We start from the raw sequence: 55972 nt of genomic DNA on the forward strand, positions 1-55972 counted from the left end.
TTTTCGCTCAGCAACGTGCGGCCCGCACGCTGGAGGGCGTCGGTTTCCAGCTCGCGGCCCAGCATCATTTTCACCAGCTCGATCTGCGGCAGCTCGCGGGTTTCGCGGCAGCCGACAAAGCTGCCGTTGCGCAGCACCGTAATGCGGTCGCTCACCTCATACACCTGATCGAGAAAGTGCGTGACGAAGATCAGGCTCACGCCCTGATCGCGCAGCTGGCGCATCAGGGTGAAGAGCATCTCCACTTCCTGGGTATCGAGGCTGGCGGTGGGTTCATCGAGGATCAGCACCTTCGCAGAGAGATCGATCGCGCGACAGATGGCGACGATCTGCTGCATCGCCACGGAAAAGCGGTTCAGCGGCTCGCGAACGTCGAGGGAGAAGCCGTAGGACTCCATCAGCTTCGTGGCGCGCGCCTCCATCTCTTTTCGGCGCAGCAGGCCAAAGCGGCGTGGCTCGCGGCCAATAAACAGGTTGTCCGCCACCGACATATTCGGCAGCAGGTTCACTTCCTGGTAAACCGTCCCGATCCCCAGCTGCTGGGCGTGGGCGGTATTTTTTGGCGAAATGGCGTTGCCTTCCAGCCAGATGGTGCCGCGATCGGCGTGATAAACGCCGGTCAGCGATTTAATCAGCGTCGATTTTCCCGCGCCGTTCTCGCCCAGCAGTGCCATGATTTCACCACGCCGCAGGCTGAAATCAACGCTATCCAGCGCCTTTACGCCGGGGAAGAATTTACTCAAGCCCTCTGTGCGGAGGATTTCCTGGTGTTGTTCAGTTTTCATATTCACGTCCCCGGCACGTTTCCGCAGGCCGGGTAAGCGCAGCGCCACCCGGCAATTTCACTGGATCAGTAGCCCATATTTTTCTTCTTCTCTAACTCTTCTTTCGCCGTATCAGGCAGGTAGAGCGTGGACTTGGTGACGGTCACCTTCTCAGGCATCGTTCCGTCTTTCTTGAATTTCTCCAGCGCGTCGAATGCCGGGCCCGCCATGTTCGGCGTCAGCTCGACGCTGGCATTGGCTTCACCGTCGATCATCGCTTTGTAGATGTCCGGCACGCCGTCGATAGAGCCGGTGAGGATATCTTTGCCCGGCTTCAGGCCCGCTTCTTTAATCGCCTGAATCGCCCCGATCGCCATGTCATCGTTGTGGGCGTAAACCATGCAGATATTCTTGCCGTTGTTTTCAGCCTTGATAAAGCTCTCCATGACCTCTTTACCCTTACTGCGGGTAAAGTCGCCGGACTGGGAGCGGATAATCTTGATGTTTGGCGCTTTGGCAATGGCCTCAGCAAACCCTTTCTTACGGTCGATGGCCACGCTCGCGCCGACGGTGCCCTGCAGTTCAACGACGTTACACGGCTTGCCGTCGACCTGTTTAATCAGCCAGTCGCCAATTAACTGCCCTTCAAGCACGTTATTAGCGGTGACGGTGGTCATATAGAGAGATTTGTCTTTAACATCGATGGAACGGTCGAGCAGGAAGACCGGAATTTCAGCGTCTTTCGCTTCCTTCAGAACCGGTTCCCAGCCGGTCGCCACCACTGGTGCAATAAAGATGGCATCCACGCCCTGGGCGATAAACGAGCGCACGGCTTTGATCTGGTTTTCCTGCTTTTGCTGACCATCGGCGATTTTCAGGGTGATGCCGCGTTTCTGAGCCTCGCTTTTCGCAACGTTGGTTTCCGCCGCACGCCAGCCGGATTCAGAGCCAACTTGCGAAAAACCTACGGTTAAGGGAGCGGCCATCGCCATAGACGACATGGCTGCCGAAACTGCTGTGACAAGAAGTAAGCGCTTCCACATATGAGCGTCCTCGTAGGGGTGTTTATTGTTGGTTAAAAGATGTTCTGCGAAATGACTATAGCCAATGAAATATGTAACGAATTGCGTTACATCACACTTCAGGAAAGTGAATAAAATGTTAATCACAAGTTTGTAATCGCTTTCATTTCACCATTAAAAATGCGGCTGAGTTTATGGATTTTCCTGTCATGGAAACGGTCTGAAAAGTGGGGCTTGCGGGGAGAGAATGCGAAAAGAGGCGGAGACATTCAGCGTGAGTTGGCTATAATACCTGCCACTTGTTTACCATCCATTTTAAAGGACACCGACATGAGCTTACTCAACGTCCCAGCGGGTAAAGAACTGCCAGAAGACATCTACGTTGTTATTGAAATCCCGGCCAACGCAGATCCAATCAAATACGAAATCGACAAAGACACCGGTGCGCTGTTCGTTGACCGTTTCATGTCTACCGCCATGTTCTATCCGTGCAACTACGGCTACATCAACCACACCCTGTCTCTGGACGGTGACCCGGTTGACGTGCTGGTTCCAACGCCATACCCACTGCAGCCAGGCTCCGTCATTCGCTGCCGTCCTGTTGGCGTGCTGAAGATGACTGACGAAGCGGGTGAAGATGCGAAGCTGGTTGCGGTACCGCACACCAAGCTGAGCAAAGAGTACGATCACATTAAAGATGTGAATGACCTGCCAGAGCTGCTGAAAGCGCAGATCGCCCACTTCTTCGAGCACTACAAAGACCTCGAAAAAGGTAAATGGGTTAAGGTTGACGGCTGGGACAACGCAGAAGCGGCGAAAGCAGAAATCATCGCCTCTTTCGAACGCGCTGCTAAGAAGTAATTCTTACTGTCGATTGATGAAAGCCCCGCATACTGGGGCTTTTTTTATCTTTGTTAAAAGCAGCATACATTAGCTTTTAAGATAAATCCCATTCCCTTTGGCTTTCATGTTAATACAACAAAGACACCCTCTCATTTATGGTGGGAGTGGTTGAATAGGCTGTCAATTAATCACATACTGTCATAATGAGCATTAATCCCCATTGATTACAGGATTCATATGTCATCCATTAACATTGACGTTGCCCGCCCAACTGGAATTTACTTTATTATTGAAAGGCTCTATTCCCGCGATGGACTTATGCCTTCCGTTGGGGAAATCAGCCCCTCTTTGACACAGGTACACCGCACTGTCATTCAGCTAAAACGCAAGCAAGATATGTTTATGGATGGTGTTAAGGTTACCCCAAAAGATATTACACTTTGGCAACAGATAAAATATCTTACGGGCTCGAAAGTAACGACCAAAGATACAGATACGTTAGTGTATACGACTGATTTTATCGGCTCTCTTGTTGCCACTACACCTTTAGGCAATATTGAGCATGAAAATATTCCTCGCTTCCTCACGACAGAGTCTATTCACTCCCTTCCTCAGGCGGTGAGCTATGGGCGTGATCCCATCCCACAGGTCCTTCTTTATGGTCGTAAGGATATTGTCTTCTTTATGGACAATGGTGGTAAAGGAACGCCAACCGCTATTGCAAAATATAATCACAACAATCGTGACCTTGCCATAATCAAAGATCAGCTGGAGGCCAGTAAAACGATGAAGGAACTGCTTTCTAAGGGAGCAAAATTATGAGTAAGAAAATCCATATCGTAAGTCTACTCGTCATTATTATTGCCTCCTTTATCTTTGGCAGAAGTACGTATACTCAATATCTGGCATGGTATTATGGAAGCGATAATTTAATATTCAGCGGAATAAACAGCTCCTTACTATCCAGTTTATTTAACGGGCTTTACTTCGCTCTTTCAGCAAGTATTATTTATACGTTACTCACGCTATTAAAAAGAATTCCAGCGAATATTGTCACTTCTTGTCTGCTTCAGTTCTGTATTAACATCGGGCTATATACGCTTTTTGTTGCAGTAGATAGAGGATATACTAAATTACATACTTTAAGCTCGGGTGCTACTGATATCACCCACAGCTATTTTTTAGGAGCGTTGCTGACGAGCACGCTTCTGACCGTCGCGATCGTGAGCGTTATACATGCTAAGTTTCTTTCTTCAAAGCATAAAGATGGGCTACATAAAGGCGTTTGACTGTTACGGCAAAGACAGCAAATGGCAGTATCTCTGCATCCTGACATTCCAACTTGCCTGGTTTTTGTTTTACTTATGGATCCCTTATCGAAGCGATTATGCGATTTTGCTGTTTTTACTGTTTTTCCTGCCCGTCATATCAAGCAATACGCGATGCATAAACTACTATGGCCGTTCACGCGCCTTGTGTTTTTTATGGCTTATTGCCCCATACATCATGCTGTTCGTTCCTCTTTTTTTAACCCGACGCAGGGATACAGAAGAGAATTGAAAGTGAAAAAAACAACGCCACCTCACGGTGGCGTTGTCGTTTTTCAGTACTGGTCTCTGTCTAACCAGTTACCGCTTACAATCCGCGTTAACCCGTCGACCGGACGCTGGTAGACATACATCCACGCGCTTCCGTACGGTGTCTGGATCAACTGGCGAGCGTATTCACCGCCCCTGGTGCGCAAGGCATCAAGTTCGGCAAGTGTAGCATTATCAATACGATAAACTTCACCCTGTACTGTTCCTTCGCCGGGAACCGCGCCTGGATAGTGGCCCAGGCTGTACAACTGGTAGTTCTCGATATTGTAATTCCCCAGTAGCTGGGCATTGGTCATCCAGTGACTGTTGCCTTGCCTGGTTCGTAAACTGCCGTAGACAAATATTCGCATTGCTAAAACTCAAACTGATAGAGCAGATCAAGTGCCTGGTCTACGCCGGACACTGCTTCCAGATATAGCTTAGGCATCAGGCGATAGCGTAACGTGAGTGTTGCCAGTGAGTCAAAGATCCCCACACCATATTTTACCTGCAGACCCGGCAGTACATAGCCGCTGACCACCACCTGCGAGGAGTCACCCACGCCCTGGGTGTCCAGCGCCAGATTGCTTACGCCGAACGTCTCGCCGATTTTACCCACAACCTGCCCACTTTGTGCAACCCCCAGACCGACCAACATTGAGGTCATCGCCGCACTGTCGCTTTGTCCGCTGTCCAGACCTTGTCCGCGCAGCAGATAAGAGAGGGCTTCCTGCTGCGACATCGCCGGGTCGGAGAAGATCTCCGCCTTCGGTTCGTCGGCAGAGCCGGTGACGCGTACGCCAGCAATGACGTCGTTTTCCGTCGCTTCCGGGTTACGAATCGCTTCGATGTTCAACAGAGGTTGATCCGGTGGGCCGGAGAACAGCAGCTCGCCTTTACGGACAATCAGATCCTGACCATAGGCATGAAAACGCCCTTCAGGGATATTGATCTGCCCGTTGAGGCCAAGCCCTTGTTTATCCTGCGCCACTTTCAGGTCGCCCGTGAGCCTCGCCTTCAGCCCAAACGCATCCAACCGCACGTTATTTCCCACGTGCACGATAAGGTTACTATTAATCGGTATGCCAGCGCTCTTCTCTTCGGCAGGTTTCAGATTTTCATTGAGCATAACTTCATCACTGGAGACGCCGACCGCGCTTTCCGGCACCTCGTGAACCACGATGCGCGCCCACGGCACGTCCACGCGGCCATCCAGGGTGAAGAGGCTTGGCGTCGCCTCAAAGACCACGTCCGGCGAGACGTCCAGGCGCACCATTGGCGGTACGGTGATGCGCACCTTACTGCCTTTCGCGGCAATACGGGCGCGCCAGTTGTCGAGCTGGCTCCAGTCCGCGTCGCCGCTCAGGTTGATTTGCCCCTGCTGAGTTAATACCGAGCCGTTCAACGTCGAGCTCATGCCGTTGAAGTTCATCGCAATCTGGCTGGGCTGCATATCGAACGGCATAAAGTTACCGTCGATATCCACACCGCTGAGCCGCAGCTGACCGAACAGCTGAGGGCTTTGCGCGTTGCCCGCCAGGCGCAGGTTGGCATTTACCATGCCCTCGGCTTTTTCCCCGCGGGCGAAGATCGGGTTGACCATCGCCAGGTTGAAGTTACGAATATTGACGTTGCCGCCCAGATTGCGCCGCCCCTGCGGATCGGTAATCTGTATCTGCCCGTCCATCTGGCCGTTGTTGGTCAGACGGATAAGCCACCCCAGCTCCGCACGGTTGTTATGCAGGTCTGCACTCACGTTCAGGGTGTCGAAGGCCACCGGCAGCGTCGCATCGTTCACCTCCTGCGTTACCTTCACGTTGCGCCCGGAAAGCGTGACGCTGCCCTGCGGCAGCCCCTCTTTGGTTGTATCCCAGGCGACATCGGCTTTCCCGCTGAAGACGCCGCTGGCCTGCGTGGTGTCCGGCATAAACGGTTTCAGCATCGCCAGATCGAAGCGGTTCAGGTTGATCTGCGCGCGCCCTTCCGCCCCCGCATCAATGGTCTGCGGCACGCACAGCTCCGCGTTCGGGTTGGTCCAGCAGTGAGGCCCGATGCTGATCTTCTGCTCGGCGTTGCGGTAGTCCAGCGCAATGGAGCGCGACAGCGCCAGCGGCCCCACCGGGGTGTTGAAGCGGGTGTTGTCCAGCGTTCCTTTCCAGCGCGTTTCCTTCCGGTCGAAGCTGCCGGTCAGGTGAAGCTGGCCGGAGACGGGCTCGCCCTGCACGCGCAGCTGGAGGTCGTGCTGCTTCTCGTTCCCTTTGGCGTCCAGAGTTACCAGGCTAATGTTCACGTCCGGCTGGGAAATGCGCTCCACGCGCAGGTTCAGGTTGCCGCCGATCTGATCGGTGGATTTCACATCCCCTTCCACGCGGACGCGGGCAACGCTCAGCTCCTGCCAGCGCAGATTGTTGGCGGTAATATCTGCCAGCAGCTGCGGCGCGTCCACGGTGCCGCGCACTTTCACGAGTCCTTTCGCCGTACCGCCCAGACCCGGCAGGGCGTTATCCAGATTCGGCGCGTCGATGGTGGCGTCAAGATTGAGATCTTTTACCCCCAGCTCGCCTTTGATATCCGCCGTGTTGCGGCCCAGCGCCACGTGCAGCCCCGGGATAATCCACTGCAGGTAGCTGTTGCCCTTCACCGAGCCTTCAACGTTCACCTTGTTCTGCTTCACGTTCCCGGTGAGCTTGATTTCCGGCACGTCCATCTGCCACGTGCCGCCGTAGAGGCTGCCGCGGGTTTTGATCAGCCCGTCCAGCTTCGACGGCCAGTCCGGCACCTCTTTGGCGGTGTTAATTCCCGTCAGCTTCAGCTCGCCGCGCCAGCTGATCGCCTGCTGCCAGTCGAGCAGCGCGGTCAGTACTGTTTTGCCTTCCAGCGCCGCGACGGTCAGCTTGTCGAGGTTAACCTGCTGTTCGTTGCCTTTTGCATCCAGCGTGATGGTCGCGGGCGGCACGCCCTGCCCCTTCACCGCAGTGCGGAACGAGAGCGTGTAGTCGGTCATCTTGCCGCTCAGCTTCAGCTTCAGATCGTCGGCCTGATACTGTTTTTCGCCGGTAAACGGCCAGTAAAGCTGCTTGCTGACAACCTCCAGATTGAGCGGCAGCCCGGCTTCCGCCAGCTGGGTTTGCGCGCGCAGGGCCATGTCTACCGGGCCGGAGAGATTCACCCCGATATCCAGCTTCTCGCGCAGCGCCCCGCCCACTTTAACCTTCACTTTTTCGCCCTTCAGCGGGTCGATATTCAGGGCGCTATTGAGGGTGATATCCACCGGCCAGCTGTCGCGCAGCAGGGCGTTGCCTGACGCGTTCACCGAGCCCTGGTTGGTATCGATATCCAGCGCGTCGAGCTTCATGTTGCCGTCAATGCTGCTGACTTTCAGCAGCATGTTAAAGACCGTCAGATCGGTGTCGCCGGTCAGGCGCAGCTGCTCGCCTTTGAACTCCTCAATGTTGAGGTTCAGCGGCAGATGCACGTCGGTCATTTCAGGCAGGACAGGCTTCGAGAAGAGTTCTTTCAGCGTTTCGCCCAGCGGCTTCTCTTCCGGCTGCGGGTTCTGGATCTTCGGTTCGACGATCTCTTCCTGCGCCACGTCCGCCACTTTCGGCAGCGCGATCAGCAACCCTTGCAGCGAGGTTGGCGTCAGGGTGAGGTTTTTCTCCTGCCAGCGCAGGCCGGAGGTGAAATCCATCACCGAAACGGTGGTGTCGTCGATTTTGATATTGACGTTATCGAGCGCCACCCGATAGAGCGCAATCGGGTACGGCGTGGAGAGATTCAGCGGGCCGCTGTCCTCTTCCTCAACCGGCGCAGACTTCGGCATTTTCTTTGAGTCTATCGCCACGTTGACGTCTTTTAGCGACAGATCGTTCACGCAGAGCTTGCTGTCCCGCAGGCAGCCCAGCTTCACCGCGAGATGGAATTCCCCGGCGTTGACCGCCACGCCCGGCTGCTCGTAGCGGATGTTCTTCAGACGCAGGTCTCGCCAGCCGCCCGTTACCTGACCAATTTCCAGCCCCGGCACCCAACGGTTCGCGGCGTTAAACAGCAGATGCAGCCCGGTCGTCGTTCCCACCAGAAACGCCACCGTTCCGAGCAGCAGCACGATAAAAATCAGCACCCCGAGGCTTATTTTCTTCCATAAACTCATAATTCAGGCCCCAGACCGATGTAAAACTGTAATCCGTGTTCATCTTTGTCGCCCACCGGCACGGCGAAGTCGAGCTTGATGGGCCCGACGGGTGACTGCCAGCGTACGCCCACGCCTGCACCGGTTTTGAAATCGCTGCGGCGGATATCGTTCACCGCTTCACCACCGTCAACAAACATTGCGCCCCACCACTTGCCGCTGACGTTGTACTGATACTCCAGCGATCCGGTCGCCAGTTTGGATGCCCCGGTCAGCTGGCCTTTTTCGTTTTCAGGTGAGATCGATTTGTACTTATACCCGCGAATGCTGCGGTCGCCCCCGGCGAAGAAGCGCAGGTCCGGCGGAACGCGCTCGAAATCACCCGTCTCAATCCAGCCGAGATTGCCGCGCATCACAAAGCGGTGTTTGTCATACAGCGTGCGGATCCAGACGTTTTGCGCCTGCACCACCGTGAAGTCGACGTCAGAGCCCCACATCGTATTGGAGTAGTCGATAGAGTAACGCTGTGAATCACCCCAGGTTGGCATCAGGCCGCCGCGCGAGCGGGTGCGGCTGATCATCACGCCCGGATAAAGCAGCATAGTGGTGTTGGTGACGTTTGCCTGGGTAAAGTGATCAAGGCTCCAGCGCAGGTTAATGGCGCGCTGCCAGCCGCTGGAGAGATCCCAGAAGCGTGAAACCGCAAGCGTTGTCGAGTCCTGCTCGGTATCGTTCAAATCGGTACGCTTAAAGCCGCCCTGCACCAGGTAATATTGCTCAAGCGGGTTTTTCAGCAGCGGAATTTTATAGCTGAAATCAAGCTGCTGTTCCGGTGCGGAAATGCTGGCGCTGGTGGTCAGGCTGTGGCCGTAGGAGTTCATCCACGGCTTTTTCCAGGAGGCCTTCACGCGCGGACCGACGTCTGTCGAGTAGCCAACACCGGTCTCAATGGTGTTCTCGGTGCGCGGCGAGACAACGCCATGCAGCGGCAACACCTTGGTTTTGCGAGACTTATCAAATTCCGGTGCGACAACCACGGAGTTAAACCAGCCGGTAGCGGAGAGGCGACGGTTCAGCTCCGCCAGATCGCTCGACTGGTAGTAATCGCCTTTTTTAAACGGCACGAGGTTTTGCAGATACTCTTCACGAATTTGCGAACCTTCAAACGTTACATCGCCAAAGCGGTAGCGTTCGCCGCTGTCGTAGTCAATATCCCAGAAGGCCTGACGTCGCTCCAGCGCGATGCCCAACTGGCTTTTATTGAACTGGCTGTCGAAGTAGCCCTTGCGCAGAGAGACGCTCGTCAGCTCTTTTTTGAAGTGGTCGTAGTCACCGTGGTTGAGCACGGTGCCGATTTTCGGTCGCGTGCTGAGCAGGTCCAGGTAGTCGCGGTCGGTACGCGCGCCGCCGCGCAGGATGACGTTCGTGCCGCCAATCAGCACCGGCTCGCCCGGCGAGACGCGGGCAATAAGCACCTGACGCCCCTTCTTTGGCGGCGGGCGGAGATCGAAATCAATGGTGGGTTCGTAATACCCCAGCGCTTTTAGCCCTTCACGGATCGCGTCATCCACGCGCGCGCGAAAACGCCGGTCCGGCGTCACCTCATCGCTCTGGATGGTCGACAGCTGCGCACGCACGTTTTTTTCCAGCGTCCCGGATAACCCCTCAACCTGCAAACGGACATTCGCCGCGCTGGCAACCCCGCTTGTCAGCAATACACTGACTAAACATAACTGGCGGATTTTTGTCACGTTTTCTCCTGAATATCCCTTTTCCACCCTGGAAGCAAATGAAGCGCCGCCGTGCGGCAAAATACGGCCCGGAAGCCAAAAACCCAAATCGTGGGTTGAAAACGGGTGTAACACCCAAATATTTCTTATGATTAAATCTAGTCTCATTCAGCGCATTTATTGTGTTCAATTAAACGCTTCGTGACAACCTTAACCGAAACATCGCACCCCGGGAGGCCCCATCGTGAGTTTATTCGACAAGAAGCATCTGGTTTCACAAGCTGATGCATTACCGGGACGCAACACCCCTATGCCTGTGGCGACCTTACACGCCGTCAATAACCATTCAATGACCAACGTTCCTGATGGAATGGAAATCGCCCTGTTCGCCATGGGCTGCTTCTGGGGCGTTGAGCGCCTCTTCTGGCAGCTGCCCGGCGTTTACAGCACCGCGGCCGGCTACACGGGCGGTTATACGCCGAATCCAACCTACCGCGAAGTCTGCTCCGGCGAAACCGGCCATGCGGAAGCGGTACGCGTGGTATATGACCCGACGGTCATCAGCTACGAACAGCTCCTGCAGGTCTTCTGGGAAAACCACGACCCGGCGCAGGGCATGCGTCAGGGCAACGACCACGGCACACAGTATCGCTCGGCCATTTATCCGCTCACGCCTGAGCAGGACGCCGCCGCGCGCGCCAGCCTTGAGCGTTTCCAGCAGGCCATGCGTGAAGCAGGCGATACGCGCGAGGTGACCACGGAAATCGCCACCGCGAAGCCGTTCTACTATGCCGAGGACGATCATCAGCAGTATCTGCACAAAAACCCGTACGGCTACTGCGGCATCGGGGGCATCGGCGTCTGCCTGCCGCCACAGCTGGCCTGATTATTAACCGTTAAATCGTCACCCGTACCGGACAGCGCACGCTGTCCGGTCTGTTTTATGCCAAAAATGTGACCTCTGGCAGATTTACATCTCTTTACGCTATACTACCGCTGAAATAATCGGCTCAACGCTACGAGCTGACGTTCTACGTGTTTTCACACAAATGGTATCAACTCCCCTTCTGAGGATCTGGCGAGAAGCCGGATAAACTATGTTAAACAGTATTTTAGTAATACTTTGTCTTATTGCCGTCAGTGCATTTTTCTCGATATCTGAGATCTCGCTGGCCGCGTCCCGTAAAATCAAACTGAAGCTGCTTGCCGACGAGGGCAACATCAATGCCACCCGCATCCTGAAAATGCAGGAAAACCCCGGCATGTTCTTCACCGTGGTGCAGATTGGCCTTAACGCGGTCGCCATTCTCGGCGGTATCGTGGGCGATGCGGCCTTTTCTCCAGCGTTTTATAGCCTCTTTGTCAAATACATGTCCGCTGAGCTTGCCGAACAGCTGAGCTTTATTCTCTCCTTCTCGCTGGTAACCGGCCTGTTCATCCTCTTTGCAGACCTGACCCCGAAACGCATCGGTATGATTGCGCCAGAAGCTGTAGCTTTGCGTATCATCAACCCGATGCGCTTCTGTCTGTACGTGTTTCGTCCGCTGGTGTGGTTCTTCAACGGCCTGGCGAACGTGATTTTCCGCATCTTTAAGCTGCCAATGGTGCGTAAAGACGACATCACCTCTGATGACATTTATGCGGTGGTGGAAGCCGGCGCGCTGGCCGGGGTGCTGCGTAAGCAGGAACACGAGCTGATTGAGAACGTATTTGAACTGGAATCCCGTACCGTGCCCTCTTCCATGACGGGCCGTGAAAACATTATCTGGTTCGATTTACATGAAGATGAGCAGAGCCTGAAGAACAAAGTGGCGCAGCATCCTCACTCCAAGTTCCTGGTCTGTAATGAAGATATCGACCACATCATCGGTTACGTCGACTCCAAAGACCTGCTGAACCGCGTGCTGGCAAACCAGAGCCTGGCGCTCAACAGCGGCGTGCAGATCCGCAATACCCTGATTGTGCCGGACACCCTGACGCTCTCCGAAGCGCTGGAAAGTTTCAAAACCGCCGGGGAAGACTTCGCGGTGATCATGAACGAATACGCGCTGGTGGTGGGTATCATCACGCTGAACGACGTGATGACCACGCTGATGGGAGACCTGGTTGGCCAGGGACTGGAAGAGCAGATTGTTCAGCGTGACGATAATTCATGGCTGATCGACGGCGGTACGCCGATTGAAGACGTCATGCGCGTGCTGGATATCGACGAGTTCCCGCAGTCCGGTAACTACGAAACCATCGGCGGCTTTATGATGTTTATGCTGCGTAAAATCCCGAAACGCACCGACTCGGTGAAGTTCTCCGGCTACAAGTTTGAGGTGGTGGATATTGATAACTATCGCATCGACCAGCTGCTGGTGACGCGTATTGACAACAAGCCGACCGTACTGGTGCCGAAGCTGCCGGACGCGGAAGAGAAGGTGTCGGCGTAACGTTCCTGCCCCCACAAACATCAACGGCTCCCATCGGGAGCCGTCTTTTTAACTACCTACTGCATAGCACGTTGGTTAAGCCATCTCAGTTTGCAGACGCATAACCTGACGGTTGACTTCGGACATCACAGACAGGTGCTGTTTGTCCTTCACTTTTGGGACAAGGATCTTGCCCTTATCAAACTCAAAAGCGCCAACATCCTTGATGTACAACCGTCCACGGAACAGGATCTTCACGTACTTCGCCACCTGAAGCGGGTTGTAGCGTTGGAAAATTTTCATTCTTGTATCTCCTGCGAATCATACGCTCTTGCGGTGCCACAATCGGCCCGACTGTCCTGAGCGCAAATTTTGATGCCCAATGACTATAGACCAGAACTACGGTGTTACCCAGTGTGCATAAGTTTATTTACCGTTTGATTACAATTATTCAGAATAATCTTTGCAAAGCGTGATAGAGAGCAGTATAAGCCGTCGTTTTTTAATGGATATGTGCGTTCACCCGCAAACTGGCACTCGGATTGCGGGAAAACCACATTGATCGCACTTATGATTAAAAGCGTATGACCAAGTGGTCGGATCACCTGCAAACAATAAGGAAACGCCATGACCCTACGTAACATCCTTGCGGCAGCCTGCCTGCTGCTGCCCCTGTGGGCTTCCGCTCACAGCATTGAAAAAGGACAACGTGTACCGCCAGTCGGCATTGCTGACCGGGGAGAATTGATTCTCGACAATGATAAGTTTAGCTATAAAGCATGGAATAGCGCGCAGCTCGCGGGCAAAGTGAGAGTTGTACAACATATTGCCGGTCGTACATCCGCAAAAGAGAAGAATGCCAGCCTGGTGGAGGCGATCAAGGCCGCAAAATTCCCTCATGACCGCTACCAGACCACCACGATTGTGAACACCGATGATGCCATTCCTGGCTCCGGGATGTTTGTGCGTTCAAGCCTTGAGAGCAATAAAAAGCTCTACCCGTGGTCGCAGTTTATCGTCGACAGCAACGGCGTGACGCGAAAGGCCTGGCAGCTTGAGGAAGAGAGCTCCGCGATTGTCGTGCTGGATAAGGACGGCCGCGTGCAGTGGGTGAAAGACGGGGCGCTGACCCAGGAAGAGGTGCAGCAGGTTGTCGCCCTGCTGCACAAACTGCTGGCTCAATAAATAGAGACGCGGAAGCCGGGGTTGAGGAATGATTCGCGCGGGGTATAGTCCAGCGGCTTGCCCTGCCAGTCATGGACATGCGCCCCGGCGGCCGCGGCAACGGCATGGCCTGCCGCGGTATCCCAGACGTTGGTTGGCCCAAAGCGCGGATAAAGCTGCGCCTGACCTTCCGCCACCAGGCAGAATTTCAGCGACGAGCCAATCGAGGTGGTCTGGTGTTCACCCAGCTGTTGCAGGTATTCCTCCAGCTCGCTGTCGCTGTGCGAGCGGCTAATCACCACCAGCGGGGGACGGGCATCGCGCACCTGGATCTGCTTGCGTACGCCGCACTCCTCCTTCCAGGCCTTCCCTTCTGCGGCGCTGTACATCACCTTCATTACCGGCGCGTAGACCACGCCGAGCACCGCTTTACCCTTCTCAATCAGGGCAATATTGACGGTGAACTCACCGTTGCGCTTGAGGAACTCTTTTGTCCCGTCCAGCGGATCGACCAGCCAGTAGCGCTGCCAGTGCTGGCGCTCGTCCCAGCTTTGCGGCGCTTCTTCAGACAGAACGGGGATATCCGGCGTTAAGGCCTGCAGACCTTGCAGGATCACCTTATGCGCCGCGATATCGGCCGCCGTGACCGGGGAGTCGTCCGCCTTGCTGACGACCTCCATCGGTTTAACACCGTCATACACCTGCATGATGGCATCTCCCGCATCCCGTGCGAGCTGACAAATCTTATCTAGCATTTTCCACCTCTTTGTTAACGCAGTGAGGTTAACTCTTTGTTTTAGTTATATCGTAATGTGAACAATTCCGCTATCTGTGAAGCAATTCCGGTTTCAGGTCGCTTTTTTCTGTCAGGATTCACATTTCTGTAAGCAACAAACGATAGATACATACTCTTTTGTGGAACGGATCGAAAAAAGGACTCCTCTGATGATTAAGTTTAGTGCAACGCTTCTGGCGACGCTGATTGCAGCGAGCGTGCAGGCGGCGACGGTAGATCTGCGTATTCTGGAAACGACCGATCTGCACAGCAATATGATGGACTTCGATTACTACAAAGATACCCCTACGGAAAAATTCGGACTGGTACGTACAGCAAGTTTGATCAACGCCGCGCGGGGTGAAGTCAAAAATAGCGTGCTGGTGGACAACGGCGATCTCATTCAGGGCAGCCCGCTTGGCGATTACATGGCGGCGAAAGGTCTGAAGAAAGGCGAGATCCATCCCGTTTATAAAGCGATGAACACGCTGGACTATGCCGTCGGCAACCTGGGCAACCATGAATTTAACTACGGCCTGAAATACCTGCACGATGCGCTGGCCGGCGCGAAGTTCCCGTACGTTAACGCCAATATCATCGACGTTAAGACGCAAAAGCCGCTCTTTACCCCTTACCTGATTAAAGAGAGTGAAGTTGTCGATCGGGACGGTAAAAAGCAGACGCTGAAAATCGGCTATATCGGCTTCGTACCGCCGCAGATCATGACCTGGGATAAAGCCAACCTCGACGGCAAAGTGACCGTTAATGACATTACCGAAACCGCGCGCAAGTACGTGCCGGAAATGCGCGCGAAAGGCGCAGATCTGGTGGTGGTTGTCGCCCACTCGGGTCTCTCCGCCGATCCGTATCAGGCCATGGCGGAGAACTCCGTTTATTATCTTAGCGAAGTCCCGGGCGTTGACGCGATCCTGTTCGGCCACGCTCACGCTGTTTTCCCGGGCAAAGATTTTGCCAGCATTAAAGGGGCGGATATCGAGAAAGGGACGCTCAACGGCGTGCCGTCAGTGATGCCGGGCATGTGGGGCGACCACCTTGGCGTGGTGGATCTGGTGCTAAATAACGACAGCGGCAGCTGGAAGGTGACGCAGTCAAAAGCCGAAGCGCGCCCGATTTACGACGCGGCGGCTAAAAAATCCCTGGCTGGTGAAGATAAAAAGCTGGTTGACGTGCTGAAGCACGACCACGACGCCACCCGCGAATTCGTCAGCAAGCCGATCGGCAAATCCGCCGACAACATGTACAGCTACCTGGCGCTGGTGCAGGATGACCCGACCGTTCAGGTGGTCAACATGGCCCAGAAAGCCTATGCCGAACACTTTGTTCAGGGCGATCCGGATCTGGCAAAGCTGCCGGTGCTGTCTGCCGCAGCGCCATTCAAAGTGGGCGGACGCAAGAACGACCCGGCAAGCTATGTTGAGGTCGAAAAAGGCCAGCTGACCTTCCGTAACGCCGCCGATCTCTATCTCTACCCGAATACCCTGGTGGTGGTTAAAGCCACGGGGAAAGAGGTGAAGGAGTGGCTGGAGTGCTCCGCCGGGCAGTTTAACCAGATCGACCCGAAGAGCAGTAAACCACAGCCGCTGATTAACTGGGACGGCTTCCGCACCTACAACTTCGACGTGATCGACGGCGTAAATTACCAGATTGACGTCACCCAGCCGGCGAAATATGACGGCGAGTGCCAGGCGATTAACCCGCAGGCCGAACGCATCAAAAACCTGACCTTCAACGGCAAGGCGATCGACCCGAATGCCACCTTCCTGGTGGTGACCAATAACTACCGCGCCTACGGCGGTAAGTTTGCCGGTACGGGCGATAGCCACATCGCTTTTGCGTCACCGGACGAAAACCGCTCGGTGCTGGCGGCGTGGATCGGCGCGGAGTCGAAGAAGGCGGGCGAAATTCACCCAGCGGTGGATAACAACTGGCGTCTTGCGCCAATCCACAGCGATGCGAAACTGGATATCCGCTTTGAAACGTCACCGTCCGATAAGGCAGCCGCGTTTATTAAGGATAAGGCGCAGTATCCGATGAAAAAGGTTGCGACGGATGATATCGGGTTCGCGATTTATCAGGTGGATTTAAGCAGGTAGCGGTGATTGTGCCGGGTAAGGCGAAACCGCCACCCGGCTTTTACGCCGCACGCTCATCCCGATTCGCCATCACCTTCGGCGTATTGACTTCAATCCAGTCCGCCAGCGCGGCGACTTTCTCGCTCACCTCGATGCCCATCGGTGTCAGGCTATACTCGACGTGCGGCGGCACGACCGGATACGACACGCGATCGACAAACCCGTCCTGCTCCAGCGCCTGAAGCGACTGGGACAGCATCTTTTCGCTCACCCCGCCCATTTTATGGCGCAGCTCGCTAAAACGGTGCGTTCCTCCGCGCAGAGCCAGCAGGATCAGCACGCCCCAGCGGCTGGTAACGTGTTTAAGCACCTCCCGTGAAGGGCACTGTTCCGCGAAGAGATTGCCATCGCGCATTTGCTCGCTGAGCGTTGGGATCGTTTTTTTCATACTTACCTTTTTGTACGTACTTACTAAAAGTTAGCTACGGTGATAGTGTGCCACAACACCAGACAAACACGAAGGAGATTTATCATGATCGCGATTACCGGCGCTACCGGCCAGCTTGGCCAGCACGTTATTGAAGAACTGCTGAAAACCGTTCCAGCAAACCAGATTGTTGCCATTGTTCGTAACCCGGCGAAAGCTGAAGCGTTAAGCAACCAGGGTATTGTGGTTCGTCAGGCGGATTACACCGATAAGGCCGCCTTTACTGCCGCGCTGAGCGGCGTGGAAAAGCTGCTGCTCATCTCCTCCAGCGAAGTGGGCCAGCGCGCGACCCAGCACCAGAACGTGATCAACGCCGCCAAAGCGGCAGGCGTGAAATTTATCGCCTACACCAGCCTGCTGCACGCGGATAAATCACCGTTGGGTCTGCACGTTGAACATGTCGCCACTGAAAAAGCGCTGGCGGCGTCCGGCATTCCTTATGCCCTCCTGCGCAACGGCTGGTACACCGAAAACTACCTGGCGAGCGCGCCGCCTGCGCTGGAACACGGCGTATTCATTGGTGCCGCAGGCGAAGGCAAAATTGCCTCTGCCATCCGCGCAGACTATGCCGCGGCGGCAGCCAAAGTGATCGCTGAAGAGGGTCATGCGGGCAAGGTATACGAACTGGCAGGCGACCACGGCTGGACATTGAGCGAGCTGGCGGCGGAACTGAGCAAGCAGAGCGGTAAACCTGTGGCGTATCAAAACCTGAGCGAAGCGGACTTTGCAGCCGCATTGAAGAGCGTGGGTTTACCCGCCGGGCTGGCGGATATGCTGGCGGACTCCGACGTGGGCGCGTCCAAAGGCGGCCTGTTTGACGACAGCCGTACCCTGAGCAAGCTGATTGGCCGCCCGACTACACCGCTGGCGGAGAGCGTCAAAACCATTCTGTAATTGTTACGGATTGGTTATTTTTTGTGGCATCCCCTCGGGTCATCTCTGATAATGTAGTGATGACCCATGAGGAGGCTCATCGTGCAAGGCGTACCGGAACAGTTTACTGACGAGAGAGACAGCGCGCGCTTTCGCCATCTGGCGCAGCTGCCGGGCCTTGAACTCTATCACGCGCATATCTCTGACTACGCCTTTGAGCCCCACACCCATGAAGCCTTCGGCATCGGCACCATCGAAACCGGTGCCGAACGCTTTCGCTATCGCGGCACCCAGCATCTCGCACCTGAAAAATCCGTTGTTACCATGAACCCGGACGAGATTCATACCGGGGAGTCCGCGACCGAAGACGGCTGGCGCTACCGGATGGTCTACATCGAACCCGATCTTCTGGAAGAGGTAACCGGCCTGCGCCACTGGTGGTTCAGCGACGTAACCCGTTACGACCCGCAGCGCTCTCAGCAGATCGGCAGGCTAATTTACGGCCTGTGGCATACGGACGATCCGCTGTCGCAAAAAGGCTTATTGCTGGATCTGATCGAGACCTTTCAGCCGCTAGCCCATCACGCGCCGGTGGTTCAGGAAGGCGCACACCGTTTCGAGCGCGTGCGCGAGTATTTGCACGACAACTATATGCACGCCCTGACGCTGGACGAACTGGCGAACGTTGTCTCGCTCAGCCCGTACCATTTCCAGCGCCAGTTCAAAGCCCATTTTCACGTTACGCCGCACCAGATGTTGATGGCCATCCGCCTGTGGCGCGCCAAGGCGTTTCTCACCCACGGTATGCCCGCCGCCGAAGTCGCCGCCGCAACGGGGCTGACCGACCAGTCGCATTTAACCCGCGCGTTTACCCGCCGCTACGGCATTACGCCCGTACGCTACCAGAAACAGGTCGCCCGGCGCTAATGCGCAATCTCATACAATACGCGCGCGTTTCCCCCTTCTAGACTGAGTGCAGAGTAAATCAATGTGGATGGAAAAATGATTAGCGGCGTGTTGTATGCCCTGCTTGCAGGTCTGATGTGGGGGCTGATCTTTGTCGGCCCTCTGATCGTGCCGGAATACCCGGCGATATTGCAGTCTACCGGACGTTATCTGGCGCTCGGGCTGATTGCCCTTCCTCTGGCATGGCTGGGGCGTACGCGCTTGCGACAGCTCAGCCGTCAGGACTGGGGCACCGCACTGGCGCTGACCATGATGGGCAATCTCATCTATTACGTCTGCCTGGCAAGCGCCATTCAGCGAACCGGAGCGCCGGTGTCGACCATGATTATCGGCACGCTGCCGGTGGTCATCCCCATCTTCGCGAATCTGCTTTATAGCCATCGGGACGGCAAGCTGGCGTGGTCGAAAATGATACCCGCCCTGGCCTGCACCGCCGTGGGGCTGGTGTGCGTCAATATCGCCGAGCTGCGCCACGGCCTGGCAGACTTCAGCTTATGGCGTTACGGTTCGGGGATCGTTTTAGCGTTCATCTCGGTCGCGTGCTGGGCCTGGTACGCCCTGCGCAATGCGCGCTGGCTGCGGGAGAACCCGGATAAACACCCGATGATGTGGGCAACGGCGCAGGCGCTGGTCACGCTCCCCGTCTCGTTAGTGGGGTATGCCGGCGCATGCCTCTGGCTGGGTCATCAGCAGCCGGAATTTGCCCAGCCCTTCGGGCCAAGACCCTGGGTCTTTATTGGCTTAATGGTTGCGATTGCGGTGCTGTGCTCCTGGGTGGGCGCGCTGTGCTGGAACATTGCCAGCCAGAAGCTGCCGACGGTGATCTTAGGGCCGCTGATTGTGTTCGAAACCCTGGCCGGACTGCTGTACACCTTCCTGATGCGCCAGAGCGTGCCGCCGCTGTTAACGGCCTGCGGGATCGCGCTGCTGGTGGTGGGGGTGGTGATGGCGGTAAGAGCGAAGCCGGAAAAACCGAGGGTCGTTCCGGCTTCGGAGATGTGAGTAATGCCCAGCGGCGCTACGCTTGCAGGGCCTACAAAACAGTAGGTCTGGTAAGGCGTAGCCGCCACCGGGCAAGCCCTTAAAACGTTTCCCAGTTCGCTTCAGACGCCGTCGCTGCTGGCTGCGCTTTTGGCACATAGGTTTTCACCGGTGCCGCTTTGACCGCCTGATTACGCGTTATTTTGAACACTGCTACCGCTTCGTTCAGGCGTGCGGCCTGATCTTCCAGCGCCGCCGCTGCCGCCGCAGACTCCTCCACCAGCGAGGCGTTCTGCTGGGTCACGCGGTCCATCTCGGCTACCGCCTGACCAACCTGGTCGATACCGCGGCTCTGCTCGTCAGAGGCAGAGGCAATTTCGCCCATGATGTCGGTCACGCGGGTAACCGCGTTAACGATTTCCGCCATCGTCGCGCCCGCTTCGTTCACCAGCTGGGAACCCGCGTTGACGCGTTCGCCGGAATCATCGATCAGCGCCTTAATCTCTTTCGCCGCCTGGGCGCTGCGCTGGGCAAGCGTGCGTACTTCTCCTGCAACCACCGCAAAGCCACGGCCCTGCTCGCCCGCACGCGCCGCTTCCACCGCCGCGTTCAGCGCCAGAATGTTGGTCTGGAAGGCAATGCCGTCGATAACGTTAGTAATTTGCGCGATTTTGCTGGAGCTGGTGGCGATCTCGTCCATGGTGCGCACCACGCCTTCCACCACGTTACCGCCCTTCTTCGCGGTTGAGGAGGCATCCAGCGCCAGACGAGACGCCTGACGCGCGTTATCCGCGTTCTGCTTCACGGTGGCGGTCAGCTGTTCCATGCTGGCTGCCGTCTCTTCCAGAGACGCGGCCTGCTGCTCGGTACGGGAAGAGAGGTCGTTGCTGCCCGCCGAGATTTCACCCGCACCGGTATAGATGGTGTCTGCGCCTTCACGCACCACGCCCACGGTGTTCGCCAGCGAGGTTTGCATCTCCTGCACGTTGCGCGCCAGGATAGCCATTTCGTTTTTGCCTTCAGCCTGAATCGGCTGGGTTAAATCCCCTGCCGCGATGGCGCGAATATGGTTGATCACCTCTTCCAGCGGCAGCAGCAGTACCCGGCGCATGGCGATCCAGCTGGAGATAATCACCGCAATGACGAGGATCATGACGGCAGAAAGGATCCACAGGATGCGCTTGTAGTCGCTTTCGTTATCCTGAATGCCTTTACTGGTGAGCGCAGCCTGCGCCTCGCGCCACTCGCGATAGACCTTTTGCATTGCCGTCTGCTTCTGTTCGGCATTCTGCTTGAACATATCTTCCAGGTTGCCCTGGCCCAGCAGAACGTTCATTTGCGTCAACGTGGCGGAGTAGATGCGGTACTGCTCTTCCAGCCGATCGGCCAGGTTCTCATCCAGACCCGGGGTATTCGGCAGGGCGTAGTATTTGTCGTAATGGACCTGTGCATTGGCCAGCAGATTTTTCGCGGTGTTAACCAGCTCGTTCAGCTGTCCGCCGTTAATCTGAGAGGCCATGCTGCTTTGCAGACGCAGCATCCCGCGGTTTAGCGTGACGCGCGCCTGGTTCAGGCTGATCCAGGCGTCGGTAAATTCCGCCACGTTCTGGCTGGAAAGCTGCGACACGGTGAAGTTGTCTTTATCGTTATTCAGCGCGTTGATAAAGATACCCGCGGAAATCACTTGCATGATGCCGAGCACAAGCAGCACCGAAATAAGAAGAGTAATGACTTTTATACGTTTAAACATGCGTTGCCTTTGTTATATGCAGGTTTGTCTGACGTGTATCTATCGGCACGCGCGGCGGGTTGTTTACTGTTTCTCCACCTTTAAAAACTTTCTAAACCACTTTCCTAAATCCATTCAGGGAGTTAAACGGGACATTTTTTTGTGATCCGTGTCGCACTTTCTCCCTTCCCTCTAAAGGGTTATAGCGCCGCCTTAAAGATGCATTTAAGATGCATTTAAGATGCATTTAATATGCATCTTATATTCTTGATGACGAGGTAACTGCTATGGCCTTTCGCGACCACCCCCTCGGCGAGCTGGCGCTCTCCATCCCTCGCGCTTCCGCGCTGTTCCGTAAATACGATATGGATTACTGCTGCGGCGGTAAGCAAACGCTGGCGCGAGCGGCCTCGCGCAAGGAACTGGACGTGGAGGCTATCGAAGCGGAGCTGGCGCTGCTGGCTGAACAGCCTGTTGAAAAAGACTGGCGCACCGCCCCGCTCACGGAAATCATCGACCATATCATCGTGCGTTACCACGACCGCCACCGTGAACAGCTGCCTGAGCTGATCCTGCAGGCAACGAAAGTTGAGCGCGTACATGCCGACAAACCTTCCGTGCCGCGCGGTCTGGCAAAATACCTGACCATGCTGCATGAAGAGCTTTCCAGCCACATGATGAAAGAAGAGCAGATCCTCTTCCCGATGATCAAACAGGGAATGGGAAGCCAGGCAATGGGGCCTATCAGCGTAATGGAAAGCGAGCACGATGACGCGGGCGAACTGCTGGACGTGATCAAACACACCACTAACAACGTCACGCCGCCGCCGGAAGCGTGCACCACCTGGAAAGCGATGTACAACGGCATTAACGAGATGATTGACGACCTGATGGAGCACATCAGTCTTGAGAATAACGTGCTGTTCCCGCGGGCATTGGCGGGGGAATAAAAAAGCCCGGTGGCGCTAGCGCTTACCGGGCCTACAACGTCCTCGAACATAGGCCGGGTAAGCGTCAGCGCCACCCGGCAATATGCTTAACGCATGCCTGCCATACGTTTCTTACCGATAAACAGCCAGCCCAGCCCCAGCGCGATAAACCACAGCGGCGTGACGACCAGCGCCTGACGGGTGTCATCTTCGAGCGTCAGCAGCACCAGCACGAACACGAAGAACGCCATGCACACCCAGCACATCAGCTTGCCCAGCGGCATCTTGTAGATCGACTTCTCATGCAGGTGCGGACGCTGTTTGCGGTACACGAGGTACGAACACAGGATAATGGTCCAGACGAACATGAACAGGATCGCCGACACGGTGGTGATCATGGTAAACGCGCCAATTACGCTTGGGTTCACGTAGAGCATCACCACACCACCCAGCAGGCACATGCAGGAGAAGGTCAGCCCTTTTGCCGGTACGGCACGCTTAGAGAGCTTGGCGAACGCGCTCGGCGCTACGCCCTCCTGCGCCAGACCAAACAGCATACGGCTGGTTGAGAACACGCCGCTGTTCGCAGAAGATGCCGCAGAAGTCAGCACCACGAAGTTAATCAGGCTCGCCGCAGCAGGCAGCCCTACCAGAACGAACAGCTCAACGAACGGGCTCTTGCTGGGCACCACGGAGCTCCACGGCGTCACGGACATAATGATGATCAGCGCGAAGACGTAGAACATGATGATACGCACCGGTATGGAGTTGATGGCGCGCGGCAGGGACTTCTCCGGATCTTTGGTTTCCGCAGCGGTCGTTCCGACAAGCTCAATCCCCACAAACGCGAACACCGCAATCTGGAAGCCCGCAAAGAAGCCGCTGATGCCTTTCGGGAACCAGCCGCCGTCGTTCCACAGATGGGTGAAGGACGCCTGAACGCCCGTTGGCGACTGGAAGTGCGTCAGAACCATCACCAGGCCCACTACAATCAGCCCCACGATAGCGACAATCTTGATCATCGCGAACCAGAACTCCATCTCACCGAACATTTTCACGGTGGCAAGGTTCAGGCTCAGCAGCAGAATAATTACCGCCAGCGAGGCGACCCAGTCCGACAGCCCCGGGAACCAGAACTGCGCGTAAGCGGTAATCGCCACGACGTCCGCCATGCCGGTGACCACCCAGCAGAACCAGTAGGTCCAGCCGGTAAAGTAGCCCGCCCACGGGCCGAGCAGGTCCGACGCGAAGTCGCTGAAGGATTTGTATTCGAGGTTCGAGAGCAGCAATTCACCCATTGCGCGCATCACGAAGAAGAGCATAAAACCGATGATCATATAAACGAAGATGATCGACGGCCCGGCAAGACTGATGGTTTTGCCCGACCCCATAAACAGCCCGGTGCCGATGGCACCGCCGATGGCGATAAGCTGTATATGACGGTTTGTGAGATTGCGCCGTAGCGACTGTTCAGACGTCGCCTCTTCTGCAGCGGCGACTTTGACCTGATCTACCATGTAATTTTTCCTGTTTATGCCTGTCTGTGTTGTTAAGGCTCTTCTGGCCTTTAAAAACGTCAAATAAATGACGGTCCCTTCGTAAGGGTTTATCGATATTAGGTAAGAATCGGCGGGATGAATACTATGATTTAGATATTATGTTAATAATATGTTGAAAGTGAGTGTCATATCACTCATACAGCGCGAAACAGCTCACAAAAATACACGCAACAGTTTCGTTTGCAAGATAAAATGTTGATTCCGTCGTAACTATGGGTTTTATCACTATTTTCCTCTCACCGGGCGGAGAGAGGAAATAAGTAAAGTCGATTACAGAATTTCCAGCAGCTCGACTTCAAATACCAGGGTGCTGAATGGCGGGATGGACGCGCCAGCGCCACGCTCGCCGTAAGCCAGGTTGTGCGGGATGGTCAGTTCCCATTTGGAACCCACTGGCATCAGGGTCAGGGCTTCGATCCAGCCCGCGATAACGCCGTTGACCGGGAACTCAGCCGGTTCGCCGCGCGCCACGGAGCTGTCGAACACGGTTCCGTCGATCAGCTTACCGGTATAGTGCACGCGAACGTGGTCGGTACGCGCCGGGATAGCGCCGTCGCCCTGGTTGATCACGCGGAACTGCAGGCCGGATTCGGTGCTGTTCACGCCTTCGCGCTCGCGGTTCTCTTCCAGATATTTCACGCCTTCGGCTGCCATCTCTTCGAAGCGCGCGCGACGCACAGCGTCAGCACGTTCGTGGATTTCACGCAGCGCACGATGCACAACGTCAACCGGAACGGCAGGCTGTTTGCCTTCCAGCGCATCAGCGATACCCGCCACCAGCGCTTCAGGTAACAGACCTTCCAGGCCGGATTCGCTCAGCTGCTGTCCTACCTGCAAGCCGATACCGTAACTTGCCTGCGCTTCGATAGTGTCAAAAGTCGGGGTGGTCATGGGTTTTCCTTCCATCACATTTAAAGTAGCGGGCAGCATATCAGCCATGCCCTTATGGGTAAAACTTTGTCTGAAGTTAAGGTGACAAACCGCGACGAAACAGAAACAATAGAGACAACCAGGATTAATCCCGAACTGATGTCACGGATGTCCGGTTTGCTACGTCGTTCAGGCAGTTAGCGAACTATACTTCGAAGCACAGGATATAAAAGACGCGGAGCAGGAGGAGAGCCATGCCCGGGCGATTTGAACTGAAACCTACCCTGGCGAAAATCTGGCAGGCGCCGGACAATTTTCGCATTATGGACCCGCTGCCTCCTCTGCACCGCAGGGGGATCATCATTGGTGCGCTGATGGTGATCGTGGGCTTCCTGCTTCCTTCCGGCGGTAATGATGTTGATACCGCGCCGGTCACCCGCAATGCGCAGCTGGATCTTCAGTCGCAAACGCGGCCGCAGCCTGACGCGCAGCCGATGCAGACGCAGCTGGTAACCCCGTCTAACGATCCGGGTCAGGTCGCACCTGTTGAACCCGAACCCGTTCAGGATGAACAGGAGCAGGCCGCAGCGCCGTCTGAGCCGCAAACCCAGCAGCCGACCGGCATCGAGCAACAGTGGCGTTCCTATCGCGTGGAGCCGGGCAAAACCCTGGCACAGCTTTTCCGCGACCACAACCTGCCGCCGACCGACGTGTATGCCATGGCAAAAGTGGAAGGCGCAGGTAAACCGCTGAGCAACTTACAGAACGGCCAGATGGTGCAGATTCGCCAGAACGCCAGCGGGGTGGTCACCGGGCTGACCATTGATACCGGAAATGGGCAGCAGGTGCTGTTTACCCGCCAGCCGGACGGCAGTTTCATCAGAGCACGTTAATGGCGTATGCCGGGTAAGGCGAAGCCGCCACCCGGCACTTTTGTTCTCAGGCACTCCGTTTATTCACCCACCAGATCCCCGAGCAGACCAGCACCAGCGCAATCGCGTATTTGATATCCAGAATGTTTTCGCCGAGGAAAATGGCGGAAAGCACCGTCCCTGCAACAGGAATGACAAAGTTGAACGGAGCAATCATGCTTACCCGGTTCACTTTCAGCAGCGCGCTCCACAGGGCGAACGCCACCGATGAGAGCAGCGTCAGATACCCCAGCACCGCAACGGCCTTCATGCTGTGCACTTCCAGCGTTCCGCCCGTGGCATAACCTCCCGCAACCAGCGCAGCCCCGCCTATCGCCAGCTGCCAGCCGGTCATCACCGTTGGGTCGACGGTCTGGGAAATACGTTTCCCGTAAAGCGTGGCGGCAGAGAGAATAAAAGCCGCCAGCACCACAAAACCGTCGCCTTTCCAGATAAACTGGAAATCGCTTAACCCACTGTGAAAGTTCACCAGCATCACCCCGGCAAACCCAAGAATACAGCCCAGCGTTTTGTTATAGCTGAGTTTGTCATTGTGGTAGATACAGTGCGCCAGCAGTACGCTGAAGAAAGTCCCGGTGGCGTTCATGATTGAGCCGTTTACCCCCGTCGTGTAGGCCAGTCCTATATAGAAGAATGTGTACTGAATGGTGGTCTGGGTCAGCCCGAGGATCGTGAGCTGGCCAAACTGCGCGGGCGTGAGCCTGCCAATCGGTTTGCGCTGGGCCAGCGCAAACAGCAGCAGCAAGGCACCGGCAAACAGAAAACGGTATCCGGCAAAAACGACTTTGGACGGAATATCATCGGTCGCGATCTGAAAGAGTTCGTAGCCATTTTTAATGGCCGGGTACGAGCTCCCCCAAAGCAGGCAGCAGAGCGTGGCGCAGGCGTAGGCCACATGTCGACGGGCAAAGACGGGCGTGGGCAGAGCGGTATCCATGACAAATCTCATAAATAAAATTGCGTTTCAATTTATTATCAGAGAATGCGTCAGGAATAGCTACCATACGAGATAAAAAGAGAATTTCCGGTAGCTTTAAATAGCAAAACGCCGGCACAAGGCCGGCGCTTCGACGCGAGCAGAGTAAAAAATTACTCAGCTACAACGTTAACAACCAGTTTAGCGAACACTTCGCTGTGAACCTGGAAGTCAACTTCGTGCTCACCAGTGGTACGCAGAACGCCGTTCGGCATGCGAACTTCGCTCTTAGCCACTTTAACGCCTGCTGCAGTAACTGCATCAGCGATATCGCGGGTACCGATGGAACCGAACAGTTTACCTTCGTCGCCAGCTTTGGAAGCGATGGTAACAGTGCCCAGTGCGTTGATTGCTTCAGCGCGAGCGTTAGCAGCCGCCAGAACGTCAGCCAGTTTGGCTTCCAGTTCAGCGCGACGTGCTTCGAAAAACTCTACGTTTTTCTTAGTAGCTGGAACAGCTTTACCCTGTGGAACCAGGAAGTTACGAGCGTAGCCCGCTTTAACGTTAACCTGATCACCCAGGCTGCCCAGGTTTGCTACTTTATCAAGCAGAATAACTTGCATTACCTTATCCTCTTAAAGTCGTATTAATGGACCGTGCCCGATTACTGATGACGATCAGTGTACGGCAGCAGGGACAGGTAGCGAGCGCGTTTGATAGCGCGAGCCAGCTGACGCTGATATTTTGCACGAGTACCGGTGATACGGCTTGGGACAATCTTACCGCTTTCGGTGATGTAGTTTTTCAGCGTTGCGATATCTTTATAGTCGATCTCTTGAACGCCTTCCGCGGTGAAACGGCAGAACTTGCGACGACGGAAATAACGTGCCATATGGCTAGTCTCCAGTATCTATCAAATCAATCTGCTCGGCATGCAGAACCATTTTGCTCAGGCCGTTCTTTGCCTTGTGGCAAGAGATGAACCCCTGAACGATTACTGCGCTACCGACCGTTAAACTGTGAGTAATGGCCTGGTTTTCGTGTCCGCTAATAATAACGGGCATTTGGCACCACGCCTGCCGGTGAAACCCGGCTTCCTCTTGCACAGAACGATGCTCAAGCACGAACTGGCAATGCGGAATTCCTGATGGACTGACCTTTCGAAGGGGAGCCCTGCATACGATGCCGGACAACGCCAGACGGTTGGTCATCAGAAATTACTCTTCAGAATCCCCAGCATCAGAATCATCTGCGGTTTCGTTTGCGAAATCATCGCGACGCTCACGGCGCTCGTCTTTCGCTTTAACCATCGGAGATGCTTCGGTAACTGCGTTTTTGGTACGCATAACCATGCTGCGGATAACGGCATCGTTGAAGCGGAAGGTAGTTTCCAGCTCATCGATCACTTCCTGCGGCGCTTCAACGTTCATCAGAACGTAGTGTGCTTTGTGCAGTTTGTTGATCGGGTAAGCCAGCTGACGGCGGCCCCAGTCTTCCAGACGGTGGATCGTACCTTCTGCACCAGTGATGGCAGCAGAGTAACGCTCGATCATACCCGGAACCTGTTCGCTCTGGTCAGGATGGACCATAAAAACGATTTCGTAATGACGCATCGAATTGCTCCTTACGGATTATTCAGCCTCCTGTCTGGGTCAGCCGAGGCCCGGGGAGGCAAGGAACGTGTTAAAGGTCGGCTGAAAAATTGACGCGTCATAATACTTGCCCCCCCCAGGAAACTCAAGCTGATTGCACAAATAATTCGCACAAAGCGTAAAGCTGGTCTAAGTGGGTGATTTAAAATTAATCGCATCAGGAAGCGTTGTTTTTTTGAACAACTGCATCAGAAATGGTCACGCATCCCCGCCGGAGGAATGATTACACTTTAATCAGAGATCAGCTGAATTAAAGAAGGAGTATTCCCCTCACACAGCACGCAGTCGTGGAGCGCATATCATGAAAAAAATCGCAGTAGCCATAATGGCGGCGCTTTTGCTCAGTGCAAACGCGATGGCAGCCATCAAAATAGACGGCCGGCAGGCCAGAAACATGGATGATGTGCACAGCTTGGGCGTAATCTATATCAATCATAATTTCGCCACTGAAAGCGAAGCAGATCGGGCACTAAATGAAGAGACCGATGCCCAGGGCGCAACCTATTACCACGTGATGTTAACCCGTGAGCCCGGCAGCAACGGCAACATGCACGCCAGTGCAGATATCTATCGGTAACCTTTAACGCTAGCACCAGGAAAGCCAACAACGAGAACATAGCCATAGTTGACGTTGCCCCCTGTCCGGGGGCTTTTTTTGTGAATGGCTCCGGAATACCACCGGTTACAACTGTTTTTCGGTATTCCAGAGCACTTATTCACTTCTGCCCGTAGTAGGCATTCGGGCCGTGCTTGCGCATGAAATGCTTGTTCATCAGGTAATCGTCAATGCCCTGAAGCTGTGGGTTGATGCCGCGGGCAATCCACGCCATGCGCGCCACTTCCTCCATGACAACCGAATTATGAACGGCGTCGTGGGCATCTTTTCCCCAGGCGAACGGGCCGTGCTGATAGACCACAATACCCGGCGTATGCAGCGGTTCGCTTTCACCCAATGTTTCGATGATGACCTTCCCGGTGTTGAGCTCGTATTCGCCTTCTACTTCAGCCTGCGATAATGCCCGCGTGCAGGGGATGTCGCCAAAGAAGTAGTCCGCATGCGTTGTTCCCAGCGCCGGAATCGCCAGCCCCGCCTGTGCCCAGGCGGTGGCGTGCGTGGAGTGGGTATGCACAACGCCACCCAGCGATGGATAACGCTGGTACAGCGCCAGATGGGTCGCCGTATCAGAAGAAGGACGCCATTTGCCCTCAACGACGTTTCCTTCGAGGTCGACCACAACCATATCGTCCGCTTTCATGGTTTCATACGCCACGCCGCTCGGCTTGATCACAACCAGACCTTGTTCACGGTCGATGGCGCTCACGTTGCCCCAGGTGAACGTTACCAGGCCATAGCGCGGCAGATCCATATTGGCCTCAAAGACCTGCTGTTTCAGCTTAAGCATGTTCAGCCTCCAGTAACCCCGCGCGCGCCATACGCTCGCGCACCCAGTCCCGCGCTTTTGCCACTTCCGCAGCCGGATCGTCTGACGTTTCGCTCCACATCTCAATCAGATAAGGCCCGCAATACCCTGTCTGTTTGAGCGTCTCGAAGCACCGTTCGAAATCCACCACCCCGGTGCCGAACGGTACGTTTTTAAACACGCCAGGGCGGGTATCTTTGACGTGCACCGCCACGATATGCCCGATGCCCGCCTGCAGCTCCATCTGCACGTCGTTATCCCAGGCCGACAGATTGCCGATATCCGGATAAAGCTGGAACCAGGGGTTATTCAGATAGTGCGCATAGCCCAGCGCCTTGCTGATGGAGTTCATCAACGGGTAGTCCATGATCTCCATCGCCAGCGTGACCTGCGCGCGGCTTGCCATCTCAACGCTCTCTTTCAGGCCGTCACGGAAACGACGGCGCGTTTCGTCGTTGGCTTCCTGATAGTAGACGTCGTAACCCGCCAGCTGGATCACGCGGATGCCGACATCCTGCGCAAAACGAATGGCTTTGCGCATGATCTCCAGCCCTTCAGCGCGTACGGCATCGTCTTCACTGCCGAGCGGAAAACGGCGGTGGGCGCTCAGACACATGGACGGCACGCGCACGCCGGTTTCGGCAATGGCGCCCACCAGCGCCAGGCGCTGCTCGCGACGCCAGTCCAGGCGAGAAAGGCGCACATCCGTCTCATCCACGGACATTTCGACAAAATCGAAACCCAGCTGTTTTGCCAGCCGTAACCGCTCCAGCCAGCACTCCCCTGCAGGGAGTGCCTTTTCATAGATGCCAAGCGGGACCTGTTTTGACAACATACCCGCTCCTTAACCCCAAAGCTGAGCGATTGAGCGTTTGAACTGACGCGCCGCTTCCACCGGAGATGCCGCGTCGCGAATGCTGCGGCCAGCGATAAAGACGTGAATAGGGATGCCCTGGAACAGCGGCAGATCTTCCAGCGCCAGGCCACCGGTGACGGTGACTTTGAAGCCCATATCCGCCAGACGCTTAATCGCGCTGATATCCGCTTCGCCCCACGCCACGCCTGCGGCTTGCGCATCGCGGCTGCGGTGATACACCACCTGCTGGATGCCCGCATCGCGCCACTCCTGCGCCTGCTCCCAGGTCCAGAAGCCGGTCAGTTCAATCTGCACGTCGCCGTTAAACTCTTTTGCCACGTCCAGCGCGCCTTTGGCGGTGTTGATATCCGCACAGCAGATCACGGTGACCCAGTCGGCGTTGGCTTCAAAGCACATGCGGGAAAGGATTTTGCCTGCGTCAGCAATCTTGGCATCCGCCAGCACGATTTTGTTCGGATAGAGCGCTTTCAGGTCACGAACGGCGCGCACGCCTTCGCCCACGCACAGAATGGTCCCCACTTCGATGATATCCACCTCTTCCGCAATCAGGCGGGTGGTTTCGTAAGCGTGAGACAGCGTCTGGTTATCCAGCGCAACTTGCAACATTGGTAATGACATGTTCAATTCCTCTTAAACGGCCGCCGCAGTGGCGTTATCAATTAAATCCAGCACTTCCTGCGCGGTGCGGCAGGCGCGTAAACGGTCAAAATTGGCTTCGTCATCAAACAGGTTGACGATCTGCATGATGCCCACCTCCTGGTGGGTGTTGGCATCAACGGCCGCCATGGTGATGAGAATGTCGACCGGGTCGTTATCTTCGTGGTTGAACATCAGCGGCGTTTTCAGGGTCACCAGCGCAAAACCGGTTTTCTTGACGCCCTCTTCCGGGCGGCCGTGCGGCATGGCCAGGCCCGGCGCAATCACGAAATAGGGGCCGTGCTGCGCCACGCCATCCAGAATGGCCTGGTAATAGCGCGGCTCGACAACGTCCGCTTTAACCAGCAGATCCACACTCAGCTTCACCGCTTCCTGCCAGGTGCTGGCGTCGGCCTGTAAAAGGATGGCGTTATTCTCTGCCAGCGAATCACGTAGTTTCATGTGGTGTCCTTACTTCACGTCTTGTGGGAAGTGTTCTTTGATCACTTCCAGCAGTTTTGGCCCGAAATCCGCAGGCGACAGCATGTTGCGCACGCCTACCACATATTTGTTGCCCGACACGCTAATCTCACCGGCAATATGAGTTGAAGCGATGATGATGTCCGCGCCGTTCAGTTCACTTTTGTATTCACCCACTGCGCAGCTGTTCACCGTGTGGTCGATGTTTGACTGGGTCAAAAACTGGTCCACTTTCATCTTCATGATCATGGAGCTACCTTGCCCATTGCCACACACAGCCAGGATACGTACGGTCATAATCGAAACTCCTTAATGAGCAGACACTTCTGCTGTTTGTTTTTCCGCATCTTCTTCAGCTCGCAGCGAACGGCCAGCGAAGAACATATAAGCCAGAGCAATCAGGATGATGACGGCCATAAAGGCCAGACCGACGGAGGCAAAGCCCTGCATCATCGGCGGTGCCAGAATTGACCAGTCCGCCATGCCCATCCAGGCGCTCATACCGGTGAGCTTGACCGCCCACACGCAACCGAAGATTTCCACCATGCCCATCACCAGGCAGATCTTGAGCGCCGCGCGCCAGCCGCCGAAGTGGTTCGCAAACACGCCAATGGTGGCGTTGGAGAAGAACATCGGGATAAAGCCAGGAATGATCAGGATTGAGGAGCCGCAGCCCACCAGGATGCCCACCGCAATCAACTGGCCGATGGTGCCCCACATAAAGCCCCAGACGACGGCGTTTGGCGCAAAGCTATAGATAGCCGCACAGTCAATCGCCAGTACCGCACCAGGGATCAGGCGCTGAGAGATGCCGTTAAAGGCTTCCGACAGCTCGGCGACGAACATACGCACGCCCTGAGTGATGATGAAAATCGCTACCGCGAAGGAGAAACCGGTCTGCAGGATATAGACCGTCCAGTGGGTTTTACCCGCCATCGCCTGCACGACGTCAATGCCGAAAGAGAGCAGAATGGCGCCGAAAAAGAGGGTCATCACAATCGCCGTTGAGACGATGTTGTCGTGGAAGATATTCAACCAGCCAGGCAGTTTGAGGTCTTCGACACTCTCCTCTTTTTTGCCCAGGTACGGCGCAACTTTATAGGCAATCCAGGCGGCAAACTGCTGCTGGTGACCGATAGAGAAGCCACAGCCGTCGGTCACGATCTGCGTTGGCTTGTACATCATGTTGGAGGTGATACCCCAGTAGAGCGAGACCAGCACCGCGGTGCAGATAATCGTGGTCCACATTGGGTAGCCGAAGATATAGAGAGAAACCGCGATCAGCCCCGCCTGCTGGAACATGATGTGCCCGGTGAGCATGATGGTGCGAATGCCGGTAATGCGGCGCAGGAGAACGTAAATGATGTTCAGCGCCAGCGCGAGCAGCACCGCATACCCCACCCAGCTATAGGCATCACCCATGCGATCGATGGTCGCCATCATTGAGGCGTAGGTATCAGAGATAGCGCCGTTGATGCCATACACTTCCGACATTTTGGCGACGACCGGCTTAAACGTGCTGGTCAGAATGCCTGACCCCGCCTGCAACAGCATGAAACCGATAATGGTTTTGATGGTGCCTTTAATAATCACGCTGACGCTTTTGCGCAGCAGGATGTACCCCAGGCACGTCACGATACCCAGCAACAGCGGGGCGTTGGTCATTACCTGATTAAAGAAAACGGTAAAGACGTTGTAGAGGATCTCCATAACTCTCTCCAGAAATGAGAACACGAGGGGCAATCCCTGTGCGGTTGGTGCCATCACTCTATTAATCACAAATAATCACCACAAGATTGCATTTGATTATTTGTGACGCATCACGCAATTTATTTCCATGCTGTTAGTAATGATTTTCACTACCGCACCACAAAAATAAATTAATCCTTATAATTCATCAAATTAATGTTTAATGCAGGATAATCTAACAAGTAAAGAGTGGAGAGTCCGTGAAGTCGCGCAGATAAAATTCCGCATTTTGACCATTGCAAAGCACGTCAAATAGTGCCAGCATTAATCATAACGAATCACTATGTGATTACTTTTGATTAAACCAGGAGTCGAAACGATGAGTAAAGTGAAAACCATTACCCGTGAATCATGGATTCTGAGCACCTTTCCGGAGTGGGGTAGCTGGCTGAACGAAGAGATCGAGCAGGAACAGGTTGCTCCTGGCACGTTTGCAATGTGGTGGCTGGGCTGCACCGGTATCTGGCTGAAATCTGAAGGCGGCGCCAATATCTGCGTCGATTTCTGGTGCGGCACCGGCAAACAGAGCCACGGTAACCCGCTGATGAAAAAAGGCCACCAGATGCAGCGTATGGCAGGCGTGGAAAAGCTCCAGCCGAACCTGCGCACCACGCCGTTTGTGCTTGATCCTTTTGCCATTCGCCAGATCGATGCCGTGCTTTCTACTCACGATCACAACGACCATATCGACGTGAACGTGGCGGCAGCGGTGATGCAAAACTGCGCGGACGACGTACCGTTTATCGGGCCGCAAACCTGCGTAGATCTCTGGATTGGCTGGGGCGTGCCTAAAGAGCGCTGCATCGTGATGAAGCCTGGCGACGTGGTGAAAATTAAAGACATTGAAATCCACGCGCTGGATGCCTTTGACCGTACCGCGCTGATTACCCTGCCGGCCGACCAGAAGGCTGCTGGGGTACTGCCAGACGGCATGGACGAGCGTGCGGTGAATTACCTGTTCAAGACGCCGGGCGGCTCCTTGTATCACAGCGGTGATTCCCACTACTCTAACTATTACGCGAAGCACGGCAACGAACATCAGATTGACGTGGCGCTGGGCTCGTACGGGGAAAACCCGCGCGGTATTACGGACAAAATGACCAGCGCCGATATGCTGCGCATGGCGGAAGCGCTCAACACCAAAGTAGTGATCCCGTTCCACCACGATATCTGGTCAAACTTCCAGGCCGATCCGCAAGAGATCCGCGTGCTGTGGGAGATGAAAAAAGACCGCCTGAAGTACGGCTTCAAGCCCTTTATCTGGCAGGTAGGCGGCAAGTTCACCTGGCCGCTGGACAAAGACAATCTCGAGTATCACTACCCGCGCGGCTTCGATGATTGCTTCACCATGGAGCCAGATCTCCCGTTCAAATCCTTCCTCTGATTGTGAGGCCACATCGCCAGACCCTGTGTCTGGCGATTTCATATTTATTTTAGTAATTTCACGCTATTTCAAATATCATCTTTTCAAATCAATTCTTATCGGAATAGCTCATGACGGAAGCGCAACGGCATCAAATTTTACTGGAACTCCTGGCGCAAACAGGGTTTATCACCGTCGAGAAAGTGATCGAACGTTTAGGGATCTCCCCCGCCACCGCGCGGCGAGACATCAACAAGCTGGATGAGAGCGGCAAGCTGAAAAAAGTCCGCAACGGCGCAGAAGCCATCAGCCAGCAGCGTCCACGCTGGTCGCCGATGAATATTCATCAGGCGCAGAATCACGATGAAAAGGTACGGATTGCCAGAGCAGCATCACAGCTGGTGAACCCCGGTGAGAGCGTCGTCATCAACTGCGGCTCCACGGCGTTTTTGCTGGGCCGTGAAATGTGCGGCAAGCCGGTGCAAATCATTACCAACTATTTGCCGCTGGCTAACTACCTGATCGATCAGGAACATGAGAGCGTGGTGATCATGGGCGGCCAGTACAACAAAAGCCAGTCCATCACGCTCAGCCCGCAGGACAGCGAAAACAGTCTCTACGCCGGGCACTGGATGTTTACCAGCGGCAAAGGTCTGACCGCTGACGGCCTGTATAAAACCGATATGCTGACCGCGATGGCGGAACAAAACATGCTCAACGTGGTGGGTAAGCTCGTTGTGCTGGTCGACAGCAGCAAAGTCGGTGAACGCGCAGGCATGCTGTTCAGCCGCGCAGAACAGATCGACATGGTGATCACCGGCAAAGGGGCGAACCCCGAGATCCTCCAGAAGCTGGAAGATCAAGGGGTGAAAGTCCTGCGCGTTTAAAGATGCTTGCGGAAAAACGCCACCGTGGCGTCCAGCGCCGCTGGCGTGATGCGGTGGCGGACGCCTGTTTCCCACAAACAGGTCAGATTAGCGTCCAGTCCTTCATTCTTTAACGCCTGCTGCAGGCGGAAGGTTCCATCGGGCGGGACAACATCGTCCGCATCACCATGCCATAGCAGCAGCGGGCGATCGGCCAGACGCGGCAATGCCCGGGTCACTTCCCACTCTGCCAGCATCGGCGTAATTTCCGTTAAATCCTGAGGGGGGAAAAGCGTCTTCGCCAGCGAGGTAAAATAGCCCGAGCCCATCAGACAGGCGACAGACCGCACGTCAGGATGATGCGTCATAATCCCCAGCGCCGTCATGCCGCCCATCGACGCCCCGGCCACCGCCAGCCGATTATCGGCCACCAGCCCTGCCTCATAGAGCGCATCGCGCAACCCGGCAAACTCGGTCAGGCTGCCGTGCAGAATGTGCCAGAACTGCCCCAGTCGCGCCCGCTCATTGCCCGTAAAGCGCGCGCCGTGGTCAGGCGCATCCGGCATTACCACGCGAAAACCCGCCTGAGCCAGCGCCACTGCAAAATAACTGTAAACCAGTTTCGATGAGGTAAACCCATGATAAAAAACCACAACAGGCAGCGATTTATCACGTTTCCCTGCCGGCACAGCGTGTAAAATTTCATGGTCGCCGAGATGGCGTATTTCAATTTCAATCATTGTCGACCCTGTACGAATGAATGATTCATAATGTTGAGAACTGGATTACGGTTTGACGCTATTTTCATTCGAAAATTACGTTCCAGATAACACTTCGGGAACATTCCCCCAAAACTAAATTCGCAGACAACTACACTATGGCTAACAGGAAACGAGATATGGTTATGCACAGGTTTGCTGCTTTATTGCTGGTGTTTCTGCTCAGCGGCTGTAGCGCACTGCAGGGTACACCGCAACCCGCTCCCCCGGTTGCCGATCATCCGCAGGAGATTCGTCGTAATCAGACGGAAGGATTACAGCGAATGGGCACCGTCTCCGCGCTCGTTCGCGGTTCGCCGGATGACGCAGAAGACGCAATAAAGGCACAAGCCGTCGCTGCCAAAGCAGATTATTACGTCATTATTATGATCGACGAAACCATCATAACGGGACAGTGGTATTCACAAGCCATTTTGTACCGGAAATAATGGTTTACCTTTGAACGACATTTACACTGCTTTGCGTCCATAGACATTTTCCTGTCCACAATAAACTCCATGCCAGCGACAAGGAATGGGAGTTTATTCGCGAAGGATTGCCCGGCGGATACCGGAAATATGTGAAATGGAGCTGACGATGAAACGAACTCTTGCTTTGACCTCTCTGTTGCTCTCTGCAGGCCTGGTGAGCACCACCGCGCAGTCAGCAGAATTCGCCAGTGCGGATTGCGTAACAGGTCTGAATGAAATAGGCCAGATCTCCGTCAATAACATTCCGGGGAGCCCGCAAGACGTTGAACGTATCGTGGCATTAAAGGCCGATGAACAGGGCGCATCATGGTATCGCATCATCCAGATGCAGGAAGATAACCATATCGACCAGTGGCGGGTACAGGCCATTCTCTACGTATAAATCCTTCCTGATAAAAGCCACTTATTTTTAGTGGCTTTTCGTTTTTGCAAATTTTTTATCTAATTTAAAACCACTATAAAACAATAAAATAACATTTTGTTACATTAATTCAGTAAACGTAATCTCCGCTCTGCCGTTGAAGAACCATACCTTTTCAATGATGAGCAATTTATGATCAATGTTTTCCGCCGTGCGGGCCTTGGAACAAAGCTGTCGCTGCTGACGGGCGTCAGTGTCGCCACGCTGTTTCTGCTTTTCACTTTCCTGCTCAGCCAAAAAGCCAGCCAGCAGCTTGAAGCCCTCGCGGTCGAAGATCTGCATAATCAGTCCACCGGTATGGTCGACATGGTGCAGATGTTTAATACCAGCCTGAGCGAAGAAGTCGAAAGCTACACCAGACTGTTTACAACATTTCTGCCCCAGCCGTTTAGCGTCGATACTCAGCAGACCCGGACCATAAACGGGCTCGCCGTTCCCCTGCTGAAAGGGGGCGACGCTGAACTCCATGAAAATACAACGTTTTCTGATGATTTTCTGAGCCGTACGGGAGCGATCTCAACGCTGTTTGTTCGCAGTGGTAACGACTTCATTCGCGTTGCCACCTCCCTGCGCAAAGAGAATGGCGATCGCGCTATGGGGACGGTTCTGGACACGAGCAGCCCGGCGTTTGCCTCCGTCACGAAAGGCGAGGTGTACCGCGGCCTGGCGCTCCTGTTTGGCAAGCGCTACATAACCCAGTACCAGCCCGTGAAGAACAGTGAAGGTCAGGTTATCGGGATCATCTTCGTTGGGGTGGATATCACTCACTCCTGGAATGTCATGCGCGAGAAAATCCTCAACCGCCGCCTGGGCGAGAGCGGGCACTTCTTCGTGCTGGACCGCAGCAACGGCAAAACGCGCGGTCAGTATCTGTTCCACGCCAGCGAAGAGAGAAAACAGCCGAAGTGGGATAGCGCCACCCAACAGCAGCTGTTGAGCGATTCCTCAGGCACGCTGGAACGCGTAAGCGACGACGGTCGCACGCTGAAAATGGCCTATACGCCGCTGCCCGGCTGGAACTGGACCATCGTCGGTGAAGTGGATAAATCAGTCCTGCTCTCAAGCGTTAACGCCATGCGCGACCGTTTCCTGCTGGCCGGCGTAGCGTTGTCCGTCCTCTTCGCGGGCCTGTTCGTGGTGCTTATTCGCCGGATGCTGACCCGTCCGCTGCGTAACGTGATTGACCTTGCCCGCCAGTATGCCGCGGGCGATTTACGCTCCAGCCTGCCCGTGACCCGCCAGGATGAGGTTGGCCAGCTGGTTGAAGCCATTAACGGTATCGGTGATGGGCTACAAAAAATTGTCCTGCAGGTCCGCGAGGCCGCGGGCGAGATCCATCTGGGCACCAATGCGCTGGCCTCCGATACCGGAGACATCTCCGAGCAGATTAACAAGCAGGCCAGCAGCGTTGAAGAGACCTCCGCCAGCATGGAGCAACTGGCCGCGACCGTGCAGCAAAATGCCGCCAACATGGAGCAAACGCAGCAGCTGGTAGGTGAAACCTCGCGCGCGGTTCATCAGGGTGGTGAAACGGTGACCCATGCGGTTGCCACCATGGACGACATTCGCGAAGCGTCAAAACGTATCGAAGACATCACCCGCGTGATCGAGTCCATCGCGTTCCAGACTAATATTCTGGCGCTGAATGCGGCGGTAGAAGCGGCACGCGCAGGCGAGCATGGAAAAGGTTTTGCTGTGGTCGCGCAGGAAGTTCGCGCCCTGGCAGGTCGAAGCGCCAACGCGGTGAAGGAGATTGAACATCTGATTGGCGATACCCTGCGAAAAGTGGGCGAAGGCCATGCGCTGTCTGAACAGACGCGTCTGGCGATGGATTCCATCATCGTTCATATCGACAACATCAGCCAGCTGGTCACGGAGATTAACCACGCGTCACGCGAGCAGTCCGCGGGGATCGGCCAGGTCAATCTTGCCATGACCCACATTGGCGAAGCGTCGCATATCAATGCCGATCGCATCTCACGCAGCGAGCAAACCGCACGCACGCTGCGCGAGAAAGGGTCACACCTTACCCAACTGGTCAGCCTGTTCCAGCTTAAACGCTAGCCAACCCTGCCCGTGGCGCGCAGCAGCAGATCGCTTTGCACCTGCTCATTCATGAGCGTACCGCCACGGGTATCCAGCATCATGCGGCACCACGCCTGCGCCACGGGCGGCGATGCGTGCCGCAGCATCTGGCTGCCGGCCCCCAGCAAAAAGAGCTGCTGAGCGATCTCCCTCCCCTGCGCCTCCTGCGGTTTACGCAGCTTTTGCTGAAGCTGCCGCCAGCTGCGGTCAAAGTGTCTGTCCTGTCCTTTGACCTGGGCAAACTCGTCGGCAAGCAGGTCGTGGATACCTGACTGCTTCGCCAGCACCCGCAGCACGTCCAGGCACATGATATTGCCCGCTCCTTCCCAGATGCTATTCACCGGCATCTCGCGATACAGGCGTGGAAGTTCATTCTCCTCGCAGTACCCGCCCCCGCCGAGTGCCTCCATCGCCTCCGCCACGAACGGAATGCCCGCTTTGCACACGCTGAATTTTGCGGCCGGGGTAAAAAGCCGCGCCCAGGCGGCCTCCTGCGGGTCGGTGCGGTTATCCCACGCCCGGGCCAGACGGAACAGCAGCGCCGTGTGCCCCTCCAGCACCAGCGCCATACGGCTTAGCACTTCACGCATTAGCGGCTGATCGATAAGATTTTTGCCGAAGGTCTGACGCTGATGGGCGTGGTACAGCGCCACGGAAAGCGCCCGGCGCATTAGCCCGTGGCTGCCCAGCGCGCAGTCGAAGCGCGTCAGCCCGCCCATCTTCAGGATTTGCCGCACGCCTTCTCCCTCTTCACCCAGCAGCCAGCCGGAGGCATCGAGGAACTCCGCCTCGCTGCTGGCGTTCGAGCGGTTGCCGAGCTTGTCTTTCAGACGTTCCAGCCGTACGGCGTTGCGCTGTCCGTCGGGTAAGAAACGCGGGACAAAGAAGCATGACAAACCGCCTTTCGCCTGCGCCAGCACCAGATGCGCATCGCTCTGCGGCACGGAGAAAAACCACTTGTGGCCCACCAGTCGGTAGCTGCCGTCGCTGCATTTTTCCGCTCTGGTGGTGTTGCTGAGCACGTCCGAGCCGCCCTGCTTTTCCGTCATTCCCATGCCGATCAGCAGGCCGCGCTTTTGCCCACCCGGCGCGAGATGGGGATCGTAACGGTCGCTCATCAGCGGCGTTAACCATTCATGAAACGGTTTGGGCAGCGACTGCTGCAACAGCGGCGTGGCGGCGAAGGTCATGGTCACCGGGCATAACGTCCCCGCTTCTACCTGAGCATGGAGCACGAAGCGCGCGGCCCTGGCGACGAAAGAACCTTTTCGTGCCTCTTCCTCCCATGCCAGATTATGTACCCGGTTAGCGCAGAGCCCCTGCATCAGCAGGTGCCATGCCGGATGAAAGCGGACGTCATCCAGCCGCTCACCCGTGGGGTCGTAGCGTAATAGCTCCGGCGGATTCACGTTCGCCAGCCTGCCCAGCTCCAGCGACTCCGCCGTGCCTAACTGCTGTCCGATGCTGGCAAGAAGATCCATATCCCACTCGGCACCCTCGCGCGCAACCGCGTCGCGCAGGGCGCAGTCAGAGAGGAAAAGGTTGCTGTTAGAGAGTGGGGCTGGTTGATTAAAAACGGTATGGGTCTGCCAGTGCATGCTGTCTCCCTCCTTCAGTGGCAATGAAGGTAAGTATGGACAGACCGTATGAACGCTGCATGGGAGTGAGGTCACACGATGGCGATCCCGCTGATATCATTCGTGAAAGAGCTCACAGAACATAAGAATAAACTATTTCATTACTCCGCTTATGTTGAATAATTTATTCTTAACCCGTCTTTGTGAGGATCGTTATGCAACAGGATGCGCACAAGCGAGCATTAATTGCAGGCTCCATTGGTAACTTTATCGAGTGGTATGAATTTGCGGTCTACGGTTTTCTGGCGACCGTGATTGCGAAGAACTTCTTCCAGCTTGAGGGAGAGGCGGGACTGACCAGTCTGATCCTCACCTGGGCCTCGTTTGCCATTGCCTTCTTCTTCCGTCCGCTGGGTGCGGTGGTATTTGGCCGCATTGGTGACAGGATAGGCCGAAAACCGACGCTGATTATTGTGCTGGTGCTAATGACGCTCGCCACCACGGCCATCGGCATCGTGCCCGTCTACGCCAGCATCGGCATTGCGGCACCGCTGATCGTTACGCTGCTGCGCATCCTGCAGGGTCTGTTCGCGGGCGGCGAGTACGGCGGTGCGGTCTCACTGATGACGGAGTTCGCCCCGCGCGGCAAGCGCGGTCTGTACGGCGCGTGGCAGTCCTTTACCGTGGCGCTCGGGCTGTTAGCGGGCGCAGGTATTGTCGCGCTGCTCTCTACCCTCCTCACGCCTGAAGCCCTGCACGACTGGGGCTGGCGCATTCCATTCTTCCTTGCCCTGCCGATGGGCGCGGTCGCGCTATGGCTGCGGGTGAGCATGGAAGAGACGCCGAGCTTTGTGCAGCAGAAGGAAAAAGCGTTCATTGCTCAGGCCAGTACTTCCGCCACGCTCAAAACCATCCTGATGGGCATTGGCCGCGTGATGGTCTGGTCCGCGGCGGGGTATACCTACCTCGTGATCATGCCGACCTATCTGCAGTCTGCGCTGCACACCGGGTTTAATCAGGCGCTGCTGATAGCGGTGATTTCTAACATTGGGTTTGCGCTCACCATCATTCCGTCGGGAATGCTGAGCGACAGGATCGGGCGGCGAACGGTGATGATTATCGCCACCGTGCTACTGCTGATCCTCGCCCTGCCGCTGCTGAAAATTTTGCAGGCGGAGTCCAGTACGATGGCGGTCAAAGCGATTGTGGTGCTGATTGCGGGCAGTCTGGTGGGGATGCTGGCAGGGCCGGGGCCGGCGATGCTGTCTGAGATGTTTCCGACGCGCGTGCGCTATACGGGACTGGGGCTGGCCTATTCGTTATCGAACGCGATTTTTTCGGGCTGTGCGGGATTAATCATTACCGGGCTGATTAAGCAGACGGGTAACCTGGACATTCCGGCCTATTACGTGATGGCAACGGCGGTGGTGAGTATTTTCGCGCTGATGACGCTCAGGAAGGATGACCATTTACGGTCGTTAGAGGAGTGAACCTCAGAGCTGGGGTTTTCACCCCAGCTAAAATTAACCCGCTATGTAGTGGGGAATAAAACGCGAGGTGTCTTTCGTTATCAACGATCCGTCTTCACGAATACCGATTCCGGCAGGTTCATCATCGACCACCCAACTTCCTATCAATGTATAGCTGTTGCCAAAACGCGGTAATGCCTGGAAGCCCTGATAAATCATAGGTTCGTTTGCATAATCACCAGCTTCACTCTCAACAATATTGCGCTGCGCGTCAAAAATAGTCACATTTCCTCCTTCTCGTGAAAAAAGGGGCTTACGGACTAACGGAACGCCATTTGGAATCGACGTTAATTCATCTTCAAACCACGCAGGAAGAAGGTTGGGATGCCCTTCAAAAAAGCGCCACAAAAGGGGTAAAATACCCTTATTGCTGATGACGCTTTTCCAGAGTGGTTCCAGCCATTGCTCTCTTCTGGCACACAGCAGCGGACCATTTTCATCACGCATCATCCATTCCAGAGGGTAGAGCTTAAACGCACGCCGGATAACATTATCGTCAATGTCCGTTAAAAAACCGCCAGTGCCCAGGCCAATATCGTCCATATAGATAAAGCGGGTGTTAAGTCCGGCCTGGACGGCGCAATCTTCCAGATAGAGAAGCGTGCCGCGATCCTCCTCACTCTCTTTGCAGCAGCAGAAGTAGAGTGGAATGTCGGTGGCTAGTTCTGCAAATCGAGCGACAAGCTTATCCTGAATGGAATTAAACTGATCGGCGTCTCGAGGAATGATCCCAGCGCGACGTGCGTCCTCCATCCATTGCCACTGAAAGTAGGCTGATTCATATAGGGACGTCGGTGTGTCGGCATTGTATTCCAGCAGTTTGACACTACCTTCATTAGTCCATACGAAGTCCATACGGCCATACAGTGAAGGATCCTGGCTCTGCCAGCTTTCCGCAATGGCATCCCAGTAAAGCGGCGGAATGGCAAGTTGCGTCATCAATTCTTCACTTTTTACCGCACGATCCACCACATCCAGACACATTTGATGCAGTTCAGCCGTGGGTTTTTCAATTCTTTCTTCAATCTGCTGTAACGTAAAACGGTAGGCACGGCTCTCATCCCAGTAAATTTCATCGTCGATAATATGAAAATGAAAACCATGGTCGCGGGCAATTTTGTCCAGCCCCGAACGAATAGGAACGTCATGACGTAACATAATTACCCTCCCCAGCTTCCACGGGCACTGGATGAGCGCCCATATCCACCCCGAGAGATTGTTGATACGCGCTTTGTTGTATAGCCCATTTGACTGCCGGCCTGCTTACCGGAGTGCCAGACATAGGATGAAGAATTTCGCCACACGGGACGGGAAGAGTAAAATGAACCTCCACTTGTATACCTGTACCCTTCATCAGCGTCTTCTCTGACTTTTTTATTAAGTAAAAATCCTGACAGAACCGGTATCCAGCTATTTTCGATATTGTCGTAATAGCAGTTCTCGAATTGACGTATGCAGTCTTCCCTTGACATATTTTTCGGCATATCTGCTTCAAATTTAGCTTTCGCATTGTTCCATGCATCGCTGCAAACCTGAGCGCTATTGCCATCGTCAACGCACGCTTGCGGCGATGCGTAAAACACGCCATCACCGTCATTATCATCAGCCGAACTATCGCACCCCTTCAGGGCGATAAATGCTGCACCGCCCATAATTGCCAGCGTCAAATACTTCCCGCTTTTGCGCTTTGAGGGTGAAGAGCGGAACGCTGCATCTTGGCTTCCTGATGCAGATCGAATCGGACTAGACTTCCGTGTTTTTTTCTTTTTAGCCATGTTCATTTATTACCATGTCATGCAGGCAGCATTTAAGATCCCGCCAGCCAGTGCTGCCATCCCCATAAATAATCCTGCGGCGTAGTGGCGGTTAACGATTTTTTCACTAATGTTCGGCATATAAATGCGTACGCAGCCATACACCAGTAATTGTACGACTAGCGCAACGCATCCCCATATCAGGTAATCCGGCATGCTAACCGAGTTTACGGCAGCGCTGGACAGAGGAATCACATACCCCAATAGCGTGCCACTGAATGCCGCCGCCGCCGCCAGGTTATTTTCTTTAATCAGTTTCCATTCATCATGTGACGTTATTCTTGAGTAGATGAATAAGAATATGACGGTCATCGCCAGACCGGTTAAGAAGTAAGAGAGAAAAGCAAATAATGAACCCAGCATGGTTTACATCCCCAGAAAGTTATCCAACAATGTTTAGCGAAGTGAGTGGAATATCCACACCTACGGCATACGAAAAGATCCACTCTGGCTCGCTATTATCACAAAATGTCTCTTCGCCAGTTAGCAAAAGGTACTCATACAGATCGGCAGTCGCCTCCCTCTGATATGCCATCATGAAATTATGCACATCCCATTTTTCGTTCTGGTTATTTTCAACGTGTTCCAGCAGGTAAACCGGTTCAACGTTCCCCTCCTCATTCTCGTTAAATATTCTTGTCCAGTCTCGTTCATTCCATTGCAGACTGGGTCTGCCAATTAAAGCTGCACCAATCTCTTTTTGCCATTGTTTCTCCGAAGCAATACCAAAGCTATCCTGATAAATAAAAAGCTTAATATCATCAATACTTTCCCTTTCCATACCACCAGTAGTATTTATCTGCAAAAACTCATCACCAGACGTGTAATAACGATAAATACGACAACCCGCGCCAGCTTCAATCACGCTGCTAGCTGCAATGGTATATTCCTCTTCTGGTAGTTGAGTCAAAAAACGGGCGGACAGTCGAAATGTCAGCGTATCAAGTGTAAACGCCGCACGTTGATGTAATCCCAATGGGCCACGCATCACTGGCTGAGGTGTTTTATTAAATAAATTAAAAAATAAGTTCCGCATGACTTTTCCCTATGTTCTGCCAGCACACCTCATTCGACGAAATGCGACTATTGCCGATTAAATGCAACCACATCCCTCCTCTAACCTCTGTGGAGATCTCAGGGTTAAGCTCCATACCACGACCATTTTTAAAGTGGCTAATCCCCAGCACCGTCGCATCATGTTGCAGTTTCATGTAATGCATTAACGCACCATAAGGTATACAGGAAACCGATGTGGGTACCATCAGCGTGTAACCCGTATCACCCAGCATCGGGTTCATGATTGACGCTACGGATTGAGAAGAGCCAGGATCCTGGATCGAACGGGAAAGCTGTTCGGCTGAAAGATTGCGAACAATCTCTATTGTCGGGCAATGGGTCTCCAGTAAGCCTGCGTAGCGTTCATCCTCAAGATAAGCAACGATATGGCAATGCGCTGGCGCATCGTTTACCAGTGAGAGTGTGGCTGTAAAGGTTTGTTCATCGGTGCTGGCAAAAATGACCACACATGAACAATTTACTAACCCCATCCGTTTTTGCTCTTTCGGATCGCTGTAATTACTTACTTTGAGAAAATCGACATATAAATTATCGGATAAAGGATGCGCTATATCCTGCTGCTCACACAACACTACGCGACTAAATACCCGCTGCTCATCATAAAGCAGCAATGAGATCATTTTCTCTGTCTGATGACCGCGCCAGCCAATCACCAAAACATGGTTATGTAGTGAACTAAAATTGCCCATTCCTGCTATTCCTTTAGCTAATAATCCCTGTACTAACGCGATGATTTTGCCCATCAATGCGCCGAAAAGCCCAACGCCGATAGGGATTTGCCAGAGAGCTGTGAACAACTTCCCTGCTTCGCTCTGTGGACTCAAATCCCCAAAGCCAATCGTCGCCCCAACCACTGAGCTGTAATAAACAAAATCACTTATCCGGCCAACGAGGGTCGTCTCTCCCAACCAACGAAAGACAATAAAGCAAAGCAAATAATGCCCGGCAAACAAGCACAGCAGCGCTGTCCAGGTAAGCCGGAATAAATGTTGCCTGCAAACATTCACGACCCAGGAGAGAAACATTACAGAGCCTGCGTAAGTTTTAACCGTTCAAGAACCGCCTGTGCGGAGCTTGTTCCTGTGGTACCCACGCCTGCCTGCGCGAGTTTCTCTTCAAGCTCACGTCCATCCGCCACTTTTTCCAGTTGCGCTACCGCATCCAGTTTGGCCTGACGTTCAGCCTGACGCGTCTGAAGTCTTTTTAAAGACTCTGCGGCCGTCGTTACGTTCGATGTTGCTCCAACCGTTGACGTCGTCACGGCCTGTTGCGCCCGCTGCATGGCTTCCGTGGCTTTAACAACCTCCAGCTGCTGTTCAAACTGATTAATACGTTGTGAAGTAATAGCTACGGCTTTTTCAATATTATTTCTTGAGGTTTCAAGAGAGTCCAAAACCTGTGCTTCACGAGTAATGGTATTCTCAAGTCGGGCGATTTCTTCTGCAACCTCGTTTAGCAACGCAGCATCAATATTCTTGCTCATTCCTTCTATCGCTCGTGACTCAAGATATTGCTTCCGCTCCCGCAACTCGGAAAGCTTGTCATTACTGAGCTTCACCCGGGCAAGCAGATCTACCCGGGATTTGCCTGCTTTATCAAGCTCAGCTTTTGCATCCCGGATGTGCTGCTCCAGCATCCGAACGCCCTGCGCTTCTTCTATTGCTTCATCGGCCTGATTGAGTAGTGATTTACCCAGTGTAAAAAGATTCTTCAAGATGCCCATACCTTTCCCTTACCTGTTACTTTATAAATTCTTGTGTAAGCTCAGCCAAATCCAGCGCATTCGCCGCAAGGGTTGTAATTTCCAGAATAATATCCTCAAGAGAAGAACTTACGGATAAGGCACCAAAAGCGACATAATATTCATCATGCTGAATTTGCGAAATTCCAACAGAAGATAAGGGAAGCATTTTTTGATTACGTAATAAGAAGAGGTTGAAGTCAGCCTGGCGCTTAATGTCATTAACAGGACATATATAGGTTTCAATGATAATTTGCTGGGATGTAATAAAAATACTTAATGGCAAATCGCCATATTCATTCATTTTTATAATAAGTACATCATTGTTATTTTTTAAATCAATATAAATATCGCGCCGGCGCGACAATTCATCGGCAAGCGATGAGAGAGACCATCTCATAATTTCATCCATGTGTTAGTTTTAAATATATTTATAAAAGCCGAAATCACTTCGGTCGTTATATTACCAGCCAGGGCATAAAAAAAGCCACCCGAATTGGGTGGCTTTTTTACAGATTAATAATCAGCTACGCTGGCGCACCGCTTCAAACAGGCAGATACCCGTTGCAACGGAAACGTTCAGAGACGACACGCTGCCCGCCATCGGGATGCTGATCAGCTCGTCGCAGTGCTCGCGCGTCAGACGACGCATGCCTTCACCTTCCGCCCCCATCACCAGCGCCAGACGGCCGGTCATTTTGCTCTGATACAGAGTATGATCCGCTTCGCCCGCGGTACCGACGATCCAGATATTCTCTTCCTGCAGCAGACGCATGGTGCGCGCAAGGTTGGTCACGCGGATCAGCGGAACGTTTTCCGCCGCGCCGCAGGCTACTTTCTTCGCCGTCGCGTTCAGTTGGGCAGAGCGATCTTTCGGTACGATCACCGCGTGCACGCCCGCCGCATCCGCGCTGCGCAGGCACGCGCCGAGGTTATGTGGATCGGTGACGCCATCGAGGATCAGGAAGAACGGATTCTCCAGCTCAGCAATCAGATCCGGCAGATCGTTTTCCTGATACTGACGGCCCGGCTTCACGCGGGCAATGATCCCCTGGTGCACCGCGCCTTCGCTTTTCTCATCCAGGAACTGGCGGTTCGCCAGCTGGATCACCACGCCCTGCGCTTCCAGCGCGTGGATCAGCGGCATCAGACGTTTGTCTTCACGCCCTTTCAGAATAAACACTTCCTGAAAACGCTCCGGTGCGCGCTCGAGAAGGGCCTGCACCGCATGGATGCCGTAAATCATTTCACTCATTGATGGTTCTCGTAATAAGTATTTCCCCTCTCCCGGTTGGGGAGAGGGTCAGGGTGAGGGGAGAATTATTCCGCCTGCTTTTTCTTGGCTGCGCGCTTCGCTTTTGTCGCGGCAGCGATTTTCTGCGTCTTCGCGGAAGGCTTTTTCGCTGAGCGAGCCTCTTTCTTCGCCGCCTTTGGCTTCTGTTTCTTCTCGCCGCGGAACGCGCTGTCCGGCTCGAAGTTTACCTTTTTGCCCGCCTGGCGACGTTTACCGCTCGCTTTGCCGTTTCCGCCTTTTTTCGCCCTTTCACGCTCGGTTTTACCGACGTTACGCGGCGCGCGCTCGCTGGAGATCAGGCTGAAGTCGATTTTACGGTCGTCCATATTCACGGCTTCGACCTTCACTTCCACGCGATCGCCCAGACGGTAGGTCTGGCCGCCTGATTCGCCAATCAGACGCTGGCCGACCTGGTCGAAGCGGTAGTAGTCGTTATCCAGGCTGGAGACGTGCACCAGACCGTCGATAAACAGCTCATCCAGACGAACGAAGAAACCAAAGCCGGTCACGCTGGCAATCACGCCCTTAAAGACGTTGCCCACCTGATCCAGCATAAAGTCACACTTCAGCCAGTCCGCCACGTCGCGCGTCGCTTCATCCGCACGGCGCTCGGTCATGGAACAGTGCTGACCCAGTTGCAGCACTTCGTCCATGGAGTAGTGATAGCCGCCGGTTTCGGTCGTGTTGCCTTTATGGCCCTGCTCGTGCGCCAGCAGATACTTGATCGCACGGTGCAGTGACAGATCCGGATAGCGACGGATCGGCGAGGTAAAGTGCGCGTAAGACTGCAGCGCCAGGCCGAAGTGCCCCCGGTTTTCCGGATCGTAAATCGCCTGCTTCATGGAGCGCAGCAGCATCGTCTGCAGCATTTCTGCGTCAGGACGGTCGCTAATGGATTCCAGCAGTTCAGCGTAATCGCGTGGCTCAGGCTTATTACCGCCAGGCAGCTCCAGGCCGAGCTCAGCCAGCACGGAGCGGAACGACGTAATGGCTTCCGTGGTCGGCTTATCGTGAATACGGAACAGCGCAGGCTCTTTGGCTTTCTCAACGAAGCGTGCCGCCGAGATATTCGCCAGAATCATACACTCTTCGATCAGCTTGTGCGCATCGTTACGCTGGGTCTGTTCGATACGCTCAATGCGGCGCTCGGCGTTGAAGATAAACTTCGCTTCTTCGCTCTCAAAGGAGATCCCGCCGCGCTCTTCGCGCGCCTGCTCCAGCGTTTTGTAGAGGTTATGCAGCTCTTCAATGTGTTTAACCAGCGGTGCGTACTGCTCGCGAAGGTCCTGGTCGCCCTGCAGCATATGCCAGACCTTGGTATAGGTCAGACGCGCGTGCGAGCTCATTACCGCTTCGTAGAATTTGTAGCCCGTTAAGCGCCCTTTGGTGGAGATGGTCATCTCACATACCATACAGAGACGGTCAACCTGCGGGTTCAGGGAGCACAGGCCGTTGGAGAGCACTTCCGGCAGCATCGGTACCACCTGCGACGGGAAGTAGACCGACGTACCACGGCTGCGCGCTTCGTTATCCAGCGGCGTGTGCGGACGCACGTAATAGCTTACGTCAGCAATGGCCACCCACAGACGCCATCCGCCGCCGCGTTTTTTCTCGCAGTACACGGCATCATCGAAGTCGCGGGCGTCTTCACCATCAATGGTGACCAGCGGCAGGGAGCGGAGATCCACACGGCCCGCTTTGGACTCTTCCGGTACTTCTTCGCGCAGGTTTTCGATCTGCTCTTCGACCGCTTTCGGCCAGACGTACGGAATTTCATGGGTACGCAGCGCCATATCGACGGCCATGCCGGTGCCCATGTTATCGCCCAGCACTTCGACGATTTTACCGACCGCTTTGGTGCGACGGGTCGGACGCTGGGTGAGTTCAACCACCACCACAAAGCCCATACGCGCGCCCATCACCTCTTCAGGTGGGATCAGAATATCGAAGCTCAGACGGCTGTCGTCAGGCACCACGAAGCCTACGCCCGCATCGGTAAAGTAGCGGCCCACAATCTGGCTGGTTTTTGGCACCAGCACGCGAACCACGCGTGCTTCGCGGCGGCCTTTACGGTCTGCACCCAGCGGCTGCGCCAGGATCTGGTCGCCGTGGATGCACATTTTCATCTGTTCGGATGAGAGGTAAAGGTCGTCCTTACGGCCTTCCACGCGCAGGAAGCCAAAGCCATCGCGGTGACCAATGACGGTCCCTTTCAGCAGATCGAGGCGTTCCGGCAGCGCGTAGCACTGGCGGCGGGTAAAGACCAGTTGCCCGTCACGCTCCATCGCGCGCAGGCGGCGGCGAAGGGCTTCAATTTGCTCTTCACCTTCAATATTTAATTCAACGGCAAGTTCTTCACGATTGGCGGGTTTTTCGCGTTTTGTTAAGTGTTCAATGATGAACTCGCGGCTGGGGATAGGATTCGCGTATTTTTCGGCTTCGCGTTCCTGGAAAGGATCTTGTGACATGTCGGTTCCTCCGTTGTCAGCTCCGGTGGAAATTTTCTTCATTCCACCAGCAATAATTTATAAAGCGGTTGATTCTCTTCAACCAAATCGGCCAGCGTGTAGTTATCCAGTTCCTTGAGAAAACTTTGCACGGCCTTTGAAAGCGCCTGTTTCAGGCGGCAAGCGGGCGTAATGTGGCAGAACGCGCTGCTGCAGTTCACCAGAGACAAGGGCTCCAGCTCGCGTACCACATCCCCGATACGAATACTCTGTGCCGGTTTACCAAGACGGATCCCTCCATTCTTCCCGCGGACGGCAGCAACGTATCCGGCACGGCTAAGTTGATTGATTATTTTGACCATATGATTACGGGATACACCGTATACCTCTGTGACTTCAGAGATACTGGTCATCTTCCCTTCGGGTAACGACGCCATGTAAATCAGCGCGCGTAAGCCGTAATCGGTGAAACTTGTTAACTGCACATCAACCTCAGGAAAAAGGGAAAACGCGGTCAAACCGCAGAGATATTCATTAATGATGATAAACCAGCCAGATAGTTAGCAGCTAATTTATTTGACAGACGGGGCGAAAAAGCGGAGATCCAGGAGCGGTCGCCGGTTGGCGCTACGCTTATCTGGCCTACGGGTCTCCCCGCAGGCCAGCAGTCACGAAGATTATGCGTCGAACGGGTCGCGCAGGATCATCGTTTCAGTACGATCCGGGCCGGTAGAAATAATATCGATCGGCACTTCGGTCAGTTCTTCAATGCGCTTGATGTAATCCAGCGCCGCCTGCGGCAGGCCGCTACGCTCTTTCACACCGAAAGTGGTCTCAGACCAGCCTGGCATGGTTTCGTAGATTGGCTCAATGCCTTCCCAGTCGTCAGCAGCCAGCGGAGTGGTGGTCACTTCGCGGCCATCTGGCATACGGTAACCTACGCAGATTTTCACTTCTTTCAGGCCGTCCAGCACGTCCAGCTTGGTCAGGCAGAAGCCAGACAGGGAGTTGATCTGCACTGCGCGACGCACGGCAACCGCATCCAGCCAGCCGGTACGACGACGACGACCGGTGGTCGCGCCAAACTCGTTACCCTGCTTGCACAGGAACTCGCCGGTTTCATCAAACAGTTCGGTCGGGAATGGACCCGCACCCACGCGAGTGGAGTACGCTTTGATGATGCCCAGAACGTAATCCACATAACGTGGACCCAGGCCAGAGCCGGTCGCCACGCCACCCGCGGTGGTGTTAGAAGAAGTAACGTACGGATAGGTACCGTGGTCGATGTCCAGCAGCGTACCCTGCGCACCTTCGAACATGACGAAATCGCCACGCTTGCGCGCCTGGTCCAGCAGATCGGACACATCAACAACCATACCGGTCAGAATGTCTGCAATCGCCATGACGTCATCCAGCACTTTCTGGTAGTCAACAGCGTCAGCTTTGTAGAAGTTCACCAGCTGGAAGTTGTGATATTCCATCACTTCTTTCAGTTTTTCAGCGAAGGTCGCTTTGTCGAAGAGGTCACCGACGCGCAGACCGCGACGTGCAACTTTATCTTCGTAAGCCGGGCCGATACCACGACCGGTGGTGCCGATCGCTTTCGCGCCACGCGCTTTTTCACGCGCCACGTCCAGCGCCACGTGATAGTCCAGGATCAGCGGGCAGGCTTCGGAGAGCAGCAGACGCTCACGAACAGGGATACCACGGTCTTCCAGACCTTTCATCTCTTTCATCAGCGCAGCAGGAGACAGCACAACGCCGTTACCGATGATGCTGGTGACGTTTTCGCGAAGAATGCCTGATGGAATAAGATGGAGGACGGTTTTTTCACCGTTGATTACGAGAGTATGGCCTGCGTTGTGACCGCCCTGGTAGCGTACAACATATTTAGCCCGTTCAGTCAGAAGATCGACAATCTTCCCTTTACCTTCGTCACCCCATTGGGTGCCCAGTACGACGACGTTGTTACCCATTTTTTTCAAAATCACCGTTTGCTTAAAAATGGATTCTACCATCGCTTTTTCAGATATACAGCACTTTTTGACCTGAAAATACGCCAATTGCGGCTAGTTTTTGATCAGCCAATCGTTTTCCTCAACATGTAGTAGATAACGATACCGGCAACCACAAGACCACCGCCGAAACGACGCAAAATATTATCCGGTAGCTGGCTCATGGTAGCGATCATACGACGCCACGCGCGCGGATAGAGCATCGGGCCGAGACCTTCCAGCACCAGAACCAGGGCCAGCGCGAGCCAGATCGTTGAATTCATTTTTCATCCTTATAAAAGAAAACCACCGCTCCGTTGGGAGCGGTGGTTTGAATACTCAAACGAGCCTGAGTTTATCGCGTTGCGTTGGTCGGCGTCTTCATATAACGGAAGAAATCGCTGTCCGGGCTGAGCACCATCACGTCCTGGTTGCTCTTAAAGCTATTCTCGTAAGCGCGCAGGCTACGGATAAAGGCGTAGAAGTCTGGATCCTGGCTGAATGCATCGGCAAACAGCTTCGCCGCTTCCGCATCGCCTTCACCGCGCAGGATACGGCCCTGACGTTCAGATTCCGCCAGCGTCTTGGTCACTTCATAGTCCGCTGCCGCACGCAGTTTTTCAGCCTCTTCCTGACCCTGTGAACGGTGACGACGGGCTACCGCTTCACGCTCGGCGCGCATACGGTTGTAGATCGCCTCGGACACTTCCGCTGGCAGGTTGATCTGCTTGATACGCACGTCAACCACTTCGATACCCAGCGCTGCCATACTGTTCGGGTTGATCACCGGCACTTTACCGTTGGTTTCAGCCTGAACGCGTTCGGCCGCTTTAGCAATCGCGTCATCCGCTGCTGGCGTTGCCACTTCGTCTTCGGTGCCCGCTGTACCGGAGTTCAGCGCATCGCGCACTTCCAGGGTCAGACGACCGCGGGAGTCGGTCACGATGTCTTTCACATCAAGACGACCAATCTCGGAGCGCAGACGGTCAGAGAACTTACGTTTCAGCAGCACTTCTGCCTGAGACACGTCACCGCCGCCCGTTGCCAGGAAGTAACGGCTGAAATCGCTGATGCGCCATTTGATGTAAGAATCAACGATCAGGTCTTTCTTCTCTTTAGTCACGAAACGGTCGGCCTGGTTATCCATGGTCTGGATACGTGCATCGAGCGTTTTCACAGACTGAATGAACGGCACCTTGAAGTGCAGGCCCGGCTCGTAAATCACCGGACGTTTGTCGCCATCACGCACGACGCTGCTGAACTGGAACTTGATCCCACGCTCGCCCTCTTTCACCACAAAGATCGAGGTATACAGCACGACCAGTACGATGACGATGATCGCAATAACTGACTTACGCATCCTTATTCCCCCTGACGCTGGTAGTCGTTACGCTGCGCGTTAGCACGGCGTTGGTCCATAATGTCACCATCGTTCGAAGAAGGCGTTGTGTTCGCGCTGGAGCTGCCTGATGAGGCTGGCGGCAGACGCAGCAGGTTGTTCGCTCCGCTGGTGTCTTTCGCTGCCGGTGCAGAACCGCCTTTCAGCATCTGATCCAGCGGCAGAACCATCAGGTTTCCGCCTTTGCTGTCGTTAACCAGCACTTTGCGGGTGTGGCTCAGCACTTTTTCCATAGTCTCGATATACAGACGCTCGCGGGTAATTTCCGGGGCGGCTTTGTATTCCGGCAGGATGCGCGCGAAGCGAGCCACTTCACCCTGAGCTTCCAGGATGGTCTGGGTCTTATACGCACGCGCCTCTTCCAGAATACGCTGCGCCTGACCGTTAGCACGCGGCTGAACTTCGTTGGTGTACGCTTCTGCTTCGCGGATGTACTGCTGTTCGTTTTCACGGGCAGCAATCGCATCGTCAAACGCGGCCTTCACCTCTTCCGGCGGACGTGCAGCCTGGAAGTTGACGTCCAGCAGGGTGATACCCATGTTGTACGGACGAATCGTCTCTTCCAGCTCGCGCTGGGTATCGCTACGAATAACGGTACGACCTTCGGTCAGGATGCGGTCCATGGTGTATTTGCCGATCACACCACGCAGGGCGCTGTCGGTCGCCTGACGCAGGCTGTCATCGGCGCTGGTCACGCTAAACAGATAACGCTCAGGGTCGGTCACGCGGTACTGCACGTTCATCTCGACGCGCACCACGTTCTCGTCAGACGTCAGCATCACGCCGGAAGCGGCCAGTTCACGGACGGATTCCACGTTTACCGCAGTCACGTCGTCAATGAAGGTCGGCTTCCAGTTCAGGCCCGGCTCAACCAGGTGGCTGAACTTACCGAAACGGGTGACCACGCCGCGTTCTGCTTCTTTAATGGTGTAGAACCCGCTGGCAGCCCAGACGATCACCAGCCCGGCAGCAACGATGCCCACCAGACGGCCACCTAATTGCGGGCGCGGCCCCTGGCTGGAACTGCCACCCGAGCCAGAACCTTTTCCTCCGCCAAGGCCACCAAGCTTTTTGCTCAGCTTGCGGAAGATATCATCCAGATCCGGCGGCCCCTGCTCGCGACCACCTTTGTTGCCATTTCCCCCAGAGTTGCCGCCTTGATTATTGCTGCTTCCCCACGGGTCGCGGTCTTGTCCGTTATTACCGGGCTGATTCCACGCCATGTATATGCTCCATATTTGTTATGCAAGGGCGAATTTTTCAGGCTTCCCCTTTCTGATCAGACGATATAGTCCGCCAGCGCAGGTTCTTGTTTACAGAGGCGACGCCAGTCAACGATCGGCATACGCACCTGCATCCCCACGCTGCCGTCATCCTCCATCCACTCTTTTTCTATCGCCTGAAGCTGATAAAACCGGCTGCGCAGCCTGCCTTCCTGTGGCGGCAGTCGCAGCGTGTGCTGAGCTACCTCACCGGAAAGACGTTCTGTCAAAGCCTGGAAAAGCAGTGGCACACCGATTCCGGCCTGAGCAGAAAGCCAGACCCGAA

58 protein-coding genes (2 of these 58 cut by a window edge) are annotated in these 55972 nt (G+C 54.8%); 19 read left to right on the plus strand and 39 right to left on the minus strand.

Annotation, left to right across the window (positions count from 1 at the left end):
* Both ytfR and ytfQ read right to left on the minus strand, forming a co-directional pair.
* A protein-coding gene (gene ytfR, locus IM265_RS07060) for a galactofuranose ABC transporter, ATP-binding protein YtfR (RefSeq protein ID WP_193030100.1) crosses the window boundary here: on the minus strand, positions 1 to 785 show its 5' portion. 718 nt of this gene lie to the left of the window's left edge; 785 of the gene's 1503 nt are visible here — the first part of the coding sequence; the start codon lies at positions 783 to 785; its stop codon lies off the left edge, out of view.
* A gap of 65 nt (positions 786 to 850) precedes the next feature.
* Positions 851 to 1807, minus strand: a complete 957-nt coding sequence (gene ytfQ, locus IM265_RS07065) for a galactofuranose ABC transporter substrate-binding protein YtfQ (RefSeq protein WP_021240696.1) — start codon at positions 1805 to 1807, stop codon at positions 851 to 853.
* A gap of 309 nt (positions 1808 to 2116) precedes the next feature.
* On the opposite strand from ytfQ, the gene ppa reads away from it, so the two are divergent.
* The 3 genes from ppa (at position 2117) to IM265_RS07080 (ending at position 3918) form a co-directional block, all read left to right on the plus strand.
* Positions 2117 to 2647, plus strand: coding sequence for an inorganic diphosphatase (gene ppa / locus IM265_RS07070; RefSeq protein WP_041911466.1), 531 nt, complete (start codon positions 2117 to 2119; stop codon positions 2645 to 2647).
* Positions 2648 to 2866: 219 nt separating this feature from the next.
* Positions 2867 to 3451 (plus strand): hypothetical protein, encoded by a 585-nt coding sequence (locus tag IM265_RS07075; RefSeq protein WP_028015288.1) that lies wholly within the window; start codon positions 2867 to 2869, stop codon positions 3449 to 3451.
* The gene (locus tag IM265_RS07080) at positions 3448 to 3918 is read left to right on the plus strand and encodes a hypothetical protein (RefSeq protein ID WP_193030098.1); all 471 of its coding nucleotides are present in this window, start codon (positions 3448 to 3450) and stop codon (positions 3916 to 3918) included. Before IM265_RS07075 ends, IM265_RS07080 begins: the two co-directional genes overlap by 4 nt.
* Before the next feature lie 314 nt (positions 3919 to 4232).
* On the opposite strand, the gene IM265_RS07085 is transcribed toward IM265_RS07080, so the two are convergent.
* Genes IM265_RS07085 through tamA form a run of 3 tightly spaced genes read right to left on the minus strand, consistent with a single transcriptional unit; the run spans position 4233 to position 10086 of the window.
* Positions 4233 to 4577, minus strand: a complete 345-nt coding sequence (locus IM265_RS07085; protein WP_008501424.1) for a gamma-glutamylcyclotransferase — start codon at positions 4575 to 4577, stop codon at positions 4233 to 4235.
* 2 nt (positions 4578 to 4579) lie between these two features.
* Positions 4580 to 8356, minus strand: coding sequence for an autotransporter assembly complex protein TamB (gene tamB / locus IM265_RS07090; protein ID WP_193030096.1), 3777 nt, complete (start codon positions 8354 to 8356; stop codon positions 4580 to 4582).
* A complete protein-coding gene (gene tamA, locus IM265_RS07095; protein WP_193030094.1) occupies positions 8353 to 10086 on the minus strand; it encodes an autotransporter assembly complex protein TamA in 1734 nt (577 codons plus the stop codon). Before tamA ends, tamB begins: the two co-directional genes overlap by 4 nt.
* Positions 10087 to 10309: 223 nt before the next feature.
* Here tamA and msrA point away from each other — a divergent pair, with 223 nt between their 5' ends.
* Complete coding sequence (gene msrA / locus IM265_RS07100) at positions 10310 to 10951, plus strand: peptide-methionine (S)-S-oxide reductase MsrA (RefSeq protein WP_028015284.1); 642 nt, start codon at positions 10310 to 10312, stop codon at positions 10949 to 10951.
* 211 nt (positions 10952 to 11162) lie between these two features.
* Positions 11163 to 12500 carry a hemolysin family protein gene (locus IM265_RS07105; protein WP_028015283.1) on the plus strand — a complete coding sequence of 446 codons (1338 nt, stop codon included), beginning with the start codon at positions 11163 to 11165 and terminating at the stop codon, positions 12498 to 12500.
* A gap of 75 nt (positions 12501 to 12575) precedes the next feature.
* Here the strand turns inward: IM265_RS07105 and IM265_RS07110 are convergent, their stop codons facing one another.
* Positions 12576 to 12782, minus strand: a complete 207-nt coding sequence (locus IM265_RS07110; protein ID WP_008501430.1) for a DUF1107 domain-containing protein — start codon at positions 12780 to 12782, stop codon at positions 12576 to 12578.
* 324 nt (positions 12783 to 13106) lie between these two features.
* On the opposite strand from IM265_RS07110, the gene IM265_RS07115 reads away from it, so the two are divergent.
* Positions 13107 to 13664 (plus strand): YtfJ family protein, encoded by a 558-nt coding sequence (locus IM265_RS07115; protein WP_028015282.1) that lies wholly within the window; start codon positions 13107 to 13109, stop codon positions 13662 to 13664.
* On the opposite strand, the gene cysQ is transcribed toward IM265_RS07115, so the two are convergent.
* Positions 13658 to 14398 (minus strand): 3'(2'),5'-bisphosphate nucleotidase CysQ, encoded by a 741-nt coding sequence (cysQ, locus tag IM265_RS07120; RefSeq protein ID WP_193030092.1) that lies wholly within the window; start codon positions 14396 to 14398, stop codon positions 13658 to 13660. The two genes, IM265_RS07115 and cysQ, sit on opposite strands and share 7 nt — an antisense overlap.
* Positions 14399 to 14588: 190 nt before the next feature.
* Here cysQ and IM265_RS07125 point away from each other — a divergent pair, with 190 nt between their 5' ends.
* Positions 14589 to 16532, plus strand: a complete 1944-nt coding sequence (locus IM265_RS07125; protein WP_193030089.1) for a bifunctional 2',3'-cyclic-nucleotide 2'-phosphodiesterase/3'-nucleotidase — start codon at positions 14589 to 14591, stop codon at positions 16530 to 16532.
* A 40-nt stretch (positions 16533 to 16572) separates the two neighbouring features.
* Here IM265_RS07125 and IM265_RS07130 read toward each other — a convergent pair whose 3' ends face one another.
* Positions 16573 to 16959: a helix-turn-helix domain-containing protein gene (locus IM265_RS07130; RefSeq protein WP_028015279.1), complete on the minus strand. Its 387-nt coding sequence runs from the start codon at positions 16957 to 16959 to the stop codon at positions 16573 to 16575.
* A gap of 84 nt (positions 16960 to 17043) precedes the next feature.
* Between IM265_RS07130 and IM265_RS07135 the strand changes: the two genes are divergently transcribed.
* From IM265_RS07135 to IM265_RS07145, 3 genes are all read left to right on the plus strand, one after another.
* Positions 17044 to 17892: an SDR family oxidoreductase gene (locus IM265_RS07135; protein WP_193030087.1), complete on the plus strand. Its 849-nt coding sequence runs from the start codon at positions 17044 to 17046 to the stop codon at positions 17890 to 17892.
* A gap of 81 nt (positions 17893 to 17973) precedes the next feature.
* Positions 17974 to 18798 carry an AraC family transcriptional regulator gene (locus IM265_RS07140; protein ID WP_048999477.1) on the plus strand — a complete coding sequence of 275 codons (825 nt, stop codon included), beginning with the start codon at positions 17974 to 17976 and terminating at the stop codon, positions 18796 to 18798.
* Positions 18799 to 18873: 75 nt separating this feature from the next.
* Entirely contained in the window at positions 18874 to 19839 is a 966-nt protein-coding gene (locus tag IM265_RS07145) for a DMT family transporter (protein WP_041911471.1), read from the plus strand.
* Between the two features lie 79 nt (positions 19840 to 19918).
* On the opposite strand, the gene IM265_RS07150 is transcribed toward IM265_RS07145, so the two are convergent.
* Positions 19919 to 21568 (minus strand): methyl-accepting chemotaxis protein, encoded by a 1650-nt coding sequence (locus IM265_RS07150; protein ID WP_045259627.1) that lies wholly within the window; start codon positions 21566 to 21568, stop codon positions 19919 to 19921.
* Positions 21569 to 21834: 266 nt separating this feature from the next.
* Here IM265_RS07150 and ytfE point away from each other — a divergent pair, with 266 nt between their 5' ends.
* Positions 21835 to 22497 (plus strand): iron-sulfur cluster repair protein YtfE, encoded by a 663-nt coding sequence (ytfE, locus tag IM265_RS07155; protein WP_047366985.1) that lies wholly within the window; start codon positions 21835 to 21837, stop codon positions 22495 to 22497.
* An 86-nt stretch (positions 22498 to 22583) separates the two neighbouring features.
* Here ytfE and cycA read toward each other — a convergent pair whose 3' ends face one another.
* Together cycA and fklB are read right to left on the minus strand one after the other, a co-directional pair.
* Positions 22584 to 23993: a D-serine/D-alanine/glycine transporter gene (gene cycA / locus IM265_RS07160; protein ID WP_047366984.1), complete on the minus strand. Its 1410-nt coding sequence runs from the start codon at positions 23991 to 23993 to the stop codon at positions 22584 to 22586.
* A gap of 312 nt (positions 23994 to 24305) precedes the next feature.
* Positions 24306 to 24926 carry an FKBP-type peptidyl-prolyl cis-trans isomerase gene (gene fklB, locus IM265_RS07165; RefSeq protein ID WP_008502892.1) on the minus strand — a complete coding sequence of 207 codons (621 nt, stop codon included), beginning with the start codon at positions 24924 to 24926 and terminating at the stop codon, positions 24306 to 24308.
* Positions 24927 to 25159: 233 nt separating this feature from the next.
* Between fklB and IM265_RS07170 the strand changes: the two genes are divergently transcribed.
* Positions 25160 to 25798 carry an OapA family protein gene (locus IM265_RS07170; RefSeq protein ID WP_193030085.1) on the plus strand — a complete coding sequence of 213 codons (639 nt, stop codon included), beginning with the start codon at positions 25160 to 25162 and terminating at the stop codon, positions 25796 to 25798.
* Between the two features lie 46 nt (positions 25799 to 25844).
* Here IM265_RS07170 and IM265_RS07175 read toward each other — a convergent pair whose 3' ends face one another.
* The 5 genes from IM265_RS07175 to rpsF all read right to left on the minus strand — a co-directional run bounded on the left by IM265_RS07175 (position 25845) and on the right by rpsF (position 28366).
* Positions 25845 to 26774 (minus strand): DMT family transporter, encoded by a 930-nt coding sequence (locus IM265_RS07175; protein WP_182033493.1) that lies wholly within the window; start codon positions 26772 to 26774, stop codon positions 25845 to 25847.
* Positions 26775 to 26926: 152 nt separating this feature from the next.
* Complete coding sequence (gene rplI, locus IM265_RS07180; RefSeq protein ID WP_006810372.1) at positions 26927 to 27376, minus strand: 50S ribosomal protein L9; 450 nt, start codon at positions 27374 to 27376, stop codon at positions 26927 to 26929.
* 41 nt (positions 27377 to 27417) lie between these two features.
* Entirely contained in the window at positions 27418 to 27645 is a 228-nt protein-coding gene (gene rpsR, locus IM265_RS07185) for a 30S ribosomal protein S18 (protein WP_000135199.1), read from the minus strand.
* Between the two features lie 4 nt (positions 27646 to 27649).
* Positions 27650 to 27964, minus strand: coding sequence for a primosomal replication protein N (priB, locus tag IM265_RS07190; protein ID WP_028015270.1), 315 nt, complete (start codon positions 27962 to 27964; stop codon positions 27650 to 27652).
* Between the two features lie 6 nt (positions 27965 to 27970).
* On the minus strand, positions 27971 to 28366 hold the full coding sequence (gene rpsF, locus IM265_RS07195) for a 30S ribosomal protein S6 (protein WP_014068637.1): 396 nt from the start codon (positions 28364 to 28366) through the stop codon (positions 27971 to 27973).
* 340 nt (positions 28367 to 28706) lie between these two features.
* Between rpsF and yjfY the strand changes: the two genes are divergently transcribed.
* Complete coding sequence (gene yjfY, locus IM265_RS07200; protein ID WP_041911476.1) at positions 28707 to 28982, plus strand: DUF1471 family protein YjfY; 276 nt, start codon at positions 28707 to 28709, stop codon at positions 28980 to 28982.
* A 139-nt stretch (positions 28983 to 29121) separates the two neighbouring features.
* Here the strand turns inward: yjfY and IM265_RS07205 are convergent, their stop codons facing one another.
* Genes IM265_RS07205 through ulaA form a run of 6 tightly spaced genes read right to left on the minus strand, consistent with a single transcriptional unit; the run spans position 29122 to position 33529 of the window.
* On the minus strand, positions 29122 to 29808 hold the full coding sequence (locus tag IM265_RS07205) for an L-ribulose-5-phosphate 4-epimerase (protein WP_063942978.1): 687 nt from the start codon (positions 29806 to 29808) through the stop codon (positions 29122 to 29124).
* Positions 29801 to 30661 (minus strand): L-ribulose-5-phosphate 3-epimerase, encoded by an 861-nt coding sequence (locus tag IM265_RS07210; protein WP_045259632.1) that lies wholly within the window; start codon positions 30659 to 30661, stop codon positions 29801 to 29803. The genes IM265_RS07205 and IM265_RS07210 overlap by 8 nt, the downstream gene beginning before the upstream one ends.
* A 9-nt stretch (positions 30662 to 30670) precedes the next feature.
* Complete coding sequence (gene ulaD / locus IM265_RS07215) at positions 30671 to 31321, minus strand: 3-keto-L-gulonate-6-phosphate decarboxylase UlaD (RefSeq protein WP_193030083.1); 651 nt, start codon at positions 31319 to 31321, stop codon at positions 30671 to 30673.
* A gap of 12 nt (positions 31322 to 31333) precedes the next feature.
* The gene (gene ulaC / locus IM265_RS07220; protein ID WP_193030081.1) at positions 31334 to 31801 is read right to left on the minus strand and encodes a PTS ascorbate transporter subunit IIA; all 468 of its coding nucleotides are present in this window, start codon (positions 31799 to 31801) and stop codon (positions 31334 to 31336) included.
* Positions 31802 to 31810: 9 nt separating this feature from the next.
* Entirely contained in the window at positions 31811 to 32116 is a 306-nt protein-coding gene (gene ulaB, locus IM265_RS07225) for a PTS ascorbate transporter subunit IIB (protein WP_003856022.1), read from the minus strand.
* Positions 32117 to 32128: 12 nt separating this feature from the next.
* A complete protein-coding gene (gene ulaA / locus IM265_RS07230) occupies positions 32129 to 33529 on the minus strand; it encodes a PTS ascorbate transporter subunit IIC (RefSeq protein ID WP_028015265.1) in 1401 nt (466 codons plus the stop codon).
* A gap of 358 nt (positions 33530 to 33887) precedes the next feature.
* Here ulaA and ulaG point away from each other — a divergent pair, with 358 nt between their 5' ends.
* Both ulaG and ulaR read left to right on the plus strand, forming a co-directional pair.
* Positions 33888 to 34952: an L-ascorbate 6-phosphate lactonase gene (gene ulaG, locus IM265_RS07235; protein WP_193030079.1), complete on the plus strand. Its 1065-nt coding sequence runs from the start codon at positions 33888 to 33890 to the stop codon at positions 34950 to 34952.
* Between the two features lie 110 nt (positions 34953 to 35062).
* Positions 35063 to 35818: an HTH-type transcriptional regulator UlaR gene (gene ulaR, locus IM265_RS07240; protein ID WP_024907324.1), complete on the plus strand. Its 756-nt coding sequence runs from the start codon at positions 35063 to 35065 to the stop codon at positions 35816 to 35818.
* On the opposite strand, the gene yjfP is transcribed toward ulaR, so the two are convergent.
* Positions 35815 to 36537: an esterase gene (gene yjfP / locus IM265_RS07245; protein WP_048957686.1), complete on the minus strand. Its 723-nt coding sequence runs from the start codon at positions 36535 to 36537 to the stop codon at positions 35815 to 35817. The two genes, ulaR and yjfP, sit on opposite strands and share 4 nt — an antisense overlap.
* A 137-nt stretch (positions 36538 to 36674) precedes the next feature.
* Here yjfP and bsmA point away from each other — a divergent pair, with 137 nt between their 5' ends.
* The 3 genes from bsmA to IM265_RS07260 all read left to right on the plus strand — a co-directional run bounded on the left by bsmA (position 36675) and on the right by IM265_RS07260 (position 39531).
* Entirely contained in the window at positions 36675 to 37004 is a 330-nt protein-coding gene (bsmA, locus tag IM265_RS07250) for a biofilm peroxide resistance protein BsmA (RefSeq protein WP_028015263.1), read from the plus strand.
* A gap of 136 nt (positions 37005 to 37140) precedes the next feature.
* The gene (gene yjfN, locus IM265_RS07255; protein WP_032644956.1) at positions 37141 to 37428 is read left to right on the plus strand and encodes a DUF1471 family protease activator YjfN; all 288 of its coding nucleotides are present in this window, start codon (positions 37141 to 37143) and stop codon (positions 37426 to 37428) included.
* A gap of 171 nt (positions 37429 to 37599) precedes the next feature.
* Positions 37600 to 39531 carry a methyl-accepting chemotaxis protein gene (locus IM265_RS07260; RefSeq protein ID WP_193030077.1) on the plus strand — a complete coding sequence of 644 codons (1932 nt, stop codon included), beginning with the start codon at positions 37600 to 37602 and terminating at the stop codon, positions 39529 to 39531.
* Here IM265_RS07260 and IM265_RS07265 read toward each other — a convergent pair.
* Positions 39528 to 41150, minus strand: a complete 1623-nt coding sequence (locus IM265_RS07265) for an isovaleryl-CoA dehydrogenase (RefSeq protein ID WP_193030075.1) — start codon at positions 41148 to 41150, stop codon at positions 39528 to 39530. The two genes, IM265_RS07260 and IM265_RS07265, sit on opposite strands and share 4 nt — an antisense overlap.
* A 194-nt stretch (positions 41151 to 41344) precedes the next feature.
* On the opposite strand from IM265_RS07265, the gene IM265_RS07270 reads away from it, so the two are divergent.
* Positions 41345 to 42619, plus strand: a complete 1275-nt coding sequence (locus IM265_RS07270) for an MFS transporter (protein WP_193030073.1) — start codon at positions 41345 to 41347, stop codon at positions 42617 to 42619.
* Positions 42620 to 42652: 33 nt separating this feature from the next.
* Here IM265_RS07270 and IM265_RS07275 read toward each other — a convergent pair whose 3' ends face one another.
* The 15 genes from IM265_RS07275 to hflX all read right to left on the minus strand — a co-directional run.
* Positions 42653 to 43816 carry a glutathionylspermidine synthase family protein gene (locus IM265_RS07275; protein WP_069733199.1) on the minus strand — a complete coding sequence of 388 codons (1164 nt, stop codon included), beginning with the start codon at positions 43814 to 43816 and terminating at the stop codon, positions 42653 to 42655.
* A gap of 2 nt (positions 43817 to 43818) precedes the next feature.
* Positions 43819 to 44433, minus strand: coding sequence for a DUF1190 domain-containing protein (locus tag IM265_RS07280; protein ID WP_072058719.1), 615 nt, complete (start codon positions 44431 to 44433; stop codon positions 43819 to 43821).
* A 9-nt stretch (positions 44434 to 44442) separates the two neighbouring features.
* Positions 44443 to 44835: a DUF350 domain-containing protein gene (locus tag IM265_RS07285; protein ID WP_047052621.1), complete on the minus strand. Its 393-nt coding sequence runs from the start codon at positions 44833 to 44835 to the stop codon at positions 44443 to 44445.
* A gap of 19 nt (positions 44836 to 44854) precedes the next feature.
* A complete protein-coding gene (locus IM265_RS07290) occupies positions 44855 to 45508 on the minus strand; it encodes a DUF2491 family protein (RefSeq protein WP_047366974.1) in 654 nt (217 codons plus the stop codon).
* Positions 45489 to 46574 (minus strand): potassium channel family protein, encoded by a 1086-nt coding sequence (locus IM265_RS07295; RefSeq protein WP_193030071.1) that lies wholly within the window; start codon positions 46572 to 46574, stop codon positions 45489 to 45491. Before IM265_RS07295 ends, IM265_RS07290 begins: the two co-directional genes overlap by 20 nt.
* Positions 46574 to 47272, minus strand: a complete 699-nt coding sequence (locus IM265_RS07300; protein WP_047364102.1) for a PspA/IM30 family protein — start codon at positions 47270 to 47272, stop codon at positions 46574 to 46576. The genes IM265_RS07295 and IM265_RS07300 overlap by 1 nt, the downstream gene beginning before the upstream one ends.
* A 16-nt stretch (positions 47273 to 47288) precedes the next feature.
* Entirely contained in the window at positions 47289 to 47690 is a 402-nt protein-coding gene (locus tag IM265_RS07305; protein WP_048960996.1) for a YjfI family protein, read from the minus strand.
* A gap of 123 nt (positions 47691 to 47813) precedes the next feature.
* Complete coding sequence (gene rlmB / locus IM265_RS07310; protein WP_047364106.1) at positions 47814 to 48545, minus strand: 23S rRNA (guanosine(2251)-2'-O)-methyltransferase RlmB; 732 nt, start codon at positions 48543 to 48545, stop codon at positions 47814 to 47816.
* Positions 48546 to 48610: 65 nt separating this feature from the next.
* Positions 48611 to 51052, minus strand: coding sequence for a ribonuclease R (gene rnr / locus IM265_RS07315; RefSeq protein WP_028015257.1), 2442 nt, complete (start codon positions 51050 to 51052; stop codon positions 48611 to 48613).
* A 38-nt stretch (positions 51053 to 51090) separates the two neighbouring features.
* Positions 51091 to 51516 (minus strand): nitric oxide-sensing transcriptional repressor NsrR, encoded by a 426-nt coding sequence (nsrR, locus tag IM265_RS07320; RefSeq protein ID WP_028015256.1) that lies wholly within the window; start codon positions 51514 to 51516, stop codon positions 51091 to 51093.
* Positions 51517 to 51708: 192 nt separating this feature from the next.
* Positions 51709 to 53007, minus strand: coding sequence for an adenylosuccinate synthase (locus IM265_RS07325; RefSeq protein WP_006178975.1), 1299 nt, complete (start codon positions 53005 to 53007; stop codon positions 51709 to 51711).
* 104 nt (positions 53008 to 53111) lie between these two features.
* Entirely contained in the window at positions 53112 to 53309 is a 198-nt protein-coding gene (locus IM265_RS07330) for a DUF2065 domain-containing protein (protein ID WP_003855996.1), read from the minus strand.
* Between the two features lie 71 nt (positions 53310 to 53380).
* Entirely contained in the window at positions 53381 to 54385 is a 1005-nt protein-coding gene (hflC, locus tag IM265_RS07335) for a protease modulator HflC (protein WP_028015255.1), read from the minus strand.
* A gap of 2 nt (positions 54386 to 54387) precedes the next feature.
* Positions 54388 to 55647 (minus strand): FtsH protease activity modulator HflK, encoded by a 1260-nt coding sequence (hflK, locus tag IM265_RS07340; RefSeq protein ID WP_028015254.1) that lies wholly within the window; start codon positions 55645 to 55647, stop codon positions 54388 to 54390.
* 56 nt (positions 55648 to 55703) lie between these two features.
* On the minus strand, positions 55704 to 55972 hold the 3' portion of the coding sequence (gene hflX, locus IM265_RS07345; protein ID WP_023331851.1) for a ribosome rescue GTPase HflX. Its footprint extends 1012 nt past the window's final position; 269 of the gene's 1281 nt are visible here — the last part of the coding sequence; its start codon lies off the right edge, out of view; the stop codon is at positions 55704 to 55706.

The organism is Enterobacter cloacae complex sp. P17RS (genome assembly GCF_014895885.1).
Taxonomy (GTDB): Bacteria; Pseudomonadota; Gammaproteobacteria; order Enterobacterales; family Enterobacteriaceae; genus Enterobacter; species Enterobacter bugandensis.

Excerpts from the sequence above, each read along its gene's own strand:
- ytfQ (WP_021240696.1), bottom strand. The coding sequence starts at position 1,807 with ATGTGGAAGCGCTTACTTCTTGTCACAGCAGTTTCGGCAGCCATGTCG.
- ppa (WP_041911466.1), top strand. The coding sequence starts at position 2,117 with ATGAGCTTACTCAACGTCCCAGCGGGTAAAGAACTGCCAGAAGACATC.
- IM265_RS07075 (WP_028015288.1), top strand. The coding sequence starts at position 2,867 with ATGTCATCCATTAACATTGACGTTGCCCGCCCAACTGGAATTTACTTT.
- IM265_RS07080 (WP_193030098.1), top strand. The coding sequence starts at position 3,448 with ATGAGTAAGAAAATCCATATCGTAAGTCTACTCGTCATTATTATTGCC.
- IM265_RS07085 (WP_008501424.1), bottom strand. The coding sequence starts at position 4,577 with ATGCGAATATTTGTCTACGGCAGTTTACGAACCAGGCAAGGCAACAGT.
- tamB (WP_193030096.1), bottom strand. The coding sequence starts at position 8,356 with ATGAGTTTATGGAAGAAAATAAGCCTCGGGGTGCTGATTTTTATCGTG.
- IM265_RS07105 (WP_028015283.1), top strand. The coding sequence starts at position 11,163 with ATGTTAAACAGTATTTTAGTAATACTTTGTCTTATTGCCGTCAGTGCA.
- IM265_RS07110 (WP_008501430.1), bottom strand. The coding sequence starts at position 12,782 with ATGAAAATTTTCCAACGCTACAACCCGCTTCAGGTGGCGAAGTACGTG.
- IM265_RS07115 (WP_028015282.1), top strand. The coding sequence starts at position 13,107 with ATGACCCTACGTAACATCCTTGCGGCAGCCTGCCTGCTGCTGCCCCTG.
- cysQ (WP_193030092.1), bottom strand. The coding sequence starts at position 14,398 with ATGCTAGATAAGATTTGTCAGCTCGCACGGGATGCGGGAGATGCCATC.
- IM265_RS07125 (WP_193030089.1), top strand. The coding sequence starts at position 14,589 with ATGATTAAGTTTAGTGCAACGCTTCTGGCGACGCTGATTGCAGCGAGC.
- IM265_RS07130 (WP_028015279.1), bottom strand. The coding sequence starts at position 16,959 with ATGAAAAAAACGATCCCAACGCTCAGCGAGCAAATGCGCGATGGCAAT.
- IM265_RS07135 (WP_193030087.1), top strand. The coding sequence starts at position 17,044 with ATGATCGCGATTACCGGCGCTACCGGCCAGCTTGGCCAGCACGTTATT.
- IM265_RS07145 (WP_041911471.1), top strand. The coding sequence starts at position 18,874 with ATGATTAGCGGCGTGTTGTATGCCCTGCTTGCAGGTCTGATGTGGGGG.
- IM265_RS07150 (WP_045259627.1), bottom strand. The coding sequence starts at position 21,568 with ATGTTTAAACGTATAAAAGTCATTACTCTTCTTATTTCGGTGCTGCTT.
- ytfE (WP_047366985.1), top strand. The coding sequence starts at position 21,835 with ATGGCCTTTCGCGACCACCCCCTCGGCGAGCTGGCGCTCTCCATCCCT.
- cycA (WP_047366984.1), bottom strand. The coding sequence starts at position 23,993 with ATGGTAGATCAGGTCAAAGTCGCCGCTGCAGAAGAGGCGACGTCTGAA.
- fklB (WP_008502892.1), bottom strand. The coding sequence starts at position 24,926 with ATGACCACCCCGACTTTTGACACTATCGAAGCGCAGGCAAGTTACGGT.
- IM265_RS07170 (WP_193030085.1), top strand. The coding sequence starts at position 25,160 with ATGCCCGGGCGATTTGAACTGAAACCTACCCTGGCGAAAATCTGGCAG.
- IM265_RS07175 (WP_182033493.1), bottom strand. The coding sequence starts at position 26,774 with ATGGATACCGCTCTGCCCACGCCCGTCTTTGCCCGTCGACATGTGGCC.
- rplI (WP_006810372.1), bottom strand. The coding sequence starts at position 27,376 with ATGCAAGTTATTCTGCTTGATAAAGTAGCAAACCTGGGCAGCCTGGGT.
- rpsR (WP_000135199.1), bottom strand. The coding sequence starts at position 27,645 with ATGGCACGTTATTTCCGTCGTCGCAAGTTCTGCCGTTTCACCGCGGAA.
- priB (WP_028015270.1), bottom strand. The coding sequence starts at position 27,964 with ATGACCAACCGTCTGGCGTTGTCCGGCATCGTATGCAGGGCTCCCCTT.
- rpsF (WP_014068637.1), bottom strand. The coding sequence starts at position 28,366 with ATGCGTCATTACGAAATCGTTTTTATGGTCCATCCTGACCAGAGCGAA.
- yjfY (WP_041911476.1), top strand. The coding sequence starts at position 28,707 with ATGAAAAAAATCGCAGTAGCCATAATGGCGGCGCTTTTGCTCAGTGCA.
- IM265_RS07205 (WP_063942978.1), bottom strand. The coding sequence starts at position 29,808 with ATGCTTAAGCTGAAACAGCAGGTCTTTGAGGCCAATATGGATCTGCCG.
- IM265_RS07210 (WP_045259632.1), bottom strand. The coding sequence starts at position 30,661 with ATGTTGTCAAAACAGGTCCCGCTTGGCATCTATGAAAAGGCACTCCCT.
- ulaD (WP_193030083.1), bottom strand. The coding sequence starts at position 31,321 with ATGTCATTACCAATGTTGCAAGTTGCGCTGGATAACCAGACGCTGTCT.
- ulaC (WP_193030081.1), bottom strand. The coding sequence starts at position 31,801 with ATGAAACTACGTGATTCGCTGGCAGAGAATAACGCCATCCTTTTACAG.
- ulaB (WP_003856022.1), bottom strand. The coding sequence starts at position 32,116 with ATGACCGTACGTATCCTGGCTGTGTGTGGCAATGGGCAAGGTAGCTCC.
- ulaA (WP_028015265.1), bottom strand. The coding sequence starts at position 33,529 with ATGGAGATCCTCTACAACGTCTTTACCGTTTTCTTTAATCAGGTAATG.
- ulaG (WP_193030079.1), top strand. The coding sequence starts at position 33,888 with ATGAGTAAAGTGAAAACCATTACCCGTGAATCATGGATTCTGAGCACC.
- ulaR (WP_024907324.1), top strand. The coding sequence starts at position 35,063 with ATGACGGAAGCGCAACGGCATCAAATTTTACTGGAACTCCTGGCGCAA.
- yjfP (WP_048957686.1), bottom strand. The coding sequence starts at position 36,537 with ATGATTGAAATTGAAATACGCCATCTCGGCGACCATGAAATTTTACAC.
- bsmA (WP_028015263.1), top strand. The coding sequence starts at position 36,675 with ATGGCTAACAGGAAACGAGATATGGTTATGCACAGGTTTGCTGCTTTA.
- yjfN (WP_032644956.1), top strand. The coding sequence starts at position 37,141 with ATGGAGCTGACGATGAAACGAACTCTTGCTTTGACCTCTCTGTTGCTC.
- IM265_RS07260 (WP_193030077.1), top strand. The coding sequence starts at position 37,600 with ATGATCAATGTTTTCCGCCGTGCGGGCCTTGGAACAAAGCTGTCGCTG.
- IM265_RS07265 (WP_193030075.1), bottom strand. The coding sequence starts at position 41,150 with ATGCACTGGCAGACCCATACCGTTTTTAATCAACCAGCCCCACTCTCT.
- IM265_RS07270 (WP_193030073.1), top strand. The coding sequence starts at position 41,345 with ATGCAACAGGATGCGCACAAGCGAGCATTAATTGCAGGCTCCATTGGT.
- IM265_RS07275 (WP_069733199.1), bottom strand. The coding sequence starts at position 43,816 with ATGTTACGTCATGACGTTCCTATTCGTTCGGGGCTGGACAAAATTGCC.
- IM265_RS07280 (WP_072058719.1), bottom strand. The coding sequence starts at position 44,433 with ATGGCTAAAAAGAAAAAAACACGGAAGTCTAGTCCGATTCGATCTGCA.
- IM265_RS07285 (WP_047052621.1), bottom strand. The coding sequence starts at position 44,835 with ATGCTGGGTTCATTATTTGCTTTTCTCTCTTACTTCTTAACCGGTCTG.
- IM265_RS07290 (WP_047366974.1), bottom strand. The coding sequence starts at position 45,508 with ATGCGGAACTTATTTTTTAATTTATTTAATAAAACACCTCAGCCAGTG.
- IM265_RS07295 (WP_193030071.1), bottom strand. The coding sequence starts at position 46,574 with ATGTTTCTCTCCTGGGTCGTGAATGTTTGCAGGCAACATTTATTCCGG.
- IM265_RS07300 (WP_047364102.1), bottom strand. The coding sequence starts at position 47,272 with ATGGGCATCTTGAAGAATCTTTTTACACTGGGTAAATCACTACTCAAT.
- IM265_RS07305 (WP_048960996.1), bottom strand. The coding sequence starts at position 47,690 with ATGAGATGGTCTCTCTCATCGCTTGCCGATGAATTGTCGCGCCGGCGC.
- rlmB (WP_047364106.1), bottom strand. The coding sequence starts at position 48,545 with ATGAGTGAAATGATTTACGGCATCCATGCGGTGCAGGCCCTTCTCGAG.
- rnr (WP_028015257.1), bottom strand. The coding sequence starts at position 51,052 with ATGTCACAAGATCCTTTCCAGGAACGCGAAGCCGAAAAATACGCGAAT.
- IM265_RS07325 (WP_006178975.1), bottom strand. The coding sequence starts at position 53,007 with ATGGGTAACAACGTCGTCGTACTGGGCACCCAATGGGGTGACGAAGGT.
- IM265_RS07330 (WP_003855996.1), bottom strand. The coding sequence starts at position 53,309 with ATGAATTCAACGATCTGGCTCGCGCTGGCCCTGGTTCTGGTGCTGGAA.
- hflC (WP_028015255.1), bottom strand. The coding sequence starts at position 54,385 with ATGCGTAAGTCAGTTATTGCGATCATCGTCATCGTACTGGTCGTGCTG.
- hflK (WP_028015254.1), bottom strand. The coding sequence starts at position 55,647 with ATGGCGTGGAATCAGCCCGGTAATAACGGACAAGACCGCGACCCGTGG.